The following is a 56872-nucleotide window of genomic DNA, read 5'->3' on the forward strand; positions in this document are numbered from 1 at the left end:
ACCACCTGATCCCATCCCGAACTCAGAAGTGAAACGACTTAGCGCCGATGATAGTGTGGGAGTTCCCATGTGAAAGTAGGTCACTGCCAGGCTTTAATATAATAGAAAAGGCCAATCTCGAAAGAGGTTGGCCTTTTTTATGTCTCACTGTTTTATATTAACCTGCCTGTACTGGGCAAAACACCCTGTGACATATTTATCTGGAACAAAAGTTGAGATCGAAGGTGTCTGCAGAGCTGAGCTCATAACTGGGCTCAGTCTGAGTAAGTCACTTTATAACAGTACGAACCATTACAAGAACCTAACTCAAAGCAGTTGGATATTCTGTCTTAAAACATTACGTGGCCGGTATTTGTTATTTTTAAATGTAGTTAGTTAATATCTATTAATATGTCCAACATTATATTTGTAGATATTTGTATATAAAACTAGACGTCGATGTTTATTACTGTTATTCTTGGTTCCAGTTTTTAAAACCCCCTCCAAAATTAAGACAATTCAACCCATCAATCGATGTGTTTCAAGGCATTTCTATATCAAAATCCCATTCTTAGGTAATACATGAATCTGACAGAACTGAAAAAGCAGTCAGCTGCTGAATTAATGGAACTCGCTCTCTCCATGAATCTCGAGGGCTTAGCAAGAAATCGAAAGCAAGAACTCATATTTGCGATAGTTAAAGCTCATTCTAAACAGGGTGAAGATGTTATCACTACGGGTGTATTAGAACTGTTACCTGATGGTTTTGGTTTTTTAAGATCACCAGAAGATTCTTATGTTGCTGGTCCCGATGATGTCTATGTATCACCCAGCCAGATTCGACGTTTTCACTTAAGAACCGGCGATACGATTAAGGGTAAGATTCGACCACCGAAAGACAGTGAGCGTTATTTCGCTCTCGTCAAAGTCGAAGAAATCAATTACGAAAAACCTGATAAGTCCCGCAATAAAGTCCCTTTTGAAAATTTAACACCATTATTCCCGAATGAGCGTTTCACATTAGAGCGCGGTAACGGCAGTACTGAAGATCTCACAGCACGTGTGATTGATCTGGCATCACCGCTGGGTAAAGGACAGCGTGGTCTTATCGTCGCTCCACCAAAATCGGGTAAGACTATGATTATGCAATCTATTGCACAATCTATCGCCTCAAATTATCCCGATAGTGACTTAATTGTTTTATTGATTGATGAACGACCAGAAGAAGTGACTGAAATGCAGCGCTCTGTTCGTGGTGAAGTGGTTTCAAGTACTTTCGATGAACCTGCAACACGTCATGTGCAAGTTGCTGAAATGGTTATTGAAAAAGCCAAACGTCTGGTTGAACATAAACATGATGTCGTCATCCTGCTTGATTCAATTACACGTCTAGCAAGAGCCTACAATACTGTGGCGCCATCGTCAGGTAAAGTACTGACGGGTGGTGTTGATGCCAATGCGCTGCAAAGACCTAAACGCTTTTTCGGTGCCGCTAGAAATATTGAAGAGGGTGGCAGTCTGACAATTATTGCCACTGCTCTGATAGAAACTGGTTCACGTATGGATGAAGTCATTTTCGAAGAGTTTAAAGGTACAGGTAATATGGAAGTATTACTTGAGCGTAAATTGGCTGATCGTCGTATGTACCCAGCTATTAATGTTACCCGTTCAGGTACGCGTCGCGAAGAGTTACTGACAACCGAAGAAGATCTACAAAAGCTTTGGATTCTGAGAAAGATCATCGCTCAAATGGAACCGGTAGAAGCAATGGAATTCTTAATGGATAGACTTAAATCAACAAAAACAAATGTTGAATTTTTTGACTCTATGAAACAGGGGTAATTACGCTCTGTGCTTCCACCTGCCATATTCATTATGGGGCCTACTGCAGCGGGAAAAACTGACCTTGCTATAGAACTTGCTAGAAAATATCCAGTTGAGATTATCAGTGTAGACTCAGCTCTTGTCTATAAAGAGATGGATATTGGGACAGCAAAACCAAGTCCAGAGATATTAAAAAAATATCATCATTTTTTGGTTGATATTATAGAGCCATCCGAGACTTATTCTGCAGGCCAGTTCAGAGATGATGCACTTCGTCTTATGGCTGAAATTACTTCACGTGGTAAGGTGCCATTACTAGTTGGTGGCACAATGCTGTATTTCAGAGCGCTTCAGTATGGCATTGCCGATCTGCCACCAGCGGATAGTCTGATCAGAGAAAAACTAGACTCTGAAATGCGACAGCTAGGGCGTGAAGCTTTGCACGATAGATTGAAACAAATCGACCCTGTTTCTGCCGAGCGGATACATATTAACGATCCGCAACGATTACAACGAGCACTTGAAGTTTATGAGTTAACGGGTAAAACATTGACTGAGTTAACACATAACAAACATGATGGCTTGCCTTACGATGTAACAAAAGTCATCATTTCTCCATTTGATAGGTCAGTACTTCATAAACGAATAGCCGATCGTTATCAGAAGATGGTAGCTAACGGATTTATTGACGAAGTAAAGAAATTGTATCGACGCGACGACTGTCATATGAACTTACCGTCAATCCGTGCGGTCGGTTATCGTCAGGCGTGGTCTTATTTAGATGGAGATTACGATTACGATGAGTTTATATACCGCGCTATTGTAGCTACACGTCAGATGGCTAAACGACAACTGACATGGTTACGCGCTCAAAATGATGGCGTATGGTTTGATAGTAGTGATGGATTGCCTGTTAATGAAGTCAATCAATATCTTCTTGAGCAGGTTCCACAGTTGATGAATAATGCTTGACGATTCTGTTAAGGCTTTTAGAATGAGTCATTCAGGCAGTTTAAAATAATAACAATATATGGAGTGAATGATGGCAAAAGCACAGACTCTTCAAGATCCTTTCTTGAACGCTTTACGGAAAGAAAATATACCTGTTTCTATTTATTTAGTTAACGGCATTAAATTACAAGGTCAGATTGATTCGTTTGATCAGTTTGTCATCTTACTCAAGAACTCAGTCAATCAAATGGTATATAAACATGCTATATCAACGATTGTTCCCGCTCGTAATGTTAATATTAATCATGAAGAATAGGAGCATTTGATTGTTTGAACGGCCGGATATTCAAACAGCTTTTGATGATTCATCAGAAAAAGAAGCTGTTGTCTTGGTTCATCTGAATTTCAATAATCCTGACTATGAAGACTCTCAACAAGAGTTTATTGAACTAGTTGGGTCAACAGGTGCAAAGATTGCTGCAATAATTCAGGGTAAGCGTCATCGTCCTGATCCCAAGTTCTTTGCTGGCAGCGGTAAGGTTGATGAGATTGCGGAACATGTCATGGCATCTCATGCTGCCTTAGTCATTTTCAATCACGAACTATCACCAAGTCAGGAACGTAATCTTGAGCAACAATTAAAATGTCGGGTATTAGGCCGTACCGGGTTAATTCTTGATATCTTTGCTCGAAGAGCTCGCTCTCATGAAGGTAAGTTACAGGTTGAACTCGCTCAGCTTCAACACTTGTCAACAAGATTGGTACGAGGCTGGACTCACCTTGAAAGACAAAAAGGCGGGATTGGTTTGCGTGGACCTGGTGAAACTCAGTTAGAAACGGATCGTCGTTTATTGGGACAGCGAATAAAGTCACTAAAAAAACGATTAGGAAAAGTCCAATCTCAGCGTGAGCAAGGGCGGCGTTCACGGCAACGTGGAGGTGTACCTGTTGTCTCCCTTGTTGGTTACACAAACGTTGGAAAATCGACATTATTTAACAAAATAACATCTGCAAAAGTCTATGCTGATGACAGGTTATTTGCGACGCTTGATCCTACTCTGCGTCGTGTTAAATTACATGATACACAACTCCTTATCTTGGCTGATACGGTTGGATTTATCCGTGATCTGCCCCATGATCTTGTCGAGTCTTTCCGCTCAACTCTGGAAGAAACCCGTGATGCTGAGTTATTACTTCACGTAGTTGATTGTGGTGCAAATGATCGTGATGACCTTATTCACCACGTAAATGAAGTCTTAAAACAAATCGATGCGGATGAAGTGCGGCAGTTAATTGTCTATAACAAAATAGACAATGTTGAGGATATTTCACCGCGAATTGAAAGAGATGATGAGGGAAATATTGATCGCATCTGGTTATCTGCAAAAACCGGAGAAGGATTAGAACTGCTGCGAGAAGCATTAAAAGAATATTTCCCAGAAGAGTCATTTTCAGAATATGTTGAAGCTTAGATACGGTTTTGGTTGCTTATCATTACCATGTCCGTAAAATAGGCTTGTTTGAAGTAAATTCTCTGTTTTATCAATTTGGAGAGCTACATGGCTTGGAATGAACCCGGAAACGGTGATAAAGACCCGTGGGGTAATCGTGGCAATGATGGGCCACCTGATTTAGACGAAGTTATCCGAAATATGCAACGCAAATTAGGCGGCATTTTTGGTGGTAACGGAAACAATACCAATGGGAATAATTCTTCAGGCCGAGGTGGTTTTTTCGGTTTTGGATTAATTGCAGTCATCGCCGTATTAGTTTGGCTTGCATCTGGTATTTATATTGTAGATCCGGCTGAGCGCGGTGTTGTTCTGCGGTTTGGACAATATTCAACGACAACATTGCCTGGTCCTCACTGGCACTTGCCTAGTCCGATTGAGAAAGTTGAAGTGGTGAATGTTGAAGAAATTCGTACTGCCGAAATTGGTTATCGCAGTGGCGGAAACCGAGGTGGCGGTACTATCCATTCTGAGTCTTTAATGTTGACGAAAGATGAAAATATTATTGATTTAAAAATTGCGGTGCAATATCGCGTTCAGGATGCACCTAAATACCTGTTTAATGTCAGAAATCCAGATGTCATTCTTCGTCAGATGATGGAGAGTGCTGTTCGTGAAACAGTAGGTCGTTCTAACATGGACTTTGTTTTAACCGAAGGTCGGAGCGCGATTGCTAATAGCACTGAGCAGTTATTGCAAACGATGCTGGATGCCCATGAGATGGGATTATTAGTCACTAGTGTGAATATGCAGGATGTTCAGCCACCTGAACAAGTGCAAGCAGCTTTTGCTGATGTTGTTAAGGCGCGTGAAGATGAAGTACGTCAGAAAAATCAAGCGGAAGCCTACTCAAACGATGTCCTTCCAAAAGCGCGTGGTAGAGCATTTAGAATTGTGCAAGAAGCTGAAGCATACAAAAGTCAAATTATTGCTAAAGCCGAAGGTGATGCGAGTCGCTTCACACAAGTTATGACCGAATACAATAAAGCGCCGGATATTACTTCGGAAAGACTGTATCTCGATACAATGGAGTCGGTTTATTCGAAAAGCCAAAAAGTTATGGTTGACGTGAAAAACGGTGGCAGTAATGTACTGTATCTGCCTCTTGATAGAATGAGTCGACGTGGTAATAACCCAACGCAATTGGATTTGGATAGTTTTAACTATCCTTCCTCAACATCAACGACTACTTCATCTTCTAATAAAAGTTCATCAAGCGATGACGCTCGTAGCAGAGGAGGTCGCTAAATGAGTTCCCGTTTAACATTGATTTTAATTTTGCTTGCTGTTGTCGTCGTAACACTCTCATCGTCAATCTTTGTTGTTGATGAGCGGCAAAAAGTGCTGTTACTAAGGTTAGGCCAAATCGAGAAGGCTGATTTTAAGCCTGGTATTCACTTTAAAACGCCTTTTGTCACTGATGTCCGCAAATTCGATGGGCGTGAAATGGCACTTGATGCGCAACCCGCTAGATATCTGACGGGTGAGAAAAAGAATGTGATCGTTGATTCTTTTATCATTTGGCGGATAAATGACGTTGCAACATATTTTAGATCCATGGGGGGGGATGAAGACCGCGCGGCTTCTAGACTTTCTCAAATTATCAAAGATGGCTTAAGAGCCGAGTTTGGTCGCAAAACAATCCAAGAAGTCGTTTCTGGTGATCGTGTTGCCATGGTTCAAGATATTCTGAAAGATGCTAATCGCGTTGCTGAGGGATTTGGTATCTCGATTTCAAATGTCCGTATTAAACGTATCGACTTGCCTGCTGAGGTCAGTTCGTCTGTTTATACCCGTATGGAAGCTGAGCGTGAACGTGTTGCAAAAGAACTACGCTCTCAGGGTGCAGAGGAAGCTGAGAAGATTCGCTCTGATGCTGACCGTCAACGTGCTGTCATCATTGCTGAGGCTAAACGTCAGGCAGAAGAATTACGTGGTGAAGGCGATGCAAAAGCCACAGAAATTTATGCGAAAGCATATGGCAAAAATGAAGAGTTTTATTCTTTATACCGTCGATTATCAGCCTATAAAAACATTTTTAATGCTGATGATATGCTGGTCATCGAACCCAAGGGTGATTTTTTCAAGCGATTCAACGACGCTGAATTACCTGTGAAGTGAACGAAGAACTCATTCATAGTTTATTGATTGCAACGGCATTAGTCTTCATCATTGAGGGCATAATGCCGTTTCTTAATCCAACTATGTTTAAACGCACACTGTTACAAACTGTAAGCATGAGCGATAGACAAGTGCGTCTTATTGGCTTGTTAAGTATGTTTGCAGGTTTGATTTTTTTGTACTGGATAAATTAACTCATAATGACTATCAAAGAGAGTTGGCTGTTACCCGAAGGTATCGATGAGCTGATGCCTCAAGAAGCGGCACAACTTGAGAAAATGCACCGAACCCTGGTTGACTTCATGCGAAGTTGGGGATACCAGTTAGTTGTACCACCACTAGTAGAGTATTTGGATTCTTTACTTACTGGTACAGCTAAAACACTCGACATACAAACCTTCAAGCTGACAGACCAGATGTCTGGAAGAATGTTGGGTATTCGTGCTGATATGACCCCTCAAGTTGCCAGAATTGCTGCACATAAGCTGCGTAATGAAGCTGATATTCTCAGGCTATGTTACATCGGAAGTGTGCTACACACATTACCAACAGGATTGGACGGTGCCAGGAATCCTATCCAACTTGGTGCTGAAATATACGGACATGCCGGACCTGAAAGCGATATTGAAAGTATCGAACTGATGGTGACCTTATTAAATGTTTCCGGCGCTGTTTCAAAAATGGCACTGGATATCGGACACGTCGGTGTTTATAGAGGTTTAGCGGAGTTTGCTCAGTTAACTGAGAGTCAGGAACAGGAATTGTTTTCTGCATTACAGCGAAAAGCGTCGGCAGAAATAGACTCATTGCTGCAGGCTTATGACATTAATGCTGATGCAAAACAGATGTTACAAGAATTATCTGAGCTCAATGGTGATCAATCTGTACTAGATCGTGCTAAACAAGTATTAAAGAAAGCACCACAATCAGTTCAGGATGCGTTAACTACGCTTGAGCAAATAGCAAATGCCCTGACGCAAAGACTTCCAGAGATTGCTATTAATTTTGATTTAGCTGAGTTACGCGGCTATCACTATCACACAGGTGTTGTTTTTGCCGCCTACAAGCCTAATTCATCACACGCGATAGCTGCCGGTGGCCGCTATGATGATATCGGCGAAGATTTTGGTTTGGCGCAACCAGCGACGGGTTTCAGTCTTGATCTGAAAAAGTTGGTGACCGAGCTTCCAACGCAAAAACTTCATCAAGAAACAATTGGTGTCCAATGGCTTGAAGATGCCAGTCTTCATGCTGCTGTTAAAACATTACGTGAATCAGGTAAGGTGGTTATCTATCAATTCCCTGGTTCTGAAACTCCAACTACACACACATTGGTAAAACTAGATGGTCACTGGCAAGTGACTGAAACAGGAACACATACTCGTGGCTAAAAATATTGTTGTAATTGGCTCCCAGTGGGGCGATGAAGGTAAAGGTAAATTAGTTGATTTACTGACGGATAATGTTTCCGCTGTTGTTCGTTTTCAAGGTGGCCATAACGCAGGTCATACCTTGGTAATAGATGGCAAAAAAACGGTTTTACACCTTATTCCGTCAGGCATTCTTCGTGAGAACGTTCAATGTTTGATCGGTAATGGTGTCGTCGTTTGTCCAGAAGCTCTTTTAAAAGAAATGAACGAGCTTGAGTCAAATGGCATTCCTGTCCGTGAACGATTGAAAATCAGTGCCGCTTGTCCTCTCATTCTGCCTTATCACATTGCGCTTGATCAAGCACGTGAACTGCGTTTAGGTAAAGCGGCTATTGGTACGACTGGTCGAGGTATCGGACCAGCATACGAAGACAAAGTGGGTCGCCGAGGTCTGCGTGTTGGTGATTTAATGAATGAAAAAGCCTTTGCTGAGAAGTTAAAGGAAGTCATGGAGTTTCATAATTTCTCGCTGGTTAATTACTATCAGGTTGAGCCGGTAAGTTATGAAAAAGTATTACAAGAAACATTGGCAATGCGTGATGTACTAATCCCGCTTATTGCTGATATCCCAGCGATGCTTCAGGAATATCACAAAGCAGGTGACAATGTCATGTTTGAAGGTGCACAAGGTGCTCTGCTGGATATTGATCACGGCACATACCCTTATGTGACCTCTTCGAATACAACCGCCGGTGGCAGTGCCACAGGTTCTGGTGTTGGCCCTTGTCACATCGATTATGTCCTGGGTATTACAAAAGCCTATGCAACTCGTGTCGGTGGTGGCCCATTCCCATCTGAGCTTTTTGATGAAACAGGTAAATACCTGGCTGAAAAAGGGATGGAAAAAGGTGCGACAACCGGACGTGATCGCCGTTGTGGTTGGTTAGACATGGTTGCTCTAAATCGTGCTAGCTGGATCAACAGCATAACGGGATTATGTTTGACCAAATTAGACGTGCTTGATGGTATTGCAACGATTCGTCTATGTGTTGCATATCAGAAAGACGGACAGCCTGTTGATATCTTGCCTTTAAGCGCTGATGAATTTGAAGGTTGTGAACCGGTTTACATTGATATGCCGGGTTGGAAAGAGTCTACTTTAGGCATCACTCAATATGATGATTTGCCTGAAAATGCACGTGCGTATATTGAAAAAGTTGAGAGCCTTGCCGGCGTGCCGATTGATATTATTTCAACTGGACCTGACCGCCGAGAAACGATTATCAGACGAGATTTGTTCGAAGTTTAAGCCTAAAAAAAAGCCCTCAAACGAGGGCTTTTTTTATGATTCCTTGGGCGAAACAGCTGCCATCAGTGCTGAGTAATCGGTGTTGTCCAGTCCCATATCCAGAGCTTTTTGTAAGAGTAACTCAATACCTTTCAATGCACTGGTATCTAAACCTAGCTCATTGGCAACAGACAAGAAAAGACGCGTATCTTTTGCCAGGTGTTTGGTAGGAAAGTTAGGCTCAGAGAAATCACGCTCAATCATGCGACTTAATTTTTTGTCGAAGGTCGGTGCGTAGAGAGCACTATCACGAACAATTTTCATAAATTGTTCTGTCGCAATCCCTTCTTTTTCCACTAAGGCAAGACTTAAGGCAAAACTGGCTGTCAATCCGGCGATTAACTGATTCATGGCTAGTTTGACAGTGGCACCCTGGCCAATATCGCCAATATATTGTGGTTCATGGCCAATTAACTCCAGTAAGGGTAAAGCTGCTTTGTAATCCGTTTTTTTTCCCGCAGCCATTAAAATTAGTTTGCCACTGCCAGCTTCTGGCAGGCTTCCTAGTACCGGACATTCAAGATAACGGCCGCCAGTAGCTCGTACCCGCTGCGCAAGATTGCGTGATTCTTCCGGGGCTATTGTGCCCATTTGGATAAGCAGACAATTTTTAAAGGCTGCATCGTCAATATCATCCAGAACCGAGCTAATGGCTTTTGCATCACTTAAGAAAAGCAAACAAATATCACTCTGTTCTACTAATGCTTGCGCAGATGTGGCTACAGCAGCGCCTCTGGCTTTTAGCTCATCGCACTTTTCCAGACTGCGATTAAAGACCACCAGGGGTTGATTTTCTGCTAATAAGTGATGTGATAAGGCTTGCCCCATCAGGCCTGTTCCAATTAATCCTATTTTCATAAGCTGTGATTTAATCCTTATGCGAATAAAACTGTCACTATGCCATAGATGCCAGCGACGTTGTGAGATAGAATAATGTCCCATTTTACAGTAGATACAGGGGAATACTGTGTACAAGAAAAACATGACCATCGCTGGCTTTGACGATGAAGTGTTCAATGCAATCACTGCGGAAGATAAACGTCAAGAAGATCATATTGAACTGATCGCTTCTGAAAATTATACGAGCCCTCGTGTAATGGAAGCTCAGGGCTCATCTTTAACTAATAAATATGCTGAAGGTTATCCTGGCAAACGTTATTACGGTGGTTGTGAGCATGTTGACACAGTAGAAGCCATTGCTATTGAACGTGCTAAAGAGTTATTTGGTGCTGATTATGCCAATGTGCAACCGCATTCTGGTTCACAAGCTAACGCGGCAGTCTATCTTGCTCTGCTACAAACCGGTGATACGATCTTGGGTATGAGTCTGGCACATGGTGGTCACCTGACGCATGGCGCTAAAGTCAGTGCTTCAGGAAAAATCTATAATTCAGTTTCATATGGTTTAAATGCCGAAACTGGCGAAATTGATTATGACGAAGTAGAGCGTTTAGCCAAAGAACACCAGCCAAAAATGGTTGTGGCAGGTTTTTCTGCTTATTCTCGTGTAGTGGATTGGCAGCGTTTCCGTGATATAGCTGATTCTGTGGGCGCTTATTTGTTGGTTGATATGGCTCATGTCGCTGGTCTGGTGGCTGCAGGTTTATATCCTAACCCAGTGCAAATTGCCGATGTCACCACAACAACAACGCATAAAACATTACGTGGTCCACGTGGTGGTTTGATTCTGGCTAAAGCAAATCCTGAGATTGAGAAAAAACTGAACTCAGCTGTATTCCCAGGCTTCCAGGGTGGTCCTTTAATGCATGTGATCGCTGCAAAAGCCATTGCATTTAAAGAAGCGATGTTGCCAGAGTTTAAAACGTATCAGGAACAAGTGATTAAAAATGCACGTGTGATGGCTGACGTGTTTATGACTCGTGGTTATGATGTTGTTTCAAATGGTACTGATGATCACTTATTCTTAGTCAGTTTTATTGAAGCGGGTCTGACTGGTAAAGATGTTGATGCCTGGTTAGGTGCAGCTCATATTACTGTTAATAAAAATGCGGTTCCAAATGATCCACAATCACCTTTTGTGACATCAGGAATTCGTGTTGGTACACCAGCTGTGACTACACGTGGTTTTAAAGAAGAAGAATGTCGCGATCTGGCAAACTGGATGTGTGATGTAATTGATGCGGCAGGCAGTGAGCAAGTCATTAACGATGTTAAGAGCAAAGTTAAGGCTGTTTGTGACCGCTTGCCTGTTTACGCTTAAGCTTCGGAAACCCTATGCGCTGTCCATTTTGTGGTGCAGATGATTCTAAAGTTGTTGATTCCCGACTGTCGGCGGAGGGCGATGCCATCCGTCGACGTCGTATGTGTGTGGAGTGTAATGAGCGCTTCACCACATACGAAACAGCCGAATTAAGTCTGCCTCGTCTAATCAAACGTGATCGCTCTCGTGAGTTATTTGATGAAAATAAATTGCGAGCGGGCTTTATGCGAGCACTGGAAAAAAGACCTGTCAGTATTGATGCGGTTGATAGCGCAGTTAAAACCATTACTCGTCGACTTTGGGCGACAGGGGAACGGGAAGTCGACAGTCGTTTAGTCGGTGACTGGGTAATGGATGCACTTCGTGAGTTAGATGAAGTCGCCTATGTCCGTTTTGCTTCTGTGTATCGAAGTTTCCAGGATGTAAACGCCTTTCGTGAAGAAATTGAACGAATGGAAAATAAATCTGAAGCGGATGATAAAAAATAAACATGTTCATCAGCACTGATATCTTTCACCTAATGATACTCAGCGCACTAAGTCCCGTTATGATGAGCATTAACCATTATTTGTTTCAAATAGAGAGAATAAATCATGGCTTCTGCTGAATTTTATATGGCAAGAGCCATTGAGCTTGCCAAAAACGGACTTTATACCACTGACCCTAATCCTCGTGTTGGCTGTGTCATTGTCAAAGATAATCAGATTGTTGGTGAAGGCTGGCATCAACGCGCTGGCGAAGGTCATGCGGAAGTGAATGCACTGCACCAGGCTGGTGAAAAAGCCAAAGGTGCTGATTGTTACGTTACGCTTGAGCCATGCAGTCATTACGGTCGAACTCCTCCCTGTGCTGATGCCCTAGTTAATGCTGGTGTTAAACGTGTATTTATAGCGATGACCGATCCTAATCCGGTGGTATCGGGTTCAGGCATACATCGTTTAAGAGAGGCCGGCATCGAAGTGCATACCAAGCTGTTAAGTTCAGAGTCTGAGAAGCTCAATCCCGGTTTTTTGTATCGTATGCGCTATGGTCGTCCATACATTAGAAGTAAAGTCGCGATGAGTCTGGATGGTCGCACAGCGATGGCTTCTGGTGAAAGTAAATGGATAACTGGACCGAAAGCCAGACTCGATGTACAAAAACTACGTGCACGCAGTTCAGCCATCATGACCGGTATCGGTACAATCCTCGCGGATAATCCGCAATTGAATGTGCGTTTTTCACCATCAGATGACAACTGGTATCCTTCTGGACAGAAAGTCAGACAGCCACTCAAAATTGTGGTTGATAGTGAGGGACGACTGCCGGCTGATGCTCAAATTCTTAAAGAAGGTAAAGTGCTGGTAATTACCGCAAAAGATATTGCTGTAGCTGATATGGCTGAATGTCTGGTGCTGCCATCATCTGATAATAATATAGATTTGAATGCATTGATGGCCGTTTTGGCCCAGCGAGAAATAAATGAGTTAATGGTTGAGGCAGGTGGTGTTTTGAATGGTGCCTTATTGAAAGCGGGTTTAATTGATGAGTTAATTATCTATATGGCACCTAAAATTATGGGTGATATGGCTCGCGGCCTGTTTCATTTACCAGGTATGGTGTCGATGGCTCAGAATCTTTCTTTAGAAATTGATGATATTCGTGCAGTGGGAAAAGATTGGCGTATCACTGCAAAACCCATATATAGCGAGGAATCTTAATTCATGTTTACCGGTATCATAGCGGCTATTGGTCAGGTTACTTCTGTCACTCCAAGTGGTGGTGATATGAGACTAAAAGTGGCGACCCAGAAATTGGACCTGTCTGATGTTTCTCTCGGGGATAGTATTGCGATTAATGGTGTTTGTCTGACAGTGGTTGAGCTGGATGAAGCTCACGTCAGTTTTGATGTTTCCAAAGAAAGCCTTGAGCGTACAGCCCTTTCCCAAATTGCAGCAGGTTCGGCTGTCAATCTTGAAAAAGCGCTGGCTGTTGGCGACCGGCTTGGTGGACACATGGTCAGCGGCCATGTCGATGGTTTAGGTAAGGTGTTACAACTGACACCATCAGCACGATCAGTTCAGTTTCGTATTGAAGTGCCAGCTAATCTGGAACGTTATGTTGCTGAAAAGGGCTCTATTACCATCGATGGAGTGAGTCTGACCGTCAACCAAGTTGGACCAGGCTGGTTTGACATCAATATCATTCCTCATACGATGCAGGAAACGATCATTAAAGAATACAACGTTGGCACTATGGTCAATTTAGAAGTTGATTTGATTGCCCGCTATTTAGAACGTTTATTACCTGGCCAGTCGTCAGATTTTGTCAATGAAACACTGTAAAACACGGTTATACTCCTAATATGCAACTTAATAGCACAGAAGAAATTATCGAGGATCTGAGACAAGGAAAAATGGTTATCATCATGGATGATGAAGATCGTGAAAATGAGGGTGACCTCATTATGGCCGCAGAAAAAGTGACGCCAGAAGCGATTAATTTTATGGCACGGTTTGGGCGTGGTCTGATTTGTCTGACACTAACGGAAAATCGTTGTCGTGAATTACGTTTGCCTCTGATGGTAAGTGATAACCAGACGCCATACTCAACTAATTTTACGGTGTCAATTGAAGCCGCAGCAGGGGTGACCACCGGTATTTCAGCGGCCGATCGAGCGTTGACCGTGCAAGTCGCCGTTGATCCTGATTCACGCCCAGAAGATTTGGTTCAACCAGGCCATATTTTCCCATTAAAAGCGCAACCGGGTGGCGTGTTAACTCGTGCGGGTCATACGGAAGCAGGTTGCGATTTAGCTCAGCTTGCCGGATTGTCTCCAGCGGCGGTGATTGTCGAAATCTTGAATGATGATGGCAGTATGGCCAGACGTCCGGACTTAGAGACTTTTGCCCAAACACATAATTTGAAAATCGGGACGATTGCTGACCTGATAAGTTATCGACTCGAAAATGAAATGACCGTCGAAAAGTTATCTCAATGTCAGTTTCCTACAGAATACGGCGACTTCCAGCTTTTCAGCTTTCAGGACTCAGTCAACTCGCAAGTGCATCTGGCGTTAACGTATGGTGATATTCAACCTGATGAGGAAACTATCGTACGTGTACATATGGCCGATCCACTCAGTGATATTTTAGGTTCAGTCAGAGAACCCACACATTGGCCAGTTCCACAAGTATTGAAAAAAATACAACAAGCTGGAAAAGGCGTTTTGGTGGTGTTGCGCTTGCCAGCACAGAATAAACAATTAGCAGCCAAAATTGCACGTTATGAAAGGGAAGACCGTGATGAAAGTCCTTTGCCCGTCAAAAGTGGTTGGGACTTACGTACGTTTGGTGTCGGAGCACAAATTCTGTCTGCATTAGGCGTTAAAAAAATGCGAGTGATGGGCACGCCGACAAAATTAACGGGTGTCTCAGGCTTCGGTCTTGAGTTAGCTGGTTATCTGGAAGCCGATGAGACTGAATAAGCATGCCTGAATTATTTGTAGTGGCGGGCGAGGCCTCTGGCGATGCTCATGCAGGCAGAATGTTAAAGGCCTTAAAACAACAAAGGCCTGATATTATTGTTTCTGGCATTGGTGGCGAAACCATGCGCGATGCCGGTGTTGAGATTATCACTGACTTTGCTGAGCTGGCTGTTATGGGGCTGGTGGAAGTCATTAAACGTTATGCTCATATCAAAGCTATTTTTGATAAAACCGTCGAGCGTTTAGCCGCAAAGAAACCTGATGCATTAATTTTAGTGGATTACCCGGGTTTTAATCTAAAACTGGCTAAAAAGGCTCATGAACTGGGTATCCCGGTTATTTACTACATTAGCCCTAAAATATGGGCATGGCGTGCCGGCCGGATTAAAGCGATAAAACGTTATGTCGACTTGATGCTGGTTTTATTTCCCTTTGAACAGACACTCTATGAAAAAGCGAGTGTGCCGGTAAAATGCGTTGGTCATCCCTTAGTCGATGCCGTGCACTCAGACTTGACCTCTGCACAAGCAAAGTCTCACTTTTCACTCGATGAAAATGCGCCGGTATTGGGTTTGTTTCCCGGCAGTCGTCGTAGTGAAGTTGAGGCTTTATTACCGGTAATGTTGGCGACAGCTGAACATATTCAACAACGCGACAGTTCTATACAGGTTATTTTACCTTTGGCGCCAGGATTAGACAGGGCATTGATAGAGCCATTTTTGTCACAAACAGCGGTAAAAGTGAAAGTTATTTCCGGTGAGTTTTGTGATGTCGTTCGAAGTTGTGATGCGATTGTTGCTGCGTCAGGTACGGTGACGCTGGAAATTGCCTTGTTGGGTGTTCCACATTTAATTACTTATCGAGTTGCACCGTTGACTTATCACATACTTAAACGACTGGTGAAAATCCCCTATGTCGGCTTGTGTAATATTGTGACTGGAGAAAATGTGGTCACCGAATTATTACAAAAGCAGGTTTCCGTTTCAGAATTAGCCCCCCGATTGTTGTATTTCTTAACAGCCGCGGATGCTAAACAAAACGCTGAATCTGTTCAGCAACAAGTGCTTAATGCGTTAGGGCCTTCCGGCGGCGCTGAGAATGCAGCAAAAGCAGTTATCTCGTTTATTGATGCTAAATCGTCATGATAGAGACCATTTACGTTGCCGGAGTGGATGAGGTTGGGCGTGGTCCTCTGGCGGGTCCGGTGGTGACGGCTGCAGTCATTCTTGACCCACAAAACCCTATACCAGGCTTGGCAGACTCAAAAAAGCTCACTGAAAAACGAAGAGAATTTTTGGTGCCACTGATTCAAAAGCATGCTCTGGCATGGGCCATGGGCAGAGCTGAACCAGAAGAAATTGATGAACTAAATATCTTACAGGCGAGTTTATTGGCAATGAAAAGGGCTGTTGAAGCCCTATCAATTTCACCTGAACATGTGCTTGTTGATGGTATCCACGCACCCAAACTCAATTGCCCGGTAACAACGATTATCAAAGGTGATCAATCTGAGCCTGCCATTGCTGCCGCTTCAATCTTAGCTAAAGTCGCACGGGATCAGGAAATGGTGGCACTGGATAATGTGTATCCTGGTTATGGTTTTGCCAAACATAAAGGTTATCCAACCAAGCAGCATCAACAAGCCCTTCTCAGTTTGGGGGTAACCGATATTCATAGACGTTCTTTTGGTCCTGTGCAGGCTGCCTTATTATCATGATGTTCGATGATATAAATCATAGAAATGCTAATGAGCATGGTATTATTCAAAGCTTATGCTGTCGTTAAATAAAATCTTCAACAAATTGGTGAGAGGCAAAAGCGGTCAAGATCCACAACAAGGGCGCGAACCGTTAATTATCCCTCGTAGCGAACACACAATTTCGCGTAAACAGATTAGCCAACATGCGCTCAAGGTATTGTATACCTTGAAAGAGGCGGGTTATGAGGCTTACCTGGTGGGTGGTTGTGTTCGTGATTTATTACTTGGCTATGAGCCAAAAGACTTTGATGTCGCCACGAATGCTTCTCCTGAGCAAGTACATAAATTGTTTAAACGTAGCCAACTGATTGGCAGACGTTTCAAACTGGTGCATGTCAGGTTTGGACGCGAGGTCATTGAAGTTGCCACATTCAGAGCTCCCCCTGAAGCTAAACAGCATGTTGATACCCAAGGTCGCATCATGCAGGACAATGTTTACGGCACTTTAGAGCAGGATGCCTGGCGTCGCGACTTTACGATTAATGCCCTTTATTACAATATTAAAGACTTCTCTATTATTGATTATACCGGTGGCATGGCTGATCTTAATGCTGGCCTTATCCGTTTAATTGGTGACGTGGAAACACGTTATCGGGAAGATCCTGTACGCATGTTAAGGGCCTGCCGCTTTTTGGCTAAGCTGGGTCTAAAACTGGATAAACAGACGGAACAGGGCATCTTTGACTGGGCACATTTGATTAGAGATATCCCTCCGGCACGATTGTTTGATGAAACACTCAAACTATACCTGAGCGGCCAAGCGGCGATGACTCATGATTTACTTTGTCATTACCGCCTGTTTGAACATCTGTACCCTCAAACAGCTGCTTTATTACATGAAGAGCAAGACGGCTATCCAAGAACAATGCTGATGAAAGCATTAGAGAACACAGATATCCGTATTGCTGCTGATAAACCGGTTACACCAGCATTTTTATTCGCAGCGATTTTATGGGAACCGGTGAGACAACGAACCTTATTGCTGATGACAAACGGCATGCCAGAAATTCCAGCGATGCAGCGAGCGTCCTCAGAAATTATTGGTGAGCAGATCCAACGTGTTGCTATTCCAAAGCGTTATAGTCTGGTAACGCGTGATATATGGACTTTACAGCCCCGATTATTGAAGCGTCAGGGGAAAAGGGCATACAGAACCTTATTACATCCAAAGTTTCGCGCTGGATATGACTTTTTAGCATTACGTGCAGAGTCTGGTGAACCGTTGAACGAACCTGTCGATTGGTGGACAAAATTTCAGGCTGAAACAGCCACTCAGCAGCAGGTAATGGTTGATTCGCTGGGTAAAGAGAGCAGTGTAAAAAAGCCCCGCCGTCGACGTCGAAGACGACCAGCAGCAAAAAAAACGGAACAGAATTAATGCAGGTGTTTATCGGATTGGGAAGTAATTTAGACGACCCGCAAACGCAAATTTTGACAGCGATTGACGATATAAAAAAACTCGACAACACGCGTCTAATCAAACAATCATCGCTTTATCATAGCCCGCCAATGGGACCCCAGGATCAGCCTGATTATGTGAATGCTGTTGTCGAGGTGGACACAGGATTGCCGCCGCATGTATTGCTTGATAACCTGCAAAAACTTGAACAAAAGCACGGAAGAATAAAAAAGCGACATTGGGGTGAACGTACGCTGGATCTGGATATTTTGCTTTATTCTAATCTGATGATCGATGATGAACGATTAAAAGTCCCGCATCCTGGCTTAACAGAACGTGCTTTTGTGGTGTACCCATTAGCTGAAATTGCTGCTGATATCACTATCCCTGGTAAAGGTGATTTAGCAACCATAAAGCAAGATTGTCCTTTGGATGGATTGAGAAAAGTGGAAATGCATAAACAATGAATCACTCGCTAACACATCGTTATATTGTGGTTGAAGGCCCCATCGGCGTGGGTAAAACCCATTTAGTGAAACGTTTGGCCGAGAGTTTTTCTGGTTCGGTTTTACTTGAGCAGCCTGAACAAAATCCCTTTCTGGAAAAATTTTATCTGTATCCGAAACAGTCTGCTTTACCTACGCAGTTGAGCTTTCTGATGCAGCGAGTCAAATTGGGTAAGTCACTAAATCAGGATGATTTATTCAATGATTTGCATATCGCTGATTTTATGGTGGAAAAGGACAAATTATTTGCTCAAATTTCCCTGGATGACGATGAGTTAGCTTTATACAATATGGTCTATGATAATTTGACTTTGCATCATAGAACGCCTGATTTAGTCATCTATCTACAAGCCTCTTTACCTGTACTAAAATCGCGGATTGCTCAGCGTGGCATTAGTTATGAACAACATGTAGAAGAAGGCTATCTGAAACGTTTAGCCGATACTTATGCCGATTTTTTCCATTATTACGATGCGTCACCCCTTTTAATTGTCAACGCGGAGCAGATCGATTTGGTGAACGGTGATCAGGACTACCTGCAATTACTCGAACAAATCTGTAGCATTCAAAGTGGTCGTCATTATTACAATCCTTTGCCCGTCTCAGAGAAGAAATAATCATGAGCCGTATTAGCCTTAAACATCTGCGTCAAATGAAAGTGGCGCAGGAAAAAATCGCTGTTTTGACAGCATATGATGCCAGTTTCAGTTATGCGCTTGAGCAAGCCGGTGTCGATATTCTGCTGGTAGGTGATTCGCTGGGTATGGTGATCCAGGGCCAGGAAAGTACTGTTCCTGTCAGTGTTGACGATATTATTTATCACACAGCCAATGTTATCCGCGGCAGCGATAAATTATTCGTTATTGCTGATATGCCATTTATGAGTTATGCCAATCCAGACCAAGCTATCAAAAATGCTGCCCGACTGATGGCCGAAGGTGGCGCGCAGATGGTCAAACTTGAAGGCGGGGCGGTCATCATTGAGACAGTGAAACAACTCACTGCGCGGGGTATTCCTGTTTGTGGACACCTCGGTTTATTACCTCAATCAGTTCACCGCTTAGGTGGTTATATTGTGCAGGGTCGTGAGACAGCGGCGGCTGAAGAATTGATTGCCGATGCTATCAGTTTGCAAGAAGCTGGAGCAGATATGTTGGTGTTGGAATGTGTACCGGCGACCTTAGGTGCGGTAGTCAGCAAACAATTGGATATTCCAGTTATCGGTATTGGTGCAGGCAGTGACTGTGATGGTCAAGTGCTGGTGGTATATGACATGTTGGGCTTAACGCCTGGAAAACGTCCGCGCTTCAGTCATGACTTTTTAGCTGATACAGGCTCAATACAATCGGCCATTGCCTCCTACGTGAAATCAGTGAAATCTGGTGCGTTTCCAAATGCGGAGCAGCAATTCTAATGGCGATTGCAGAAAACCTGAGTGCATTAAAAACACGTATTAAAAGCTGGCGACAGCAAAATGAAGTGATTGCTTTTGTTCCGACGATGGGAAATCTGCATGAAGGGCATCTGTCGCTAGTACAAAAAGCACGTGAACTGGCAGACCGGGTTGTGGTGAGTATTTTTGTTAACCCGTTACAGTTCAATGATCAACAGGATTTGACGAATTACCCGCGCACATTGAATGACGATGTTCAATTGCTGAGCGAGCTGGATTGTGAGCTTATTTTTACGCCGACAGAAGAGATGATCTATCCGAATGGCATGGCGTCACTAACAAAAGTCATTGTGCCTGGGTTTGATGATAAATTATGTGGTAAAGGTCGTCCTGGACATTTTGATGGCGTGGCAACCGTTGTGACAAAATTATTCAATATGGTTCAGCCGGATATTGCGATTTTTGGCGAAAAAGATTATCAGCAATTAATGTTAATCAAAAAGCTGGTCGCTGATTTGAACTTAACGGTAGATGTGATTGGCGTACCTACAAAACGGCAGGATAGCGGGCTGGCAATGAGTTCCAGAAATACCTTATTAACTCAGAAACAGTTAGTGCAGGCGCCGTCTTTATATAAAACACTGCTCGCCACTAAACACGCGATTGAAGTGCAGGGCGAGACCGATTTTTCTTTGCTGTGCGGACAAGCAAAACAGCAATTACAAGAAGCAGGTTTAGAACCTGAATATGTGGATATTCGCCGCGCAGAAGATTTAGAACTGGCCAATGCTAACGACAAACAGCTTCGCATTCTTGCTGCTGCACGGCTCGGTAGTGTCAGGCTAATAGATAATATTGCTTGTGACCTTGCCTGATTTTTCTTAAAAAGCGATAATATTGAGCTATTTCATAAGAACATTCTGGCTATGCAACTGACCTTTTTAAAAGCAAAATTACATCGTGCTTGCGTCACTCATTCCGAACTGGAATACGAGGGCTCGTGTGCAATTGATGGAAAGTTACTGGAAGCGGCCGGTATTCATGAATATGAGCAAATCCAGATTTATAACGTCGCTAATGGCGAACGCTTTACCACTTATGCGATTCGCGCTGAGGATGGCTCAAATATTATCTCTGTCAATGGTGCCGCTGCGCACAAAGCTTCCCCAGGTGATCGTTTAATCATTTGTGCTTTTGTCACCTTAGATGCCAAAGAAGTCGAGAACTTCAAACCTACTTTGGTTTATCTTGATGAAAACAACGATATTACGCATATGCGTCACGCCATTCCTGTTCAGGCTGCATAGAAACACACGAGTTTAAATTCCCATGGAAAGATTGTTTGAGAAAGCGCTCTGGAATAGCCGCTTTGTTGTTCTGACGGCGGTTATCGCCAGCCTGATAACTGCATTAGCAATGTTCTATATGGCAACCGTTGATGTGTATTATTTAGTCACCCATCTGGGGCTTTATATGTCGCCTGATCTCATTGGTGAAGCACGGCAAGACTTTCGTGCTGAAACCGTGACACATGTGGTTGAAGTGATTGATGGTTATCTACTAGCCACGGTTTTATTTATCTTTTCTCTTGGTTTGTATGAGCTGTTTATCAGCAAAATTGAAGAAGCAGAAGAGAGTGAGAACTCAAAAGTATTAGCTATCCATAGTTTAGATGATTTAAAAGCGCGTTTAGGTCGTGTTGTTCTGATGATTCTGATCGTTAACTTTTTCGAACATGCTATCAGTATGGACTTCCATGGACCTCTTGATTTGCTGGCTCTAGCTGCCGGTATTGGTCTCATCTCCTTAGCCTTATACTTCTCCCACGCTGACGATCATTAATCGTCACAAAAACGTCATTAAAACGTTATAACACTGTCACATCTTCTCTCTATGCTTGCATGCTATCTGCAAGCATAGAGAGAAAACATGCTCAATATCGAACAAGCTGTTCAACAAAAATTTCCTAAATTCGAACATTCCCGTCCATGGATAAAAAAATCGACGATTAGTTTTTTGCGTAAGATTACTCATGAGCAAGAAGTAAATCGTTTCCTGGACTTGCATCAGGATTTAAAAGGCTTCGATTTTATCGAACAGGTGCTGGATTATTTCAACTTCAGTTACAGCATCAGTCACCGTGATCGCAATAATATTCCCGCAACGGGTCGCGTAGTGATTGTCGCAAACCATCCCCTTGGTGCACTGGACGGCTTGTCATTATTAAAATTAGTGGGTGAAGTCCGCCGTGATGTAAAAATCGTTGCTAACGATATGCTGATGAATTTTAATGCGGTCGATTCTTTATTTTTGCCCGTAGATAATCTATCTAAATCGACTCGAAAAAGCAGTATTTCCCGTATTATTGATTGCCTGAATAATGAAGAAGCGGTGATCGTTTTCCCTGCCGGAGAAGTGTCGCGTATTCGTCCAAGTGGTGTGCGTGATGGTAAATGGAATACGGGGTTCTTGAACTTCGCCAAGAAAACCAATGCGCCTATTTTGCCCATTTATGTCGGTGCCAGAAATTCTTCATTGTTCTACAGTGCATCCATGGTCTATAAGCCGCTTTCAGGCATGATGCTGGCGCATGAGATGTTTAATAAAAACTCGAAGAACATCACCATGCGTGTCGGAGAACCTATTCCCTATAAACAGGTTGACCAACTCCCGCTGGTGAAAGCAGAAAAAGCCAAATTATTACGTCGCCATCTTTATCGTATGGCAAAAGGCAAAAAACCGTTATTTGTCACAGAACAAACCATCGCTCACCCCCAGGACAGACGTAATATCAAACGTGAGTTACAAACGGCCGAGTTATTAGGTCAGACAGCCGATAATAAAAAGATTTATTTGTTTGACTATCAACCTGACTCAGCTGTGATGCATGAGGTAGGCCGCTTACGCGAGTTTACGTTTAGACAGGTCGGTGAGGGCACAGGTAAAAGACGCGATATCGACCGTTATGATCGCGATTACCGGCATCTGATTCTATGGGATGAAAACGAATTAGAAATCGCTGGCGCTTACCGAATTGGTGAAGTTAACCACATTCTGTCACAAGCTGGCAGCCGGGGAATTTATAGTCAGGAGCTATTTACCTACGATCACGATGCGATGCAGCCTTTTTTTGAAAAGGGCATTGAGCTGGGTAGAAGTTTTGTCAGCCCGAAATACTGGGGAAGACGTAGTCTTGATTACTTATGGTACGGCATTGGGGCTTATCTGAATCGATATCCTGATATTCGCTATCTGTTTGGGCCTGTGAGTCTGTCAAACAGCTATCCTGATTTCGCTAAGGCATTAATTGTTGCTTATTATCAGCACTATTTCCCTGATGACCAACATTTAGCAATAGCGAAAAATCCCTACATCACTGATCGGAGTTTGCAACAACAAGTACTGCAAACCTATTGTGGTACCGATGCCGAGGCTGATTTTACTGCGATGCGTGAGCAGCTTGCCCATATGAATGTGACTGTCCCTACCCTATATAAACAGTATGCGGATGTCTGTGAAGAGGGGGGCGTACGCTTTATCGATTTTAATATCGACGCTGATTTTGGCCATTGTATTGATGGTCTGGTGATGGTGGATTTAGATAAATTAACACCCGCTAAAAGAAAACGTTATCTGGGTGATAATTAACCGTGACAACGTTTTAGTTTTTTTCCACTGCCGCAGAAACAGGGATCGTTTCTGCCCAGTTTGATTGCGGGCAGAAGAATCCCATCATGGTAGAACCATTCACCACTTTCACAGGTAAAACGAGAGCGTTCGTGTAACTGACCCACGGGATTATCCTGATAAAACGCTACGAACTCCACTTCGGCCAATTCATTTTTTTGTTGGTGATCCAGTACGTTCAGCCCTAACCACTGCGTGTTATTGATCGTGCTCTGCAGAAGTTCTCGCTCATCTATACGTCGTTTTGATGGATGCAGGGTGGCGATTAAATAGTCCACCTCAGCTAAATAAAAAGCACTGTATCGCGAACGCATCAATTGCGCAGCGTTTTCCGCGCCTTGCTGTTTTTTATGGAGAGGTTCACAGCACTCACTATAAGAAAGCTGGCTGAGACAGGGGCATAAATCATTATTCATAAGCGCTAGCGGGAATGGCCATTAAATCTGGATACTGAAATTGATAGGACAGCAATAATTTGGCTTTATCGTTACTGACGATTTTGTAGGATAGGGAGTCATTCTGATTAAAGCTCGGTACTGGCTGGTTTAATAATGCAGCAGCATGTGCATAAAAGACTTTTTTGCTTGGATGCGTGTCTGCACAACCATTAAGAACTTCACCCCAGACGTGTTGTTTCAGTACTTGCTCAATAATGCCTATGCAGTCATCAAGGTGAATTAAGTTAACGGGGGCATCTGCCTGCTGAACCTGTTTTCCATGTCTGAAAAAACGGCCTGGATGACGCTCTGGTCCGATTAATCCGCTGAAACGAATAATGCTGGTGACAAAGGGCGAAGATTGTCTAAACAGCGATTCTATTTGCCACAGAATGCTATCCTCATTTTCAAACTGATGCTCTTCTTTGACCCAGTCAGTGGTGTTTTGGTAAACCGAACTGGAGCTGATAAATAACACCTGTTTGATAGGGCTGTTTTCAATCTGATTAATGAAATTTTCAAAAGCGTCTTTGTTTTTATTAGTAATATTAACAATCAGGGTGTCAGCGTTCAGGAACTGGCTAAAATCGGTAGCTGTCTCAATGTCGATCTGATAGACATCAAACCCTTCATCTCTCAATATTGATTGCTTTTCTATTTGGCGCGTTGAGAGTTTGATATGAGTGTCAGCTGAGCGCAAATGTCTTGCTAATCTCAAACCTAACCAACCACTGCCGAGAATACTGATCGTATTAATGACACACCTCTAATTGAATTATTAAGATGGCGCCACCATATCAAGCATTAGTCAGATTGTCATGGTTGTTTATACTATGGTGATAAAACATAGAAGGAAGAGCAGGGGATGAGTGCACCTGATATATCAAAATTGTTTTCTGGAAATATCGTGACGATATTATTCTGGTTGTTTTTAATGGGGTCACTCACCTTATTCTTTAATGGCTATATTCAGCAGCGCGATAACCCTAATCAAGCATTAATGGCAGCAAATTCAGGCACGGGTGAGGTGACTTTAAAACGTAATCGTGACGGTCATTATCTGGCACCAGGTTATATTAATGGCCATCCTGTGAATTTCCTGCTGGATACCGGTGCTACCAATGTCAGTATCCCTGCCGCCATTGCGGAAGTGGCCGGCTTGAAAAAAGGACCTACGTCCATGGTATCAACAGCTAATGGTGTTGTGCCTGTCTTTCAGACTGATGTCGATGCGGTGCGTCTTGGTGGTATTACCTTGAATCATGTCGATGCCAGTATCAACCCGCATATGACCGATGGTGTGGTTTTATTGGGGATGAGTTTTATGAAACATCTGGATATCACCCAGCGTAACGGGGTGATGACGCTGCGTGTACCGGTATCAGGATAGGGAAATCTTAACCACTTTCATGTACTCGAAAGTCATACGGGCAATGACTTCTTTATCCGGGTAATAGACAATATCTACCCGCGCCCCTTTTAGTGATTTATATCGGCGTTGACGCTTGTATTTATAGGGAACATCCTGACCTTCAATCGTCACGGTATTCAACACCCATTCACCTTCTTCACGTTGAACATGAGAAGATACTTTCTGCATAGTAGCGTGGATTAAATGGTCGTTTTCAGCCAGCCATTTTTTTGTTTTTCTAACTTTCATGTTGATAACGTTGATGCAAAATGCTCACACGTTCTACATAAACTTTTGTCTCGGAGTAAGGGGGAACATCGTTATATTTTTTCACGGCATTAGGTCCTGCATTATAAGCAGCTGTGGCAAGGCGAGTATTGCCCTTGAACAAAGATAGCAGCTCAGCCAGATATTTAACACCGCCTTCTATGTTTTGTTCGACATTAAAAGGCTTATCAACACCTAACTCTTTGGCTGTGTCTGGCATTAATTGCATCAAGCCTTGAGCACCTGTTCTGGAAATCGCTTTTTGATTGAACGCCGATTCCGCATGAATAACTGCTCTTACCAAGGCGGCATCAACATTATATTTTTTGGCATAACGTTTTACTTCGTCAGCATATGAGGCAAAATCCAGTTTAATGGTATGCCAGTTGATTTTTGATGAGGGGTTACAGGCATAACAGCTGTATTTTAGAATTTCAAAATGACCATGTGCGGGTTTTTGATCTGAAAAAACAAAGCCTTCACCGGTTTGTGATTTATAAATGACAGTTTGCGATGTGGCTTGCCTGACATTACTGAATTCAACCGATCCATCCGGGGTTTGAATTCGCTGAATGGTATCTGCCGGTGCCAGCTGACTATGCATCACTGTCAGACTGAGCAAACACCATTTCATCAGCGTATTCATGATTAACTTAACCAGTAACGTCCAGAGCTGGCTATCAGAATAGTAATAATGCCTAAGATTAGATTAAGCAGAACCAGTTTGCGTATTTGAGTTAATGCCGTGCCTGCGGCAATCCAGTCATGTTCGGCCACAGCCCATTTAAGCTTTTTGAATGGATTAAAAAACACATGCATAAAAATGAGCATCATAAAAATGCCGATTAGTAACATAATATGTACATGAATACCGACACCATCAACGCCGCCCATGCCGCCTAATAAAGGAATCATCCAAGCGCCAGTGACAAGCAAGGTGATGATAGAAAGCCATACCCAGTTGAAAAAGGTTTTTAATACACCAGCCCACAAAGGGAGGCGTTGTTCTTGCGTCAGTGATTCAACTGCTGCAGGCCGAAGAGCGGTATAGGCGAAAAACATACCACCCACCCAAATGACAGCGGCTAACAGGTGTAAAGGTAATGCAATCATCATAGCTAAGCTCTCTTTGAATGTAATATCAATTATTGTTTATCGGTATATCGGCAATTTTAATTTTCCATTCACTCGGACCTGTTTTGTGTACCGAATGACCTTCACTATCTACTGCCACAGTAACCGGCATATTTTCTACGTAAAACTCACGAATGGCTTCCATTCCCAGTTCTTCAAATGCCACCATCCGTGATGACTTAATCGCTTTTGAAACTAAATACGCTGCACCACCGATGGCAATCAGATAGACCGAATGATGTTTTTTGATGGAGGCAATAGTTTCATCTCCACGCTCAGCTTTACCAATCATGCCTAATAAACCCGTCTTTTCAAGCATCATATCGGTAAATTTATCCATTCGGGTCGCGGTTGTCGGACCTGCAGGGCCAACAACTTCACCTTGAACCGGATCAACTGGACCGACGTAGTAGATAAAGCGGTTATTAAAATCGAGTCCTTCTGGCAGAGATTCACCATTATTCAGTAAATCAGCGATTTTTTTGTGCGCCGCATCACGTCCTGTTAATAAATGCCCTGACAATAACAGCGTTTCTCCGGGGTGCCATTCCGCTATGTCTTTAGCGGTTATATCATCCAAATTAACATGGCGGGTATTCTCTGCGGCTTCCCAGGTAATATCTGGCCAGTCATCCATGGAGGGGGGCTCAAATTCTGCCGGCCCTGTTCCGTCTAAACTAAAATGAATATGACGGCTGGCGGCACAATTTGGAATCATGGCGACAGGTAATGAAGCAGCATGTGTTGGGTAATCACTGATTTTGACATCCAGAACAGTGGTTAAACCACCCAAGCCTTGGGCACCAATACCCAGCTGATTGACTTTTTCATAGAGTTCAACACGAAGTTTCTCTGTGGCCGTTTCGGCACCGCGATCGATTAATTCTTGTATATCGATAGGATGCATTAATGACTCTTTTGCCATCAGCATCGCTTTTTCTGCTGTACCACCAATGCCAATACCTAACATTCCCGGCGGGCACCAGCCAGCCCCCATGGTCGGCACCGTTTTTAATACCCAATCAACCAGATTGTCACTTGGATTCAGAATGGTGAATTTGGCTTTGTTTTCTGAGCCACCACCTTTGGCTGCAATTAATACTTCAACTGTATCACCCATGACTATTTCGGTATGAATAACCGCTGGGGTGTTATCTCCAGTATTTTTGCGTAGACCAATAGGGTCAGACACAATGGAGGCTCGTAAAACGTTGTCAGGGTGAAGATAAGCACGACGGACGCCTTCATTGACCATGTCATTCAGACTTTTTGTGGTCTGCCACTGCACATCCATACCTACTATGATGAAGACATTAACAATGCCAGTGTCCTGACAGATAGGACGGTTATTTTCTGCACACATTCTGGAGTTCACCAAAATTTGTGCAATAGCGTCTTTTGCAGCGACAGATTGCTCGCGCTCATAAGCCGCGCTCATTGCCTGAATAAAATCTTTTGGATGATAACAGGCAATGAACTGCAGGGCGTCTGCAATACTGTCGATAAAGTCAGTCTCTTTAATGACTGTCGTCATGCATTAAACCTCAGCTTAATTTTTGTTTGATGATATTGACCACATCATCAATCGCAAACTCTTCGCCATCACCGCTACGACGGTTTTTGTATTCAATCATGCCATTATCCAGACCGCGTTCACCCAGGATTAAGCGGTGTGGAATACCAATCAGTTCCATATCAGCAAAGGCAACACCAGGACGCAAACCACGGTCATCAAGTAACACATCCACACCAGCGGCAAGCAGTTGTTGGTAGACCTCTTCAGCTTTTTCTTTAACTCTTACTGATTTGTGAGCGTTAACAGGCACTAACACGACTTGATAAGGTGCAATCGATTCGGGCCATATAATGCCGCGATCATCATGGTTTTGCTCAATGGCTGCGGCGACAACACGGGATACACCAATACCATAACAACCCATAGTAACGATTTGCGATTTGCCGGATTCTGTCAACACAACCGCATTTAATTTGCTGCTGTAATTTTCGCCAAGCTGGAAGATATGTCCGACTTCAATACCCCGAGCGATTTCTAAATGACCTTGACCATCTGGACTAGGATCGCCTGCCATAACTTTACGCAAATCTGCGGTTTCTGGTTCAGGTAAATCACGGCCCCAGTTTACGCCAGTTAAATGTTTGTCATCCTGATTAGCACCACAAACAAAGTCGCTGACAAAAGCGGCAGCATGATCAACGATGACAGGAATGGTTAAACCAACAGGGCCTACCGAACCGATATTAGCATGGCTGATTTCAAGTACTTTTTCTGCTGTAACAAAGGTGAGTGGCGCGGCTACCAGAGGGTGTTTTTCAGCTTTAATCTCATTAAGCTCGTGATCACCGCGAACAACCAGGGCAACCACAGAACCTTCTTCGACACCTTCTACCAATAAGGTTTTCAGACACTGTGAAGCTGGTTTGTTGAGATACTGACTGACATCGTCAATAGTGTGCTTTGCGGGTGTTTCAACCACGGTCATAGTTTCACTGGCTGCTGCACGTTCACCTTGTGGTGCTACGGCTTCTGCTAACTCAACATTGGCAGCGTAATCACTTTTATCACTAAAGGCGATAGCATCTTCACCTGAACTGGCTAACACATGAAACTCATGTGAGGCATTACCACCAATACTACCGGTATCTGCCTGAACAGCGCGGAACTCCAAACCGATGCGACTGAAAATACGAGAATATGTCGCATACATATTGTCATAGGTTTTTTGTAAAGAAGCTTGATCCAGATGGAATGAATAGGCATCTTTCATCAGGAATTCACGAGCACGCATCAGACCAAAGCGTGGGCGAATTTCATCACGGAATTTGGTCTGAATTTGGTAAAAATTCACTGGTAACTGTTTGTAACTACGAATTTCCTGACGTACCAGATCGGTGATCACTTCTTCATGGGTCGGTCCATAACAGAACTCACGTTGGTGGCGATCAGTGATGCGTAATAATTCAGGACCATATTTCTCCCAACGTTGGCTTTCCAGCCAAAGTTCAGCCGGTTGTACCGAAGGCATTAATACTTCCTGCGCGCCAGCTCTATCCATTTCTTCGCGGACGATGGCTTCTGTTTTTCTGAGTACTTTGAGTCCCATTGGCAGCCATGTATATAAGCCCGATGCCAGACGACGGATAAGGCCGGCACGGAGCATTAATTGATGGCTGACAATTTCTGCGTCTGCTGGTGTCTCTTTTAAAGTGGAAATAAGCAGGTTAGAGGCGCGCATGTGTTTTTATTTTTCCTGTAATGATAATTGGTTAGCCCTGAGGCTATGAGTTAAGGATAAAACTTAAAATGTACTGTGATTCCAACCCCAGTTTTGTCGCTCTGAGTCAGTCATGCTGATATAGATACGACCACCTTCAACTTTTAGGTTCTCACTGATGAGTGTACATAAGGTATCCGAGAAGGCCTGACGATCACCGGGTAAGCCGAGAGCTCGATAATCAAGCATAGCCGCAGGCGCATCACTGCCACCAAATGACATATTGGCGTTGTCATTCAGCACAATCATGACATAGCTTTCAGGTTTACCTGACGCTTTAGCAACGGTTTCACTGGTCTTTTTAATAAACTGCGTTTTATCTTTAACTTCTTGATTAGTCGTAATATTAAGGTATGGCATTTTGCTTCTCCTTATTGACAGTGTTGTTTAATATTGTTGCTCAATTCTTGTATTTTCTGTTGACGATCTTCTTCTTTGATGCGTTGTAAGTTGCCATTTTCATCATAAAATCGTCCGCCCGGATGGTTTTGATAGGCGGTAAGTGCGTCTTTGGCATCCTGACATTGTTTTTCAAGTGCTGCTTCTTGTTCTGCTTTTTGCTCTGCCTGTTGTTGTGCTTGTTGCTTTTCCTGTTCAGCCGCTTTTTGCTGAGCAATCAAGGCATCGACTTCTCTCTGGGCTTGAGCTGGATCGACAGAGGGTGGCGGTGGTGTTTTGATCAATTCTGCGGGAGCAGATTCGGGCGCTTGCTGACTGTAGTGAACCTGTCCCTGTTCATCGACCCACTTATACACATCAGCGCTGGCGGTGCCAGTAACGGTCGCAGACAGTATAATCAGACTGAATTTGAGATTATCTCTTAACATTACATACACCAAGGCTCTAAACTACGTTAATTCTACGCCAAAGCCAGCCATCATAAAATGTCTTATCACACTGATCGTTTTGAAATTCATTTACCTGTTGAAAAATCAGGGGCTAATGCCGTTGATCTATTAGCTGATGCCTGTGCGCTTTCTAAGCAACATTTAAAACGTATTATGCTTAAGGGAGCGGTGTGGGTCAGTGTCGGCAAAAGAACACAACGCTTGCGCCGAGCCAAGCGTTTATTAAAAGCGGGTGAAACCTTGCATCTCTACTACGACAAAGCCGTGTTAGAACGTGAAATGACACCTCCTGAGTTGATGGCCGACTTTGGCCATTACAGCGTCTGGAATAAACCCTACGGTGTATTATCCCAAGGATCGAAATGGGGCGATCACTGCACCGTCACTCGCTGGGCCGAGCAAGAACTCAAACCTCAACGTAATGCTTTCGTCGTGCATCGCCTGGATCGGGCCGCTAATGGTTTAATTGTGATTGCTCATGAAAAACAGGCAGCAGCAAAATTATCGGCTTTATTTCAACAACGAGATATTGATAAGCGCTATCGAATCTGGGTGGAAGGCGAGTTTTCAGCAGCGGCAACAAGCGACAAGCCTATTACCGTTGATCTGCCGATTGACGGCAGACACGCTCGTAGCCATTTCGTTTTTATGCAGTACGATCCAGTCAAACAACAGAGTTTGTTAGATGTGTCGATTGAAACAGGCCGTAAACATCAGATCCGTCGGCATGCAGCAAGCCTAGGGTTTCCAGTGATTGGTGACCGACTTTATGGTCAGCGTAAAACCACAGAAAATCTGCAACTCAGTGCTTATTATCTGGCGTTTATTTGCCCATTCACCGGGCAACCGCGAAAGTTTGATTTGCTAGCCGGATAAATCATTTTTTAAGGGCTATGCGCTGGAATATACCGGGCAGATAGATGGCTTGAGAAACGGCTCTGGCAATAAAAAGCACCATCAGGGCTGCCCATAAGCCATGATTTCCATAGTCTTGAAATAAATACCAACTTGGTAAAAAACAGACAAAGACCGAAAACAGCATGGCATTTCTCATTTCTTTGCCAAGTGTCGCGCCGACAAATAAACCATCAAATAAATAGGACCAAACAGCAAGCAACGGCGCAATAATAACCCAGGTACTATATTGCTCCGCTAGTGTTGCAACAGCCGGTATATCGGTAAGCATACTGACAATCTGTTGGTGAAATAAGCCATACACAAGACTAAATAAAGCGGCGACCGCTAGCGCCCATTGTCCATTCATAAGAAGACTGGCTTTCAACATATCTTTGTCTTTACGGCCAACAGCCTTACCTGTCATCACTTCGGTGGCATTGGCAAAACCATCCAGGACATAGGCCATAAAGGTAATAAAATTGAGCAAAACCATATTCGCAGCCAGAACGACATCACCATGTTGAGCACCCTGATTGGTGAAAAAGGCAAAACTGAAAATTAAACATAAGGTTCTCAGCATAAAATTGCCATGTAAGGCTAGCTGGTGTCGCTCTTTTATAAATCGCTTTATTGCCTGTGGAATATCAATGCTTTGCCACTGAAATCCTCTTCGGGTTAATAGAAATAGCGCAAATATTAAGCCGCTTAATTCTGCAATAACCGAGGCTAAAGCCACACCATCTGCTTTCATTTCCAGCACATTCACAAACAACAGATCCAACACAATATTGGTGATATTAATCACAACTGCCATCGCTAAGGCTGATCGTGAAGCGCTTATGCCAATCAGCCAACCCATAATGGCGTAATTAAGTAAGGTGGCTGGTGCGCTCCAGATACGAACAAAAAAATACTGCTGGGCCTGTAATAAGACTTCGGCACTGCCATCAATTAAGCTGAAAGCAATCTTGGCAATCGGCCATTGCAATAACAGTAACAACAACGCGATACCCGAAGCTAACAAAGCCGACTGGATTAACACGGACTCCGTTTCCTGTTGACTGCCATGGCCATTGACCTGAGAAGTCAGGCCGGTTGTCACCATACGCAGGAAACCAAAACCCCAGAACAGAAAGGTAAACACCATACTGCCGAGTGCGAGAGCACCTAGATAGATGGGGGAGTTGAGGTGGCCCATTACAGCGGTATCAACTAAGCCAAGTATGGGGGGGGACAAATTTGCCAGAATCATCGGTCCGGCTATGGCCCAAATTTGTTGATGTGAAAGTGCTTTTTTCAATGCTGTACCCGAAAAATAAAAAGGCCACATCATGTGGCCTCTGTGAAGTTTATTAAATGTAAGTTCAGAGAAGCGGGGCGATAACCAGGCTGACGATGGCCATCACATTAATCAGAATGTTCATGGCTGGGCCGGATGTATCTTTTAACGGGTCTCCCACTGTGTCACCAACCACAGCGGCTTTATGTATTTCAGAGCCTTTACCGCCATGATTCCCTTTCTCGATATATTTTTTTGCATTATCCCATGCACCACCGGCGTTAGCCATCATCAGCGCCATCATGACACAGCAGATAAGTGCGCCAGCCAACATGCCACCCAGAGCTTGTGGACCCAGTCCAAAGCCAACGACTACAGGAGCTAATACGGCTAATAATCCAGGTAATATCATCTTATTCAAAGCGGCTTTGGTAGCGATATCAACACAGCGGGCAGTATCGGGCTTAGCTGTTCCCTCTAATAAGCCTGGAATCTCTTTAAACTGACGACGAATCTCTCGAATCATGTCAAAGGCAGCATCACCGACAGCGGTCATGGTCAGCGCGCTGACCAAAAATGGGAATATACCGCCCAGGAACATGCCCATCAGCACCAGCGGGTTGTTTAACAATAAAACAAAGTTGCTGTCACCATGGCTGATCGTTTCAATATAAGCACTGATAATGGCCAATGCAGCCAGTGCCGCAGCCCCTATGGCAAAGCCTTTACCTATGGCGGCTGTGGTATTACCCAGCTCATCAAGTGAGTCAGTAATATCCCGGGTTTTTTTACCCATTTCCGCCATTTCAGCAATACCGCCTGCATTGTCGGCAACCGGACCATAAGCATCAATCGCCATAGTAATCCCCACCGTTGCCAGCATACCAACCGCAGCAATAGCGACACCATAAAGCCCGGCGACATAACTGGCTGAAAAAATAATGGCGGCAATGGTGATAACAGGGATAGCCACAGATTGCATGCCTAAGGCGAGTCCGGAAATCATAATGGTGGCAGGGCCGGTTTCACCACTTGCTGCCAATTTCTTTATGGGGGCACCACCTGTGTAATACTCGGTCACCAAACCAATAATGATGCCACCCATTGCACCGGATAACACGGCAATCCATAACTCCCCAGCACCGCCCATCAGTCCAATTAACCACCAAGCAGTGACTATAAAAAGAAGTGATGCGCCAATGGTACCGATTCTTAATGCAACACTCGGGGCTTGTTGTGAAAATAGCTTTACACTGAGAATGCCCAATATCGAGCAAATAAGCCCTACAGATGCCAACGCCAGTGGCAGAAACATCAGTGTAGATTTTTCACTGGCGAGTTGATTGACGGCAACAAGCCCCATGGTGGAGGCAATCGTAATACTGGCAATAATGGCACCGCAGTAGGATTCAAAAATATCGGAGCCCATACCTGCAACATCCCCAACATTGTCGCCCACGTTGTCAGCAATAACCCCAGGATTACGGGGATCATCTTCAGGGATACCGGCTTCGACCTTGCCCACTAAGTCTGCCCCGACATCAGCCGACTTGGTATAGATGCCACCGCCCACTCTTGAAAATAAGGCGACTGAAGAAGCACCCATGCCAAAGCCATGAATAATGTGTGTGGTCTGGGGATCATGACCATACAGCAGGTAGAGAAAGCCTAAACCCAGTAAGCCCATGGCTGCCACAGTGAGTCCCATGATTGAACCACCGGAGAAAGCAACGGATAAAGCGGCTGAGGTACCTTGATTCTGTGCGGCAACCGCTGTTCTGACATTGGCTTTGGTGGAGGCATACATGCCGATGAATCCGGCACAGGCGGAGCACATAGAACCAATAAAAAATGCAAACGCACTTGGCCAACCTAAATTAGAGAACCCCAACGCTAAGATACACAATAAGCAAAAAATCGCTAACCGCGAATATTCTGCTTTCATAAAGACCATGGCTCCCAGATGAATCTGATCACCGATATCAACGACTTTACCTGTCCCAGCAGGTTTTTTCAGGATTGAGATATAAAGAAATAAAGCACAAAGTAAACCGAAAATACCAAGAATGATTGGAACATAGCTGAGCGATGCCATAGAATTCCCTCTCTTCATTACGAACTGTGGGCGTGAAACACGTTTATTATGGTTTTTCTACCTTTTATACGCGCCTGACATATTCAAGTAAAGTCAAAGACTTATCTTATTGATTTGCCCAGTTGGAACGAAATAGAGAGTACCCTTTATGGCAGAATGGATTGGCTATCTAATTGCAGGTTTGGTGTCTGGTTTACTGGCCGGTTTGTTTGGTATCGGTGGCGGACTGATCATTGTGCCTATTCTTATGCTGGTTTTTGGCTGGCAGGGTATGTCATCTGACATTGCGATTCATGTGGCTATTGCTACTTCATTAATGACGATTAGTGTTACCTCAATCTCCTCTATGTTAGCTCACCACAAATATGAAACAACGCAATGGCACTTGGTGAAAAAACTGGCGCCAAGCCTTGTATTAGGTAGCTTTGCCGGGGCCTATATTGCCAGTTCCATGCCTAGCCATATTTTAAAGATATGGTTTGGGGTATTTGCTTTGTTGGTAGCAGTAAAAATGTGGTTGCCGCCACCTAAATCTGTCTCAACTAAGTTTTTAGCAGCCCCGAGTATTTTTTCTGCTGGTTTAATTACTGGTATTGTCTCCGCTATGGTTGGAATTGGTGGTGGTTCACTGGTTGTGCCATACCTGGTGATGAGTGGACTTTCTATGCAACGTGCGGTGGGAACTGCGGCGGCGTGTGGTTTGCCTATTGCCTTAAGTGGGGCAGCTGGCTATATATTGATTGGATCCCAACTCGAACATGTTGATGGGCAGTGGCAGAGCGGCTTTGTTCACTGGCAAGCCTTTTTAGGGATTATTGCCACTAGTGTCTGGGTTGCACCGATTGGCGCAAAATTAGCCAAGACGTTACCAAGCCATATCCTGAGTCGTTTATTTTCACTATTTCTTTTTGCGTTAGCTGCGTTCTTTCTCGTTCGCTAATTGAGTGACTTGCTGCGTTTATCGCTTATGGATTTAGCGCGTGACATAAAGTCAGATTGGCGATGTTATGAAGAATAATGCTTATTCACTTGCTGAGAGTTTAACCTGAAGGGCTTTTCTTCTATAATCAGCGACTTTGTTTATTTGCTATCTGGAGCATAACCCTATGAATCTCGACCGTGTTGGTTCAGGCAAAAATTTGCCAACAGACATCAATGTCATTATTGAAATCCCTTCACATTCTGATCCTGTGAAATACGAAGTTGATAAAGAAACCGGGGCACTTTTTGTTGACCGTTTCATGAATACTGCGATGTTTTATCCATGTAACTATGGTTATGTTCCACACACGTTGTCTGATGACGGTGATCCGGTTGATGTATTGGTTGTCAGCCCGTACGCATTAATCAGTGGTTCAGTGGTCAGTTGCCGTCCTGTGGGCATGTTAAAAATGACCGATGAGTCTGGTGAAGATGCCAAAATTATCGCCGTGCCACACGATAAAATGTACGATGATGTGAAAGATATTAATGACTTACCAGAACGTCTGTTGAATCAACTTTCACATTTCTTTGAACACTACAAAGATTTAGAAAAGAACAAATGGGTCAAAGTTGAAGGCTGGGTGGGTAAAGCTGAAGCTGAAACTGAAATTGTGGCCAGTGTTGAACGTTTTAAATCAGCACCTGTTAAACCCCAATTTTAAATCTGACTGATTTACAATGATTCGGCGAGCTGAGTTTTCAGCTCGCCGTTTTTTTATCTAGTGCGGAAACATCATGACAACACTGGTACTGCAAGGCAAAACTCTCACTCACGAACTGGCAGAGCAGATCGCCCATCAATATTCTGGTCAGTTTAACTGGTATAAACACTATGTGACGGTGACTCATGTCTCTGGCATTGATGCTGAGGCTATGCATCAGCTTCGTCAGCAATATGATTTCGATATTAATCTGATACCAGAACAATTTGATCATCGTGCCGCTAAACTTCTTGTCACCGATATGGATTCAACCTTGATCACCATCGAGTGTATTGATGAAATCGCTGATTTTATGAACCTAAAACCCGAAGTCGCAGCGATTACAGAATCAGCGATGCGAGGCGAAATAGACTTCGAAACTTCACTTCGCAAGCGAGTGTCCTTATTGAAAGGTCTGGATGTTGAGGTTCTTGAACGAGTTTATGATGAACGTTTGCGATTGAGTCCAGGGGCAGAGTTGATGGTGTCGACACTTAAACAACATGGCTTTAGCCTGGCATTAGTATCGGGTGGCTTCACCTTTTTTACCGATAGATTGAAACAGCGTTTAGGGCTTGATTTTGCTCAGGCCAATAAGCTGGCAGAAAAAGACGGCAAACTCACTGGAGAAGTCGACGGCGATATTTGTGGCGCACAAACCAAAGCCGATTTTCTGTTGTCATGTTGTGACAAAATGAACATTGTCGCTGAGCAAACAATAGCGGTGGGGGATGGGGCAAATGATTTATTAATGATGGAGCCAGCCGGTTTGAGTGTGGCCTATCACGCTAAACCGAAAGTGCAGCAGCAGGCGGCGACAGCAATAAATCATAATGGGCTGGATGCGATTCTTGGCTTATTGCAGCTTGAATATAACTAGCCTAAGCTTGAAAACTATAAAAGCATCCCCATCTCATCAGACATAATAAATTTCAAAACTACGAGGATTAAATAATGGAAGTAATGGAAAAAATTACACAGGCGATTCAATCAAACCCGGTCATTTTGTTTATGAAAGGGACGCCTGAGTTTCCACAATGTGGTTTTTCAAGCCGAGCCTCTCAAGCCATATCTGCTTGTGGTGCAGAATTTGCTTATGTGAATGTATTGGCAGAGCCAGATGTGCGTGAAAATCTGCATCGTTATGCAGATTGGCCAACCTTCCCACAACTGTATATTAAAGGTGAATTAGTGGGTGGTTGTGACATTATTATGGAGCTGTATGAAAACGGCGAATTACAAAAAATGATTGATGAAGCGAGCTAAAAAAGGGCATGAGTCAGGAAAATGATCACGAATGGAACAACGACAATGAATATGCCGTTGCTCCAGCAAAGCCAGACTTGAAGCAACCACCCAAGTACCGGGTGATTATGCTAAATGATGACTACACGCCAATGGATTTTGTGATTGAAGTCCTCGAAAACCTTTTTGGCATGGGGCGTGAGCGTGCTACACGCACCATGCTTCAAGTGCATACCGAAGGTAGTGCCTTGTGTGGTATTTTTACCTATGAGATAGCTGAAGCGAAAGTCGAACAGGTCAACAGCTATTCTCAAAGCCACGGTCATCCATTGCAGTGTACGATGGAAGAGGAATGACCTAGTTCGATATCCAACCAATAAGGTGGAACGTAACATGTTAAGTAAAGAGCTCGAACAAACCCTCAGCCAAGCATTTAATTATGCTCGCCAACGTGCTCATGAGTTTCTTACCGTTGAGCATCTCTTATTAGCGCTACTGGAAAATGGTCAGGCACTGGCCGTATTGAAGGCGTGCGAAGTAGATATCACTGTTTTACGACAGGAATTAAGCGATTTTCTGGCTGATAATCTACCGACACTCGCTGAGGATAGTGAGCGCGAAACTCAACCAACGCTGGCATTCCAACGTATTCTACAGCGCGCTGTGATGCATGTTCAGTCATCAGGTGGTTCTGAGGTGACTGGGGCAAATGTTCTGGTGTCGATCTTTTCTGAACAACAATCTCAAGCCGTTTACTTATTGCAAAAGCAGGATGTCACACGTTTGGATGTCGTCAATGCGATTAGTCATGGCGATGTTGAGGATAGTGCTGCTACATCAGAATCAGAAGCCAAAGTAGAAAGCGAAGATGTTTCTGATGAGGATAAAAGTCCTCTGACATTGTATGCCGAAAATCTGAATGCAGCCGCCATCAAAGGTAAAATCGATCCGCTTGTTGGTCGTGCCCATGAATTAGAACGTACGTTACAAATCCTATGTCGTCGTCGTAAAAATAATCCTTTATTTGTCGGTGAAGCAGGGGTCGGTAAAACCGCTCTGGCTGAAGGTTTGGCAAGACGCATTGTTCATGGTGACGTGCCTGAAGTGTTAGCAGAAACCACCATTTATTCTTTAGATATGGGCGCACTGGTTGCCGGTACAAAATACCGGGGTGATTTTGAAAAACGTCTGAAAGCCTTGTTACGTGAATTGAAAAAGCAGCCACACGCGATTTTGTTTATCGATGAAATCCATACCATGATTGGTGCAGGTAGTGCAGGTAACAGCACGATGGATGCGGCTAACTTATTAAAACCACTATTAGCCAGTGGTGAACTGAAGTGTATTGGTTCAACTACCTATCAGGAATACCGGGGTATTTTTGAGCATGATCGCGCTTTAGCACGTAGGTTCCAGAAGATTGATTTGCCAGAACCTAGTGTGGCTGAAACCATTGAAATTCTGAAAGGCCTTAAACCTGGTCTGGAAGAGCACCACAATGTGCGTTATTCCAATGCGGCGATTGAACAGGCTGCTGAGTTGGCGCATCGTCATATTAACGATCGCTTCCTGCCTGACAAGGCGATTGATGTGTTAGATGAAGTCGGTGCCGCGCAGCGTATTGCACCGAAGTCTAAACGTAAAAAACTGATTGGTGTGAATGATGTGCAGGCTATCGTGGCGAAAATTGCACGTATTCCTGCGAAAACGGTGTCCAATGCTGACAAGGATAATCTGCGTAAACTGGAAGACAATCTTAAACGCGTTATCTTCGGACAGGATGAAGCGATTTCGGCTTTGGGTTCTGCGATTAAAATGGCGCGTTCAGGCTTAGGCCATCCAGAAAAACCGACAGGTGCCTTCTTGTTTGCAGGTCCTACCGGTGTAGGTAAAACCGAAGTCACACGTCAGTTAGCTCACAATCTGGGTGTTGATCTGATTCGTTTTGATATGTCGGAATATATGGAAAGCCATACCGTATCAAGACTCATTGGCGCACCTCCTGGTTATGTTGGTTTTGATCAAGGCGGTCTGTTAACGGATGCCATCATCAAACAACCTCACGCAGTGCTGTTGTTAGATGAAATTGAGAAAGCGCATCCTGATGTGTTTAATCTGTTATTACAAGTGATGGATCATGGCACATTGACGGATAACAACGGACGTAAAGCGGACTTCCGTCATGTTGTGTTAGTGATGACAAGCAACGCCGGTGCTGCTGAGATGAGTAAACCATCCATTGGTTTCACCAAGCAGGACAATTTAACCTCTGACGGTAATGAAGCCCTGAAACGTACCTTCACGCCAGAGTTCCGTAACCGTCTTGATGGCATTATTCAATTTAAGCCTTTGGATAAGGATGCCATCCTTCGGGTAGCGGATAAAGCGGTATTAGAGCTTGAAATGTTACTTGAAGATAAAAACGTCACTATCGAAGTGAATGATGCGGCTCGCCAATGGCTGGCTGAACATGGTTATGATGTGCAAATGGGCGCTCGTCCTATGGCGAGACTGGTTCAGGAGAAAATCAAACGACCACTGGCTGATGAGCTGTTATTTGGTAAATTGAGTCAGGGTGGTGGACATGTTCGTGTCACGCTAAAAGATGAGGATATTCATCTGGAAATGGACAGTGCAGCGGAAGCCGTCAAATCCTGATTTATCTGTTTCAAGAAGTGAAATAAAAAAAGCCCGGTAGTGAACACTACCGGGCTTTTTGTTTTGTGATGGTCATTACTCTATGTCAACACTTTTCTACAGAGTTATACACTTGTCTTTTTTCTGTAAAGCTTTTATTAAAAAGTTCCCGTAAGCGACTGATTTTTAATGGCAGCATTATAACTTGTTGATTTTTAATGATAAAATTATATGGTTATTTTTTAACCATTTTGAGAAGAGCCTTTGTATGAGAGGCACTTAGCGACTAACTCCAAACTTAATCACAGAGTTATCCACAGAAAATGTGAGTAACTTTACAGTTTTATGACAGGGTAAAAAGCCGCTTATAATTCGATGCCTTTCTGTGCTTTTATACCGGCACGAAATGCATGTTTAACATCCTCAATACGGCTAACGGTATCTGCTGCCTCTATGACGCTGTCAGGGGCTCCTCGACCGGTGATAATGACATGTTGCATCTCTGGTCTTTGTGCGATGTCATTTAATACTGTTTCGGCATTGAGATATTTCATCTTCAAGACAATATTCAACTCATCTAATAAAACGACATCAATTTCTGGATCGTTAAGCATGGCTTTGCAGATTTCCCAGCCTTTTTCTGCGGAAGCAATATCTTGTTCAAGGTTTTGTGTTTCCCAGGTAAAACCATCACCAACCACATGATAAGAAACTTCTTCGGGAAAGCGACGGAAAAATGATTCTTCGCCTGTACTAAAAGCGCCTTTAATAAACTGAACCACACCGACTTTCATGTCATGCCCCAAGGCTCTGGCCACCATCCCAAATCCAGAAGAACTCTTGCCTTTGCCATTACCCGTAATGACTAATAATAAACCTTTGTCTTTTTCTGCTTTTTGAATTTTCTCATCGACCACATTTTTATGGCGTTGCATACGTTTTTTATGACGTTCACTTTTTTCAGTATCAGACATTGGATTTTCCTAAAACAAAATTAAAAACAATAAAAAGCTGATTTCCAGCAATTCGACCATCGCCCCGGCTGTATCACCGGTAAAGCCATCAAGCCGATGCTCCATCGTGTAGCGAAGTAATAAGAATACGATCAACCCAAGTAACAGCGGTGTGAAACCCAGGCAGAATAATGCGATGACGGTGGTGATAAGCAGCATCCATTTCACTTGCTTGACGGGAAGGCAGTGTTTTAATACGGCACCAATGCCGTTGGGTCTGACATAGTTAGTCGTCAGAAATAATAATGGCATCGCCGTTCTGGCCAGGATGATGCTCCAGATTAAGGCGGATGTTTCGCCTGATGAGATAACGATTTCCACTAAGGCCAGTTTGATTAATAAGCTTAACGCTAATACAACGACCGCAATGGGGCCCGCCGCCGGGTCTTTCATAATCTCTAACGTACGTTGTTTATTGCCGATACCGCCTAACCAGGCATCAGCCGAATCAGCAAGACCATCAATATGTAAGCCACCCGTTAATAATACCCAGGCTGTCAGTAATAAAGCAGCACTGAGCAAACTATAGGAAACAGGGAGGACGGATACGAGTCCTGACAAAATTAAGCCGATAATCAAGCCAATAACAGGATAAAAAACTAAGGAACGTCCAAGCTGTTGATCACTTGCACTGGCATAGCTGACCGGAATAATCGTGAGAAATTGAAGGGCTATTTGGAACGATAACCACATTACGTGTCTCCTTTACTGATATTGGCTTGTTCGAATGTGGCCATACCATTGTGTAACAGACAGGCTTGGCGAAGAAGGGGAACAGCCACCGCGGCACCACTGCCTTCTCCCAGACGCATATCCAGTTGAAGTAATGGTTTCGCGTCTAAAGCGTTTAAAACCACTTTATGACCGGGCTCAGCACTTTGATGGCTATAAATAAACCAGTCTTTGCATCCTGGCTGAATTCTCTCAGCCGTTAATGCCGCCACCGTACTGATAAAGCCATCTATCAGCACTGGAATACCTTGTTTGGCACAGGTCAGATAAGCACCTGTCATGGCAGCGATTTCAAAGCCACCCAATAGCGTAAGTGTCGACAGCGGATCATCATTCAGTTCTGATTGGTGTAATTCAAGTGCACGTTGAATGACTGTGACTTTATGTTGAATACCTTGTTGGTCCAGTCCTGTGCCTGGACCCACCACATCGATAGGATCGCATTTCAGCAGAGCTGAGGCTAAAGCACTGGCGGTAGAGGTGTTACCAATCCCCATTTCACCAGCAATATAGAGTTGGATGTTATCAATATCACTTAAGACATTATCACGACCAACTAATATCGCCTGTTGGCATTGTTGCTCTGTCATCGCTGGGCCCTGACAGAAATTCGCCGTGCCAGCGTCGATACGTTTATCGAATACGCCAGGAATGTCTTCCAATGCGTCTACTGTACCAACGTTAATCACATCGAGTTTTGCGGTTAACTCCTGTGCTAATACGCTAATAGCAGCACCGCCATTGGCAAAGTTTCTGATCATGGCTGCGGTGACGGATTGGGGGAAGGCTGAAACACCTTCAGCCATGACGCCATGGTCTGCGGCATAAACAGTGATATGAACATGCGTCAGGTCCGGAATTTCACTAGCCTGTAAACTGGCAATTTTGACTGCTAAGTTTTCCAGCTGCCCGAGAGAGCCGGGCGGTTTAGTCAACTGCTGCTGACGCGCCAGCGCTTTTTGTTCATGCGTCTTATCTACCGCTTTAACTGGTTGTTTTAGCCATTCAGCGAAGCTGTTCATGCAGTTGTCCTTTTAATATGTGAGGTAAACCTGCCACGGTTAAGATGACGTTATCGCTCATTTTGGCGATACGCTGATGTAAGACACCAGCCTCATCACAATAACGACGAGTTAAGTCTCCCAAAGGCATCACGCCCATATTGGTTTCATTACTGACCATAATGATGTGTTTATCAGTGGTTTGCAGCGTATCTAGTAATGCGGATATCTGTTCTGTCAGCAAATCGCCTTCAGCTAATAAAAGATTGGTCAGCCACAGGGTTAAACAATCTACCAGTACAACATCAGTTGTTGCTTGGTTTATTGCATCCCCTAGATAAAGCGGCTGTTCAATGGTTGGCCAGTTGTCTGGTCGTTGTTGCTGATGCTGTTTAATCCGTTGTGCCATTTCATCATCATGTGCTTGTGCCGTGGCGATATAGCTGACAGCTCGGCTGGTAGCGTTTGCCCATTGTTCAGCCAGTCGGCTTTTACCTGATTTGGTACCACCTAGAATTAGCGTCTTACTCATTGTGTGTCCTCAAGAATCTGCATCAACTTTTCTGTGTTCACATGTGTTGCAATCATCTCTGCCAGTTTATTGATGTCATTTTCACGAAGCTGCAAGTAATCGACAGACTGAACATCATCAAGACCTGCCCAAGTCAGTATGGCTTGAGCCGCTTCGTCATGTTCAAATAAACCATGTAGATACGTACCGATAATCTGTCTATCTTCACTGATAGCCCCATCCGGACCATGTGATAGTGACATCAGGGGCGATGCCAGCGCTTTTCCTGTGCTGATACCTGCATGTATTTCATAACCGGATATAGTGACGGCTGAACTATTGATAAGTAATTGTCCCTGATTTTGTCGTAATGTTTTATCGCCGGCTAGCGTTGTTTCCATATCCAGCAAGCCGAGACCATCACTGCTACCAGGCTGACTTTCAATGCCATCAGGATCATGAATCAGTCTGCCAAGCATTTGAAAACCACCACAGATACCCAACACTTTGCCACCATAACGACAGTGTTTAGCTATGGCTTCAGGCCAGCCTTGTTTAATCAGCCACTCTAAATCAGCACGGACGTGTTTACTGCCAGGCAAAATAATCAGATCGGCCGCCGGGATGGTGTCATCAGGGCCGATAAACTGTAAATTGACTTGAGGATGCAATCTTAATGGGTCTAAATCAGTATGGTTACTGATGCGGGGTAATACCGGCACGATAATATTGAGTTGTTTATCTGAGCCCGTTATTTGTTGGGTATTCACCGCATCTTCAGCTTCTAAATGTAAACCGTGCAGATAGGGCAAAACACCTAACACCGGTTTACCGGTTTTTTGTTTCAGCCAGTCCAGACCAGGTTGCAATAGACTCATATCACCGCGAAAGCGATTAATAATAAAGCCTTTAATCCGCGCTTGTTCTGACTCAGATAAACACGTCAGCGTGCCGACCAGATGAGCAAATACACCACCGCGATCAATATCAGCAATCAAAATAACCGGACAATCTACAGCTTCTGCAAAGCCCATATTGGCGATGTCACGATCGCGTAAATTAATTTCTGCTGGTGAGCCCGCACCTTCTACGACAACAAGGTCATAATTCGATTCCAGTCGGTGGTGGGATTCCAGAACTGCCTGCATCGCCGTAGGCTTATAGTCGTGGTAAAAGCGCGCTTCCATATTGGCAACCGCTTTGCCATGAATAATGACCTGAGCACCAGAGTCACTATTAGGTTTGAGTAGCACCGGGTTCATATCAATATGTGGTGCCAGATGACAGGCTTGTGCTTGAACCGCCTGAGCGCGACCGATTTCACCACCTTCTGCGGTCACTGCACTATTGAGTGCCATATTTTGTGGTTTGAACGGCGCAACTTGATAACCTTGTTGTTTAAACCAACGACATAAGGCGGTGACAACGGTACTTTTTCCCGCATCAGATGTGGTGCCCTGAACCATTAATGTTTTATGTTTCATGATCAACTCGTAGCGATTGCAGGCCTTTTTCTAACTGCTGCCATTGCTGTTCATTGGCGGGTAAACCAAAACGCAAACTGGCAGGGGATTCAAATAAGCGGGTCAGAATGGCATTTTTTGCCAGTTTCTCATGTATGTCTTTGGCGGCAGAATGTTTGACCCACTGAAATAAGTCAGTGCCAGCGGTAGGATTGAGACCATAACGAGTCAGTAATTCCGCCAGACGTGCTGATTGAAACTGAAGTTGCTGGCGGCAGTGTTGTTGCCAGTCGGTATCTTTAAAAGCCTGTATGGTGATATAGCGCGAGGCTGTTGCAATGGGCCACGGGCCCAGGTGTTCTTTCATCTGATCGAGAACGGATTGTTCGGCGATTAAAAAACCAACACGACAACCTGCCAAACCAAAGAATTTACCTACTGATCTGAGGATAAGGAGTCCAGGCATGGCAGGCAGACGACAGAGACTTTTGTCAGGTGATGTATCAATAAAGGCTTCATCTACCACAAGCCAGCCATTATGTTGTTGTAATTGTTGATGCCAGCTTAAAAGTTGTTGTTTTTTGTATTGCCTGCCACTTGGATTAGTCGGGTTGATGATGATTAGCACATCCGTTTCGGCAAGCAATGAATCAATCTCGTCATGATGGATGGCCTCAACATCATGACCTGCTTTTTGCCAGCTATAAGCATGCTCGGCATAGCAAGGGTGTATGACCTTCACTCTGCAAGGCTCGCGTAATTGCGGTAAAAACTGAATGGCAGCTTGGCTTCCGGGCAGGGCAATTAAACTTTCATTGCCATAATAGTTTGCCGCTGCAGTGAGTAAATCATCATCCTGTTCCGGTAAACGTGTCCAAACATATTCAGGCAGGGGGGGAACAGGCCAGCCATTGGGATTAATACCGGTAGATAAATCCAACCAATACTCGCTGGCTATGCCGTACTTTTTGATGTAATGGTTGAGTTTGCCACCGTGTTCAAGCATAGCTAATTCCTGTGATCACAGTAATAACGGCCAGCCACAGCAAGAGACTATCTGTCACTAAATGTAAGGCACGGGGAATATCACTCTCGCTCGCTTCGTGCTTGAGGCCAAGCTTAGGGCGATCATGCCAGACGCCGTGATAGCGAGCTAAACCGCCCAGCTCAATATTTAATGCACCAGCACCAGCCGCCATAACTGGACCAGCATTAGGGCTATCCCATTGTTTAGCCTGTTGTTTCCAGCACTGTAAACCTGAACGGACATTACCCACCAGAGCATAGCTGAGTGCTGTTATGCGGGCTGGAATAAAGTTCAGCACATCATCAATACGCGCAGCAAAACGGCCAAAGAATAAATAGCGCTCTGTTTTATAGCCCCACATGGCATCCAGAGTATTACTGAGGCGATAGATAACGACGCCAGGTAATCCTGCCACGATAAACCAAAAGATGGCTGAAAAAATGGCATCGGCGCCATTTTCTAATACAGATTCGATACTGGCTTTAGGAATATGTAATGTTTCCCTGTCACGGCTGACAATATAGCTGGTATAAGTTTTTGCTAGTTCAATATCACCTTGTTTCAATGCTTCGATGATCGGGGTGACATGGTCATACAAACTCCGATGGCCAATACAAAGGTAAAGTATCAGCACACTAAATAAGCTGTTGAGCACGGTAATTTGACTAATAAAATAGGCAATCAAGGCAAAAGGTAAGACGAGTATCAGCCATGCAAGTAAGCCATTGATAAACTGTTTTTTTTGATTGTGTTCTGAAGAATATAATCTGGTTTCCACGAGCTTGGTCAGTCGCCCAAAACCAACCAGCGGATGGCGACGTGTTGGTTCGCCAAGCAACCAGTCAAGCAATACGGCAAGCACGATAAACAGTAAGGTCATAGCTTGGCAGGTTCATCCCATTGGTTTTCATATAAAACCGCGTCCAGCTCAATACCTTGTCGCCAGTTTTCCATTTGTAACATCGGCTCTGGATAAAACTCATTAACATGACCCAGGCAGAGAATAGCGACGGGGGAGGCACCCGAGGGGAGTTTCAGTAATTGTGCCAGTGCCTCAGGTTCAAAAATAGAAACCCAGCCCATGCCCAAACCTTCCACTCTCGCTGCGAGCCACATATTTTGGATGGCACAAGATACCGAGGCCAAATCCATATTCGGCATGGTTCGTCTGCCAAAAATATGTTGTTCACGTTTATCACATAAAGCGACAACCAGGATTTCAGCACAATTATCCATACCCTCGACTTTTAAACGCATAAACTCATCTTCGCGTTCATTCATGGCTTTGGCTGTTTCAATACGTTCCTTTTCCACCAGTGCTTTTATTTTTTCGCGAATAATGGAATCAGTAATTCGAATTATTCGCCAGGGTTGCATCAGACCGACACTGGGGGCTTGATGAGCCGCGATCAGTAAACGTTTTAATTGTTCTGGATCAACAGGAGCTGGTCGAAAGTGACGCATATCCCGACGTTCTGCTATGGCGCGATAAACGGCTTCTCGTTCTTCTTGTGAAAACTGATGAGGTGAATCACTCATGGCGTCAACCACGCTGCAATAAGGTGAGGGTTTGAGTAAAAATAAAAGTGGATATAGCTGGCGGTTAAACGCTGTTGTTGATAGACCACTTCACTGACCGATTTACTATTAGGACACTGTCCGCTTATCTCCGAGACCAGTTCTGTACTGAGTAAAGAATGATGATAGGTGTGGCCTCTGATGGCCGCACCATTGATTGTCAATTCCTGTAATCCGAGAGCCGTCAGTCTCGCCTGAAGTTTGGCTTTGGCAGGCAAAATGCCACATAGACTAGCAGTGTTATCCGCTTTATCCGTCAGGGATTCACATAGGTATAACATGCCGCCACACTCAGCGATGATCGGTTTATTGGCATGGTAATGCTGGTGAATAGCTTGAATCATATTGGTGTTTTGACTCAATGTCTCCAGATGTAACTCGGGATATCCACCAGGCAGATACAGGCTATCGATGTCTGGTAATTGTTTGTCTGTTAGTGGCGAGAAAAATATAAGCTCAGCACCTAATGCAGAAAGACAATCCAGATTCGCTTGATAAAGAAAAGAGAAAGCGGCATCCCTGGCAACCCCAATCTTTACACCTTCGAGTAAGAGAGGCAGTGGCTCAACATCAATAAACGGAAAATCAATATCAGGTAATGAAACCGTATTATCAAAGTCAAAAGCGTCCAGAGTATGGCTCAGGCGTTGCTCTAAATCAGTGACTTCATTGGCTTGCTGTAAACCCAAATAACGACTGGGCAGGGCATGTTCAGTTTGTCTGAACAAAGTAGCGAGACAAGGAAGAGTGTTAGGTAAGGCTTTTTTGAGCATATCGGCATGACGTTCACTGCCGACTTTATTAGCAATAACGGCAGCGACACGCGTATCTTTTCGATATTGGTCCAAACCGACAGCGATGGCTGCAAAGGTTTGTGCCATGGCACTGGCATCGATCACGGCAAGGATAGGGATACCAAAAGCAGCAGCCAGATCAGCTGTGGAAGGTTCACCATCAAACAAGCCCATCACACCTTCAATCAAAATAATATCGGCTTGTTGCGCCGCTTCTGCTAAAAGTTGCTGACTGTGTTGTTTGCCGACCATCCACAGGTCAAGTTGATAAACAGGGTGACCTGATGCGTATGCTAAAACCATAGGGTCCAGAAAATCTGGACCCACTTTGAATACGCGAACCTGTTTGTTTTGCTGCCGGTAATGTCTTGCTAATACAGCGGTGACCGTGGTTTTACCCTGGCCAGATGCAGGTGCAGCAATGACAACAGCAGCACATGACTGCGACTGCATCTTTATTAATGCTGTTGATCTGCTCGTTGTGTCGTTGCTGTGAAATGCAGAGACACATGGCAAATCATCGCAACTACCAGATAGAAACTCATTACAGCCAGGTTTTTAGGGAAGTACTGAATAAAACGTTGTGTGTATTCAGTGAATGTTGGATCAGGATAACGGCCAGAAAAAAAGTAGAAACCACCACCACTAAATAAGGTGGCTGCAGTGGCTGCTACCAATACACTGCCAACAAGCGGCAATAAGGTGGCTGCATTAAATTGATATTTTGATGCATACCAGCGTCCAGCCATCCATAAGCTGCCATAAGCAGGAATCAGAAATCCGTAAGCAGGAGACATGCAGAAACTAGTGCTTAATTGACCACCACCCAACAACACACTGGCGATATCGAGACCAGCAGCCATTACTAGAAATACAGGAAACCAGGCAGCTGAACTCAAGTAAAGACCGGCTAGGAAAAAGATAGCCCATGATGCACTCGGTAACGCGTCGACAGAAGCAAAATGATGACCTCGGGTCATGAACATTAAAAGTGCTAAAAGACCAGCAATAATGAGTTGCTGAGAACGAGATAAGGTCATGATGTGATTCTCCAGTGTGCCCACCCGCACACAATAGGTTTTGAATTTGCCAGTTGGCACGTTTTATTTTCAGGCCGGTCTCCGGACTTGTGAGTTTTGCCTGATAAACACCTTCCCATACAGCGCTGTACAGTGGCATAACGTTTATCTCATCTCACTTACCGTTGCGGGGGCAGTGTCGGCATTATCTAGTGATGCACCGACTTCCCGTTTACTCGCGTTAGCAACACCTGAAACTCGCGATAGAATAAGGATTAATGCGACATATTGTCAATTTGACGTATAGGAATCAGGTGTCATTGTCGATATAGTTAACATAGTCAGTTTGACGGATGGATGCGCAGCCATTACTATGCGCGGCTCTTCAGGTGCTCTGTTTAGGCAGAGTTAAACGGGAAGTTGGTGACAAATCCAACACTGCCCCCGCAACGGTAAACGTTGAAAAGCACATCATTAAGCCACTGCGAATGTCGTGGGAAGGCGATGTGTCAGGCGATAGCCACAACGTAAGTCCGGAGACCGGCCTGAGGTTTCGTAACAACACAATGTGTTGTGACCCTATTAACCCTGGATCGCGGGTGAGCGTATCCTCAGGAGACAATTATGACCTTGTTTTCAAAGGCGTTGCCTTTGCGTGCGTGCACGCGTCTTTCAGCATTTACGCTGATTTCTTCTTTACTTTCTTTACCTGTTATCGCCAGTGATGAACTAGATTCCATCACCGTTACTGCAAACCGTATGCCTACGGAAAATGCGTTGGCGCCGACTACGGTGATCACAGAAGCTGATATTGAAAAACTTCAGATTCAAGATTTGGCTACACTTCTGTCACGTTTTCCGGGTATTGACATGACTCAGAATGGTGGTTTGGGTAAGACAAGTGGTGTTTCAATCCGTGGAACAAACTCTGATCACGTGCTTGTTTTAGTTGATGGCGTTAAATGGTATTCAGCCACATCTGGTTCGTCAGCATTACAAGATTTCCCTGTTAGCCAAATTGAACGTATTGAAATTGTCCGCGGGCCTCGAGCTGGGCTTTATGGCTCTGAAGCCATAGGTGGTGTGATCCAAATCTTCACTAAAAGCGGTTCAATTAGTAAACCTACGCCAAATTTTACGGTGTCTGCTGGTACCAAAAACACTCTCAGAAGCCAAGCTGGCGTAAGTGGTGGAAACGAAACGACCAAATATAATCTTAGCTATAGCTACGATACAACCAATGGCATCAACGCTAGAGAAGATCGTAACCCTGATCATGACGGTTACCGTAATCAAAGTGTATCGTTAAAAGTCAATCAACAGTGGATAGAAAACTGGTCAACGGATGTTAATCTGCTTCGTTCAAATGCACGTAATCACTATGATGGATCTAGTGTAAATAAAAATTACGTCACCGATACCGTTCAACAAATTCTTGGGCTTAATAACAATATCTCAGTAAACGATACATGGTCTATGAGTTTTGGCCTTTCTGAGTCGCGTGATCGTTCTCAAAATTATGTCGATGATGAGATAACCACAAATTACAATACACGTCATCGTTATGCCGGCTGGATAAATCATCTTAGATTAAATGCTCAGCATCGAGTCAATATTGGCTTCGAGTATGAGAATGACAAGATTGATAGTTCTGATACTTATGTCTCTGATTCTCGTGACAATAAAGCTGTTTTTGCTAGCTGGGATGCTGAGCTTGATAAAAACAGCTGGCTTCTGAGTGCTCGTCATGACGATAATGAATCATTCGGCCATGAAACAACAGGAACAGCTGATTATGGTTACCAGTTGAGTGATGAGTTAAAGTTGACCGCTAATGCCGGAACTGGCTTCAAGACCCCGACATTTAACGATCTCTACTATCCATTAGATAGTTTTGGGTTTCAAGGCAATCCTGATCTGAAACCAGAAAAATCGACCTCGTATGGTATTGGGTTGGAAGGCACACCAAGCTGGGGAAGATGGGCCATCAATACCTACAAAAACAAGATCAGAAACCTGATAGTTTGGGATACATCGCCATCTAATGTCGACGTGGCTAAGATCAAAGGTGTTGAGTTTGAAGTCACAACAAGCCTTGCAGATTGGCAAGTGTCAGCGGATGCTTCATTTTTGCAACCAGAGGATGACAAAACAGGGAATGTTTTGCCCAGAAGAGCAAAACGTTTAGCCAATATGCATCTGGATCGTAATTGGGGGGACTGGTCCACCGGCGCGAGCTGGAAGTTGAGAGGGCATAGCTATGATAAAGCGGATAATAAAAAGCGTCTTGGCGGTTATGGGCTCCTGGATTTACGTGTTGCCTATAAAGTGGATCCAGACTGGACAGTCAGGTTAACAGGCCAAAATATGTTAAATAAAGACTATCGAACCGTTGATGAATATTACAGCTTGGGTCGTACTGTAATGTTGTCACTGAGTTACCAACCTTAAAAGTCTATAGGTTGAATAAAAATACCCGAACATGTTTCGGGTATTTTTTTGCCTGAAACATCAGGATTCATCTGGTCAGTAGCCCGCTAAAAATATAGAATTGTCACATCTTTTTTATGTTGAACTCCCATGACAGATAAATATGACAATAAAGGCTTTGCGACAAAAGCCGTCCGCGTTGGCCACAAAAGAACGGCCGAATCTGAACAATCTGAACCTATATTCCCAACGTCCAGCTTTGTCTTCGAAAGTGCAGAGCAAGCTGCAGCACGATTTGGTGGTGATGAGCCGGGTAATATCTATTCTCGTTTTACTAATCCCACCGTTCGGACATTTGAACAGCGTCTAGCCGCCCTTGAAGGTGGTGAGTCCTGTGTTGCTACATCATCTGGCATGTCAGCTATTCTGTCGACGATGATGGCCTTATTATCAGCCGGTGACCATATCGTGTCGTCGATGAGTATTTTTGGCACTACACGTGTTTTGTTTGATAAATATTTATCCAAGTTTGGTGTCAGCACCAGCTACGTGAAATTGATTGATTTGGATGACTGGAAAGCCGCCATTACGCCAGAAACAAAAATGCTGTTTTTGGAAACGCCTTCCAACCCCATGAATGAAATTGCAGACTTAGAAGCACTCTCTGAGCTGGCTAAAGCCAATGACTGTTTATTGATTGTCGATAACTGTTTCTGCACACCGGCATTACAACGACCGTTGGAGTTTGGCGCTGATATCGTGGTGCATTCAGCCACTAAATACATTGATGGCCAGGGCCGTTGTATTGGTGGTGCGGTGGTTGGCGATGCTAAACGTGTTGGTGAAGAGGTATATGGTTTCTTGCGTACAGCAGGGCCGACGATGAGTCCATTTAATGCGTGGACATTCCTGAAAGGTCTGGAAACGCTGGATTTGAGAATGAAAGCGCATTCTGCATCAGCACTTGAGGTGGCAAGCTGGCTGGAGTCGCAACCTTTAGTGAGCCATGTGTTTTATTCAGGTTTGCCCTCACATCCACAGCATACGCTGGCTAAGAAACAACAGTCAGCATTTGGTGGCATTATTGCCTTTGAAATCAAAGGTGGTAAGAAGGATGCGTGGACATTAATCAATTCACTGGAATGGCTTTCCATCACAGCGAATTTAGGTGATAGCAAAACCACCATCACTCATCCTGCAACCACAACGCACGGGCGCTTGTCTGAAGAAGCCCGTGCTGCGGCCGGTATTACCGATGGTATGTTACGCATCTCTGTCGGCCTCGAAAGTGTGGATGATATTAAAGCGGATTTAGCCCGCGGATTTGCCGCGATTAAATAACGGCACAAAACCTGCATAGCCCTGCCTACATTGGTGTGGCTGTCAAAAAAATGTCTTTAAAAAGCCTAAAGACAGAGGCCTGACAGCATAATGAACAAGGTAGATTGCTATGTTAGATTTCTTAAAGATCGCATTGCCATTAGTGTTGCTGGCAACCATGCCAGCACGGCAATCACAAGCGGCTGAAACCCCCAGTAGTGATGTTCGTGTTGTGATAGACGTTTCAGGCAGCATGAAAAAGAATGATCCTAAAAACCTCCGTGCGCCTGCGCTGAGAATGCTGGTGGGATTAATGCCAGACGATGCTAATGCAGGGGTTTGGACGTTTGCCAAAATGGTCAACATGCTGGTGCCCTGGCAAAAAGTAGATGATGACTGGCGGCAGAAAGCCATAGAGAAATCATCCAAAATACATTCTCTTGGCTTGTACACCAATATTGAATTAGCACTACAGAAAGCTACCAAAACCGGAATACAAAATAATCCCAAACAACGTCAAAGCTTAATTTTATTATCGGATGGTTTTGTAGACTTACAACCCGGCCAAAAAGCTAGTGAAGCATCCCGCCAACGGATTCTGAATGATATTGTGCCGAAGTTAAAAGCGGCGAATCTGGCCGTTCATACTATTGCCTTGTCAGATAATGCCGATCATGAACTACTAAAAGCTATCTCGATGGAAACCGATGGTTGGTACCAACAAGCTAATACGGCAGATGATTTACAACGTATTTTCTTACATATGTTTGAGAAAGCCACACAGCCTGATACCGTTCCACTCGCGGATAATCAATTCAAAATCGATAGTAGTGTCAATGAAATGACAGTGCTGGCGTTTCGTAAAGCAGGCTCCGCGGAGACGCAACTGAAATCACCCGACGGTAAAACGCTCACCGAACTGGACCAATCAGAGAAAATACGTTGGTTACACGAAGATAGCTTTGATTTGATTACCATCGAAAATCCTGTCACGGGAGAGTGGCGCATTGATGCCCAACTCGATCCTGATAATCGGGTGATGGTAGTAACAGATATGAAACTGCAAACCAGTGATTTACCGAATAATGTGCTTAAGGGCGAAAAATTCGACTTTCATGCTACCCTGACTGACCACGGTAAAGCGATTACCCGAAAAGACTTTCTTGAATTAGTCGATGGCTCACTCAAGCAAAATTCAGAGCAGGGAGAGAAGCAAGTATCGATGACGCTGGATCCACAAAAAAGTCAGTTTAATGCGACTTTGGGTGAGGAGTTTACTGCTGGAAGACAAGATGTCATTGTGACACTGAAAAGTGCCACATTTGAACGTCAGAGACGTCAAAGTATCAATGTGATTGCAGCGCCTTATTATGTCGAGACTGAACGTTTGCCTGGAGATAATCGAAGCCATCGTATTCAAGTTCAGGTTGAACCCACACTCATTAAACCGGATTCCCTGTCGATAAAAGCCTTATTAAGGGAAGAAAATGGTAGCGAGTGGCCCTACGACATGCAGAAAACCGATACTAATAATTGGCAACTGACATTAACTGAGCTGACCAACGAGGCAAACTATGAGTTATCGCTTCAGTTACGTGGTGAAACGCCTGAAGGGCGACCTGTGTTTTTACAGGCAGAACCCATTAAATTAAAAGATGAATTAACTGCAGAAAAAACCGCTGAGTTATTTGATGAAGAACTGACTCCAATATTGGATCCGATTACCGGGGAAGATGAGGCGAATGTCGATATCATGCCATTGGATGATGACTTGCTGTTAGACGACAGTGACAATAGTTCAGATACCTCAATGTCAGATAACACCAAACTTTTGATCGGTAATGCCATTATCGTGTGTTTATTGATTGCTGGTGTGATTTGGTGGCGCAGACAGAATGCAGCCACCATGGCGGTAGGAGATATGCTTTGATAAATCTAACCGATCCAATGCTGGAGTTTTTGGCTTACGAACTGGCACTTGTTTTTGCCATTATCGCGGGCATTCTGCTGGTCAGTAACCGAAGAAAACAACGTAAAGTCCACAACGCCAGTAGTAATGCTGTAAAAAAGATTAAACGCAACAGGGAAGTCAGAGAACAGAACCTGAGCCAGGTTCTACAAGAAAAATATGGCCTGAGTGACGAAGCGCTAAAGGTAGAAGTTAATGACTTTCTGGAACGTGAACGCCGTATTCAAAAAAGTCTTGTAAAAACCTATATCGAACAGGATTCTAATGCTTTCCTGAATATCCCGGACCTGATAGAACAAGCCGTTGACGCCGCCTTGAATATTGAACCTGTCGGTTCTCATTCAGCTTCGCATCAAGCAGAAAAACACACGTCAACGGAAGCTGATTTACAACAACAAATCGATCATGCTGCGCAAACAATGGAGCGTTTACTCAGCCAGTATCAACAATTGACAGGCGCTGCGGCTATTGCTGGTGCGGCAGCCTTACCTCAAACAGAGGAAATGGATGCTGTCATTGATGAGGATAGCAACGAATCCAACGTTACAGCAGAAGTTGAACAAACTGTAGAACCGGTTGAAGAGCAAGCCTTTGGTGATGAACATGTCGAAGACGTTGTCTTTGACGATCAGGCTGAGGTGGCCGCTGCTGCCATTGAGGAAGAGCCGGCTGTCAGTCCTGTTTCTGAAGAAAATACCGATACTGAAACACAAGTCGTCTCTGAGTCATCAGCCGAAGAGCCATTATTAAGTAATGATGAGCTTGATGCTTTACTAGACGGTGAAGATTTCTCTCTCGAAGATGAAAACGCCGATACTGCTGAGTCAGATAAGACAAATGCGCTTTCTGAAAATGACAGTGTGACTGAACCTGCATATGTGGTTGAAATCAATGGTGATGGCGACGAGCCCAGTTCGGGTCAACAACAAGATTTGACTGAGGAAGAACTCAAGCGTTTTACTGAAATTAGTGATGATATTGAAATTCCGGGTGCTGTGGATGATATTTTGGCTTCCCTGCAAGCTACAGAACAGGATGAAGCAATTTCTGCCGAAGCTGATTCAACACAACAAGTGGAAAATGCAGATATTGACGCAGTAGTCACTGAATCAGAAACTATTGCAGAGCCAGAGCCAGAGCCAGAGCCAGAGCCAGAGCCAGAGCCAGAGCCAGAGCCAGAGCCAGAGCCAGAGCCAGAGCCAGAGCCAGAGCCAGAGCCAGAGCCAGAGCCAGAGCCAGAGCCAGAGCCAGA

Annotated in this window: 58 protein-coding genes, 1 rRNA gene and 2 riboswitches; of the genes, 37 read left to right on the forward strand and 22 right to left on the reverse strand. The window is 44.1% G+C overall.

What is annotated here, in order from left to right:
• The 10 genes from rrf to AC13DA_RS01630 form a co-directional block, all read left to right on the forward strand.
• Nucleotides 1–92: ribosomal RNA gene (gene rrf / locus AC13DA_RS01585) — 5S ribosomal RNA — on the forward strand; the annotation flags it as partial.
• A 469-nt stretch (nt 93–561) separates the two neighbouring features.
• Nucleotides 562–1821: a transcription termination factor Rho gene (gene rho, locus AC13DA_RS01590; protein ID WP_007144699.1), complete on the forward strand. Its 1260-nt coding sequence runs from the start codon at nt 562–564 to the stop codon at nt 1819–1821.
• Between the two features lie 9 nt (nt 1822–1830).
• Nucleotides 1831–2775 carry a tRNA (adenosine(37)-N6)-dimethylallyltransferase MiaA gene (gene miaA, locus AC13DA_RS01595; protein ID WP_007144700.1) on the forward strand — a complete coding sequence of 315 codons (945 nt, stop codon included), beginning with the start codon at nt 1831–1833 and terminating at the stop codon, nt 2773–2775.
• Between the two features lie 70 nt (nt 2776–2845).
• Nucleotides 2846–3070, forward strand: a complete 225-nt coding sequence (gene hfq, locus AC13DA_RS01600) for an RNA chaperone Hfq (protein WP_007144701.1) — start codon at nt 2846–2848, stop codon at nt 3068–3070.
• Nucleotides 3071–3080: 10 nt separating this feature from the next.
• On the forward strand, nt 3081–4226 hold the full coding sequence (gene hflX, locus AC13DA_RS01605) for a ribosome rescue GTPase HflX (RefSeq protein ID WP_284450908.1): 1146 nt from the start codon (nt 3081–3083) through the stop codon (nt 4224–4226).
• 87 nt (nt 4227–4313) lie between these two features.
• Entirely contained in the window at nt 4314–5513 is a 1200-nt protein-coding gene (hflK, locus tag AC13DA_RS01610; protein WP_284450907.1) for an FtsH protease activity modulator HflK, read from the forward strand.
• Entirely contained in the window at nt 5514–6386 is an 873-nt protein-coding gene (gene hflC / locus AC13DA_RS01615) for a protease modulator HflC (RefSeq protein WP_007144704.1), read from the forward strand.
• Nucleotides 6383–6580 carry a DUF2065 domain-containing protein gene (locus AC13DA_RS01620; protein ID WP_007144705.1) on the forward strand — a complete coding sequence of 66 codons (198 nt, stop codon included), beginning with the start codon at nt 6383–6385 and terminating at the stop codon, nt 6578–6580. Before hflC ends, AC13DA_RS01620 begins: the two co-directional genes overlap by 4 nt.
• 6 nt (nt 6581–6586) lie before the next feature.
• The gene (locus AC13DA_RS01625; RefSeq protein ID WP_284450906.1) at nt 6587–7777 is read left to right on the forward strand and encodes an ATP phosphoribosyltransferase regulatory subunit; all 1191 of its coding nucleotides are present in this window, start codon (nt 6587–6589) and stop codon (nt 7775–7777) included.
• The gene (locus AC13DA_RS01630) at nt 7770–9065 is read left to right on the forward strand and encodes an adenylosuccinate synthase (RefSeq protein WP_284450905.1); all 1296 of its coding nucleotides are present in this window, start codon (nt 7770–7772) and stop codon (nt 9063–9065) included. The genes AC13DA_RS01625 and AC13DA_RS01630 overlap by 8 nt, the downstream gene beginning before the upstream one ends.
• 33 nt (nt 9066–9098) lie before the next feature.
• Here the strand turns inward: AC13DA_RS01630 and AC13DA_RS01635 are convergent, their stop codons facing one another.
• Nucleotides 9099–9962: an NAD(P)-dependent oxidoreductase gene (locus AC13DA_RS01635; RefSeq protein ID WP_007144708.1), complete on the reverse strand. Its 864-nt coding sequence runs from the start codon at nt 9960–9962 to the stop codon at nt 9099–9101.
• Nucleotides 9963–10071: 109 nt separating this feature from the next.
• Here AC13DA_RS01635 and glyA point away from each other — a divergent pair, with 109 nt between their 5' ends.
• The 15 genes from glyA to olsF all read left to right on the forward strand — a co-directional run bounded on the left by glyA (nt 10072) and on the right by olsF (nt 23496).
• Complete coding sequence (gene glyA / locus AC13DA_RS01640; protein WP_040576175.1) at nt 10072–11325, forward strand: serine hydroxymethyltransferase; 1254 nt, start codon at nt 10072–10074, stop codon at nt 11323–11325.
• Between the two features lie 14 nt (nt 11326–11339).
• Nucleotides 11340–11813, forward strand: a complete 474-nt coding sequence (nrdR, locus tag AC13DA_RS01645; protein ID WP_007144710.1) for a transcriptional regulator NrdR — start codon at nt 11340–11342, stop codon at nt 11811–11813.
• 105 nt (nt 11814–11918) lie between these two features.
• Entirely contained in the window at nt 11919–13025 is a 1107-nt protein-coding gene (gene ribD, locus AC13DA_RS01650) for a bifunctional diaminohydroxyphosphoribosylaminopyrimidine deaminase/5-amino-6-(5-phosphoribosylamino)uracil reductase RibD (protein ID WP_284450904.1), read from the forward strand.
• Nucleotides 13026–13028: 3 nt separating this feature from the next.
• Nucleotides 13029–13649 (forward strand): riboflavin synthase, encoded by a 621-nt coding sequence (locus AC13DA_RS01655; RefSeq protein WP_284450903.1) that lies wholly within the window; start codon nt 13029–13031, stop codon nt 13647–13649.
• 20 nt (nt 13650–13669) lie between these two features.
• Nucleotides 13670–14791, forward strand: a complete 1122-nt coding sequence (gene ribBA / locus AC13DA_RS01660; RefSeq protein ID WP_284450902.1) for a bifunctional 3,4-dihydroxy-2-butanone-4-phosphate synthase/GTP cyclohydrolase II — start codon at nt 13670–13672, stop codon at nt 14789–14791.
• Nucleotides 14792–14793: 2 nt separating this feature from the next.
• Entirely contained in the window at nt 14794–15936 is a 1143-nt protein-coding gene (gene lpxB, locus AC13DA_RS01665; RefSeq protein WP_284450901.1) for a lipid-A-disaccharide synthase, read from the forward strand.
• The gene (rnhB, locus tag AC13DA_RS01670) at nt 15933–16508 is read left to right on the forward strand and encodes a ribonuclease HII (protein WP_284450900.1); all 576 of its coding nucleotides are present in this window, start codon (nt 15933–15935) and stop codon (nt 16506–16508) included. The genes lpxB and rnhB overlap by 4 nt, the downstream gene beginning before the upstream one ends.
• Nucleotides 16509–16563: 55 nt before the next feature.
• Nucleotides 16564–17928, forward strand: a complete 1365-nt coding sequence (pcnB, locus tag AC13DA_RS01675; protein ID WP_284450899.1) for a polynucleotide adenylyltransferase PcnB — start codon at nt 16564–16566, stop codon at nt 17926–17928.
• Nucleotides 17928–18416, forward strand: coding sequence for a 2-amino-4-hydroxy-6-hydroxymethyldihydropteridine diphosphokinase (gene folK, locus AC13DA_RS01680; RefSeq protein WP_007144717.1), 489 nt, complete (start codon nt 17928–17930; stop codon nt 18414–18416). The genes pcnB and folK overlap by 1 nt, the downstream gene beginning before the upstream one ends.
• Nucleotides 18413–19072, forward strand: coding sequence for a deoxynucleoside kinase (locus tag AC13DA_RS01685; RefSeq protein ID WP_007144718.1), 660 nt, complete (start codon nt 18413–18415; stop codon nt 19070–19072). Before folK ends, AC13DA_RS01685 begins: the two co-directional genes overlap by 4 nt.
• Before the next feature lie 2 nt (nt 19073–19074).
• The gene (panB, locus tag AC13DA_RS01690; RefSeq protein ID WP_007144719.1) at nt 19075–19869 is read left to right on the forward strand and encodes a 3-methyl-2-oxobutanoate hydroxymethyltransferase; all 795 of its coding nucleotides are present in this window, start codon (nt 19075–19077) and stop codon (nt 19867–19869) included.
• Entirely contained in the window at nt 19869–20723 is an 855-nt protein-coding gene (gene panC / locus AC13DA_RS01695; RefSeq protein WP_284450898.1) for a pantoate--beta-alanine ligase, read from the forward strand. The genes panB and panC overlap by 1 nt, the downstream gene beginning before the upstream one ends.
• A 51-nt stretch (nt 20724–20774) precedes the next feature.
• A complete protein-coding gene (panD, locus tag AC13DA_RS01700; RefSeq protein ID WP_007144721.1) occupies nt 20775–21155 on the forward strand; it encodes an aspartate 1-decarboxylase in 381 nt (126 codons plus the stop codon).
• 22 nt (nt 21156–21177) lie between these two features.
• Complete coding sequence (locus AC13DA_RS01705; RefSeq protein ID WP_007144722.1) at nt 21178–21690, forward strand: YqhA family protein; 513 nt, start codon at nt 21178–21180, stop codon at nt 21688–21690.
• Between the two features lie 87 nt (nt 21691–21777).
• Nucleotides 21778–23496 carry a bifunctional ornithine lipid synthase OlsF gene (olsF, locus tag AC13DA_RS01710; protein ID WP_284450897.1) on the forward strand — a complete coding sequence of 573 codons (1719 nt, stop codon included), beginning with the start codon at nt 21778–21780 and terminating at the stop codon, nt 23494–23496.
• Here olsF and AC13DA_RS01715 read toward each other — a convergent pair.
• Together AC13DA_RS01715 and AC13DA_RS01720 are read right to left on the reverse strand one after the other, a co-directional pair.
• Entirely contained in the window at nt 23493–23951 is a 459-nt protein-coding gene (locus tag AC13DA_RS01715; protein ID WP_284450896.1) for a YchJ family protein, read from the reverse strand. The two genes, olsF and AC13DA_RS01715, sit on opposite strands and share 4 nt — an antisense overlap.
• The gene (locus AC13DA_RS01720) at nt 23944–24729 is read right to left on the reverse strand and encodes an NAD(P)H-binding protein (RefSeq protein ID WP_482945833.1); all 786 of its coding nucleotides are present in this window, start codon (nt 24727–24729) and stop codon (nt 23944–23946) included. Before AC13DA_RS01720 ends, AC13DA_RS01715 begins: the two co-directional genes overlap by 8 nt.
• Nucleotides 24730–24837: 108 nt before the next feature.
• On the opposite strand from AC13DA_RS01720, the gene AC13DA_RS01725 reads away from it, so the two are divergent.
• On the forward strand, nt 24838–25362 hold the full coding sequence (locus tag AC13DA_RS01725; protein ID WP_284450895.1) for a retropepsin-like aspartic protease family protein: 525 nt from the start codon (nt 24838–24840) through the stop codon (nt 25360–25362).
• Here the strand turns inward: AC13DA_RS01725 and AC13DA_RS01730 are convergent.
• From AC13DA_RS01730 to AC13DA_RS01760, 7 genes are all read right to left on the reverse strand, one after another.
• Nucleotides 25354–25632: a hypothetical protein gene (locus AC13DA_RS01730; RefSeq protein ID WP_007144727.1), complete on the reverse strand. Its 279-nt coding sequence runs from the start codon at nt 25630–25632 to the stop codon at nt 25354–25356. The genes AC13DA_RS01725 and AC13DA_RS01730 overlap by 9 nt on opposite strands.
• Nucleotides 25622–26296 (reverse strand): lytic transglycosylase domain-containing protein, encoded by a 675-nt coding sequence (locus AC13DA_RS01735; protein WP_284450894.1) that lies wholly within the window; start codon nt 26294–26296, stop codon nt 25622–25624. Before AC13DA_RS01735 ends, AC13DA_RS01730 begins: the two co-directional genes overlap by 11 nt.
• Nucleotides 26297–26298: 2 nt before the next feature.
• Nucleotides 26299–26766 (reverse strand): CopD family protein, encoded by a 468-nt coding sequence (locus AC13DA_RS01740; RefSeq protein ID WP_284450893.1) that lies wholly within the window; start codon nt 26764–26766, stop codon nt 26299–26301.
• Between the two features lie 25 nt (nt 26767–26791).
• On the reverse strand, nt 26792–28318 hold the full coding sequence (locus AC13DA_RS01745; protein ID WP_284450892.1) for a fumarate hydratase: 1527 nt from the start codon (nt 28316–28318) through the stop codon (nt 26792–26794).
• Nucleotides 28319–28328: 10 nt separating this feature from the next.
• A complete protein-coding gene (locus AC13DA_RS01750; RefSeq protein ID WP_284450891.1) occupies nt 28329–30038 on the reverse strand; it encodes a proline--tRNA ligase in 1710 nt (569 codons plus the stop codon).
• A gap of 63 nt (nt 30039–30101) precedes the next feature.
• Complete coding sequence (locus tag AC13DA_RS01755) at nt 30102–30437, reverse strand: phenylpyruvate tautomerase MIF-related protein (RefSeq protein ID WP_284450890.1); 336 nt, start codon at nt 30435–30437, stop codon at nt 30102–30104.
• 11 nt (nt 30438–30448) lie between these two features.
• Nucleotides 30449–30904, reverse strand: coding sequence for a DUF4124 domain-containing protein (locus tag AC13DA_RS01760; RefSeq protein ID WP_007144733.1), 456 nt, complete (start codon nt 30902–30904; stop codon nt 30449–30451).
• A 57-nt stretch (nt 30905–30961) separates the two neighbouring features.
• Between AC13DA_RS01760 and AC13DA_RS01765 the strand changes: the two genes are divergently transcribed.
• Complete coding sequence (locus AC13DA_RS01765) at nt 30962–31801, forward strand: RluA family pseudouridine synthase (protein WP_007144734.1); 840 nt, start codon at nt 30962–30964, stop codon at nt 31799–31801.
• A 1-nt stretch (nt 31802) separates the two neighbouring features.
• Here the strand turns inward: AC13DA_RS01765 and AC13DA_RS01770 are convergent, their stop codons facing one another.
• Entirely contained in the window at nt 31803–33155 is a 1353-nt protein-coding gene (locus tag AC13DA_RS01770) for an MATE family efflux transporter (RefSeq protein ID WP_482945831.1), read from the reverse strand.
• Nucleotides 33156–33186: 31 nt separating this feature from the next.
• On the reverse strand, nt 33187–35196 hold the full coding sequence (locus tag AC13DA_RS01775; RefSeq protein WP_284450888.1) for a sodium-translocating pyrophosphatase: 2010 nt from the start codon (nt 35194–35196) through the stop codon (nt 33187–33189).
• 148 nt (nt 35197–35344) lie between these two features.
• On the opposite strand from AC13DA_RS01775, the gene AC13DA_RS01780 reads away from it, so the two are divergent.
• From AC13DA_RS01780 to clpA, 6 genes are all read left to right on the forward strand, one after another.
• On the forward strand, nt 35345–36136 hold the full coding sequence (locus tag AC13DA_RS01780) for a sulfite exporter TauE/SafE family protein (protein ID WP_284450887.1): 792 nt from the start codon (nt 35345–35347) through the stop codon (nt 36134–36136).
• Between the two features lie 166 nt (nt 36137–36302).
• A complete protein-coding gene (ppa, locus tag AC13DA_RS01785) occupies nt 36303–36842 on the forward strand; it encodes an inorganic diphosphatase (protein WP_007144738.1) in 540 nt (179 codons plus the stop codon).
• 73 nt (nt 36843–36915) lie between these two features.
• Nucleotides 36916–37761 (forward strand): phosphoserine phosphatase SerB, encoded by an 846-nt coding sequence (gene serB, locus AC13DA_RS01790; RefSeq protein ID WP_007144739.1) that lies wholly within the window; start codon nt 36916–36918, stop codon nt 37759–37761.
• A 74-nt stretch (nt 37762–37835) separates the two neighbouring features.
• Nucleotides 37836–38147, forward strand: a complete 312-nt coding sequence (gene grxD, locus AC13DA_RS01795; protein WP_007144740.1) for a Grx4 family monothiol glutaredoxin — start codon at nt 37836–37838, stop codon at nt 38145–38147.
• Between the two features lie 8 nt (nt 38148–38155).
• The gene (clpS, locus tag AC13DA_RS01800) at nt 38156–38482 is read left to right on the forward strand and encodes an ATP-dependent Clp protease adapter ClpS (protein ID WP_007144741.1); all 327 of its coding nucleotides are present in this window, start codon (nt 38156–38158) and stop codon (nt 38480–38482) included.
• A gap of 37 nt (nt 38483–38519) precedes the next feature.
• Nucleotides 38520–40784, forward strand: coding sequence for an ATP-dependent Clp protease ATP-binding subunit ClpA (gene clpA, locus AC13DA_RS01805; RefSeq protein WP_473798728.1), 2265 nt, complete (start codon nt 38520–38522; stop codon nt 40782–40784).
• A 344-nt stretch (nt 40785–41128) separates the two neighbouring features.
• Here the strand turns inward: clpA and cobO are convergent, their stop codons facing one another.
• The 10 genes from cobO to AC13DA_RS01855 are packed head-to-tail and all read right to left on the reverse strand — an operon-like array spanning nt 41129 to nt 49922.
• A complete protein-coding gene (cobO, locus tag AC13DA_RS01810; protein ID WP_284450885.1) occupies nt 41129–41737 on the reverse strand; it encodes a cob(I)yrinic acid a,c-diamide adenosyltransferase in 609 nt (202 codons plus the stop codon).
• A gap of 9 nt (nt 41738–41746) precedes the next feature.
• Nucleotides 41747–42469, reverse strand: coding sequence for an adenosylcobinamide-GDP ribazoletransferase (locus AC13DA_RS01815; protein ID WP_284450884.1), 723 nt, complete (start codon nt 42467–42469; stop codon nt 41747–41749).
• Nucleotides 42469–43530, reverse strand: coding sequence for a nicotinate-nucleotide--dimethylbenzimidazole phosphoribosyltransferase (gene cobT / locus AC13DA_RS01820; protein ID WP_284450883.1), 1062 nt, complete (start codon nt 43528–43530; stop codon nt 42469–42471). Before cobT ends, AC13DA_RS01815 begins: the two co-directional genes overlap by 1 nt.
• The gene (gene cobU, locus AC13DA_RS01825) at nt 43514–44041 is read right to left on the reverse strand and encodes a bifunctional adenosylcobinamide kinase/adenosylcobinamide-phosphate guanylyltransferase (protein WP_284450882.1); all 528 of its coding nucleotides are present in this window, start codon (nt 44039–44041) and stop codon (nt 43514–43516) included. The genes cobT and cobU overlap by 17 nt, the downstream gene beginning before the upstream one ends.
• Complete coding sequence (locus tag AC13DA_RS01830) at nt 44038–45504, reverse strand: cobyric acid synthase (protein WP_284450881.1); 1467 nt, start codon at nt 45502–45504, stop codon at nt 44038–44040. Before AC13DA_RS01830 ends, cobU begins: the two co-directional genes overlap by 4 nt.
• A complete protein-coding gene (gene cobD / locus AC13DA_RS01835) occupies nt 45494–46489 on the reverse strand; it encodes a threonine-phosphate decarboxylase CobD (RefSeq protein ID WP_284450880.1) in 996 nt (331 codons plus the stop codon). Before cobD ends, AC13DA_RS01830 begins: the two co-directional genes overlap by 11 nt.
• Nucleotides 46482–47390 carry an adenosylcobinamide-phosphate synthase CbiB gene (gene cbiB, locus AC13DA_RS01840; protein WP_284450879.1) on the reverse strand — a complete coding sequence of 303 codons (909 nt, stop codon included), beginning with the start codon at nt 47388–47390 and terminating at the stop codon, nt 46482–46484. Before cbiB ends, cobD begins: the two co-directional genes overlap by 8 nt.
• Nucleotides 47387–48049, reverse strand: coding sequence for a 5,6-dimethylbenzimidazole synthase (gene bluB, locus AC13DA_RS01845; protein ID WP_284450878.1), 663 nt, complete (start codon nt 48047–48049; stop codon nt 47387–47389). The genes cbiB and bluB overlap by 4 nt, the downstream gene beginning before the upstream one ends.
• On the reverse strand, nt 48046–49335 hold the full coding sequence (locus AC13DA_RS01850; RefSeq protein ID WP_284450877.1) for a cobyrinic acid a,c-diamide synthase CobB: 1290 nt from the start codon (nt 49333–49335) through the stop codon (nt 48046–48048). Before AC13DA_RS01850 ends, bluB begins: the two co-directional genes overlap by 4 nt.
• 5 nt (nt 49336–49340) lie before the next feature.
• The gene (locus AC13DA_RS01855; protein ID WP_284450876.1) at nt 49341–49922 is read right to left on the reverse strand and encodes a hypothetical protein; all 582 of its coding nucleotides are present in this window, start codon (nt 49920–49922) and stop codon (nt 49341–49343) included.
• A gap of 55 nt (nt 49923–49977) precedes the next feature.
• A riboswitch (cobalamin riboswitch) is annotated at nt 49978–50171 on the reverse strand.
• Between the two features lie 100 nt (nt 50172–50271).
• A riboswitch (cobalamin riboswitch) is annotated at nt 50272–50464 on the forward strand.
• Between the two features lie 61 nt (nt 50465–50525).
• Between AC13DA_RS01855 and AC13DA_RS01860 the strand changes: the two genes are divergently transcribed.
• From AC13DA_RS01860 to AC13DA_RS01875, 4 genes are all read left to right on the forward strand, one after another.
• Nucleotides 50526–52352, forward strand: coding sequence for a TonB-dependent receptor domain-containing protein (locus tag AC13DA_RS01860; protein WP_284450875.1), 1827 nt, complete (start codon nt 50526–50528; stop codon nt 52350–52352).
• A 129-nt stretch (nt 52353–52481) separates the two neighbouring features.
• Nucleotides 52482–53672 (forward strand): O-succinylhomoserine sulfhydrylase, encoded by a 1191-nt coding sequence (locus tag AC13DA_RS01865; RefSeq protein WP_284450874.1) that lies wholly within the window; start codon nt 52482–52484, stop codon nt 53670–53672.
• A gap of 109 nt (nt 53673–53781) precedes the next feature.
• Nucleotides 53782–55581: a vWA domain-containing protein gene (locus AC13DA_RS01870; RefSeq protein WP_284450873.1), complete on the forward strand. Its 1800-nt coding sequence runs from the start codon at nt 53782–53784 to the stop codon at nt 55579–55581.
• Nucleotides 55578–56872: hypothetical protein (locus tag AC13DA_RS01875; RefSeq protein ID WP_482945832.1), on the forward strand; the 1295-nt coding region annotated here is incomplete at its 3' end. The genes AC13DA_RS01870 and AC13DA_RS01875, both read left to right, overlap by 4 nt.

It is taken from the genome of Methylophaga sp. F-2 (assembly GCF_056859315.1).

Coding starts and splice junctions, on each gene's coding strand:
- rho (WP_007144699.1), top strand. CDS start 562: ATGAATCTGACAGAACTGAAAAAGCAGTCAGCTGCTGAATTAATGGAA.
- hfq (WP_007144701.1), top strand. CDS start 2,846: ATGGCAAAAGCACAGACTCTTCAAGATCCTTTCTTGAACGCTTTACGG.
- hflK (WP_284450907.1), top strand. CDS start 4,314: ATGGCTTGGAATGAACCCGGAAACGGTGATAAAGACCCGTGGGGTAAT.
- hflC (WP_007144704.1), top strand. CDS start 5,514: ATGAGTTCCCGTTTAACATTGATTTTAATTTTGCTTGCTGTTGTCGTC.
- AC13DA_RS01625 (WP_284450906.1), top strand. CDS start 6,587: ATGACTATCAAAGAGAGTTGGCTGTTACCCGAAGGTATCGATGAGCTG.
- AC13DA_RS01635 (WP_007144708.1), bottom strand. CDS start 9,962: ATGAAAATAGGATTAATTGGAACAGGCCTGATGGGGCAAGCCTTATCA.
- nrdR (WP_007144710.1), top strand. CDS start 11,340: ATGCGCTGTCCATTTTGTGGTGCAGATGATTCTAAAGTTGTTGATTCC.
- ribD (WP_284450904.1), top strand. CDS start 11,919: ATGGCTTCTGCTGAATTTTATATGGCAAGAGCCATTGAGCTTGCCAAA.
- AC13DA_RS01655 (WP_284450903.1), top strand. CDS start 13,029: ATGTTTACCGGTATCATAGCGGCTATTGGTCAGGTTACTTCTGTCACT.
- ribBA (WP_284450902.1), top strand. CDS start 13,670: ATGCAACTTAATAGCACAGAAGAAATTATCGAGGATCTGAGACAAGGA.
- lpxB (WP_284450901.1), top strand. CDS start 14,794: ATGCCTGAATTATTTGTAGTGGCGGGCGAGGCCTCTGGCGATGCTCAT.
- rnhB (WP_284450900.1), top strand. CDS start 15,933: ATGATAGAGACCATTTACGTTGCCGGAGTGGATGAGGTTGGGCGTGGT.
- pcnB (WP_284450899.1), top strand. CDS start 16,564: ATGCTGTCGTTAAATAAAATCTTCAACAAATTGGTGAGAGGCAAAAGC.
- folK (WP_007144717.1), top strand. CDS start 17,928: ATGCAGGTGTTTATCGGATTGGGAAGTAATTTAGACGACCCGCAAACG.
- AC13DA_RS01685 (WP_007144718.1), top strand. CDS start 18,413: ATGAATCACTCGCTAACACATCGTTATATTGTGGTTGAAGGCCCCATC.
- panB (WP_007144719.1), top strand. CDS start 19,075: ATGAGCCGTATTAGCCTTAAACATCTGCGTCAAATGAAAGTGGCGCAG.
- panC (WP_284450898.1), top strand. CDS start 19,869: ATGGCGATTGCAGAAAACCTGAGTGCATTAAAAACACGTATTAAAAGC.
- panD (WP_007144721.1), top strand. CDS start 20,775: ATGCAACTGACCTTTTTAAAAGCAAAATTACATCGTGCTTGCGTCACT.
- AC13DA_RS01705 (WP_007144722.1), top strand. CDS start 21,178: ATGGAAAGATTGTTTGAGAAAGCGCTCTGGAATAGCCGCTTTGTTGTT.
- olsF (WP_284450897.1), top strand. CDS start 21,778: ATGCTCAATATCGAACAAGCTGTTCAACAAAAATTTCCTAAATTCGAA.
- AC13DA_RS01715 (WP_284450896.1), bottom strand. CDS start 23,951: ATGAATAATGATTTATGCCCCTGTCTCAGCCAGCTTTCTTATAGTGAG.
- AC13DA_RS01725 (WP_284450895.1), top strand. CDS start 24,838: ATGAGTGCACCTGATATATCAAAATTGTTTTCTGGAAATATCGTGACG.
- AC13DA_RS01730 (WP_007144727.1), bottom strand. CDS start 25,632: ATGAAAGTTAGAAAAACAAAAAAATGGCTGGCTGAAAACGACCATTTA.
- AC13DA_RS01735 (WP_284450894.1), bottom strand. CDS start 26,296: ATGAATACGCTGATGAAATGGTGTTTGCTCAGTCTGACAGTGATGCAT.
- AC13DA_RS01740 (WP_284450893.1), bottom strand. CDS start 26,766: ATGATGATTGCATTACCTTTACACCTGTTAGCCGCTGTCATTTGGGTG.
- AC13DA_RS01745 (WP_284450892.1), bottom strand. CDS start 28,318: ATGACGACAGTCATTAAAGAGACTGACTTTATCGACAGTATTGCAGAC.
- AC13DA_RS01750 (WP_284450891.1), bottom strand. CDS start 30,038: ATGCGCGCCTCTAACCTGCTTATTTCCACTTTAAAAGAGACACCAGCA.
- AC13DA_RS01755 (WP_284450890.1), bottom strand. CDS start 30,437: ATGCCATACCTTAATATTACGACTAATCAAGAAGTTAAAGATAAAACG.
- AC13DA_RS01760 (WP_007144733.1), bottom strand. CDS start 30,904: ATGTTAAGAGATAATCTCAAATTCAGTCTGATTATACTGTCTGCGACC.
- AC13DA_RS01765 (WP_007144734.1), top strand. CDS start 30,962: ATGTCTTATCACACTGATCGTTTTGAAATTCATTTACCTGTTGAAAAA.
- AC13DA_RS01770 (WP_482945831.1), bottom strand. CDS start 33,155: ATGATGTGGCCTTTTTATTTTTCGGGTACAGCATTGAAAAAAGCACTT.
- AC13DA_RS01775 (WP_284450888.1), bottom strand. CDS start 35,196: ATGGCATCGCTCAGCTATGTTCCAATCATTCTTGGTATTTTCGGTTTA.
- AC13DA_RS01780 (WP_284450887.1), top strand. CDS start 35,345: ATGGCAGAATGGATTGGCTATCTAATTGCAGGTTTGGTGTCTGGTTTA.
- ppa (WP_007144738.1), top strand. CDS start 36,303: ATGAATCTCGACCGTGTTGGTTCAGGCAAAAATTTGCCAACAGACATC.
- serB (WP_007144739.1), top strand. CDS start 36,916: ATGACAACACTGGTACTGCAAGGCAAAACTCTCACTCACGAACTGGCA.
- grxD (WP_007144740.1), top strand. CDS start 37,836: ATGGAAGTAATGGAAAAAATTACACAGGCGATTCAATCAAACCCGGTC.
- clpS (WP_007144741.1), top strand. CDS start 38,156: ATGAGTCAGGAAAATGATCACGAATGGAACAACGACAATGAATATGCC.
- clpA (WP_473798728.1), top strand. CDS start 38,520: ATGTTAAGTAAAGAGCTCGAACAAACCCTCAGCCAAGCATTTAATTAT.
- cobO (WP_284450885.1), bottom strand. CDS start 41,737: ATGTCTGATACTGAAAAAAGTGAACGTCATAAAAAACGTATGCAACGC.
- AC13DA_RS01815 (WP_284450884.1), bottom strand. CDS start 42,469: ATGTGGTTATCGTTCCAAATAGCCCTTCAATTTCTCACGATTATTCCG.
- cobT (WP_284450883.1), bottom strand. CDS start 43,530: ATGAACAGCTTCGCTGAATGGCTAAAACAACCAGTTAAAGCGGTAGAT.
- cobU (WP_284450882.1), bottom strand. CDS start 44,041: ATGAGTAAGACGCTAATTCTAGGTGGTACCAAATCAGGTAAAAGCCGA.
- AC13DA_RS01830 (WP_284450881.1), bottom strand. CDS start 45,504: ATGAAACATAAAACATTAATGGTTCAGGGCACCACATCTGATGCGGGA.
- cobD (WP_284450880.1), bottom strand. CDS start 46,489: ATGCTTGAACACGGTGGCAAACTCAACCATTACATCAAAAAGTACGGC.
- cbiB (WP_284450879.1), bottom strand. CDS start 47,390: ATGACCTTACTGTTTATCGTGCTTGCCGTATTGCTTGACTGGTTGCTT.
- bluB (WP_284450878.1), bottom strand. CDS start 48,049: ATGAGTGATTCACCTCATCAGTTTTCACAAGAAGAACGAGAAGCCGTT.
- AC13DA_RS01850 (WP_284450877.1), bottom strand. CDS start 49,335: ATGCAGTCGCAGTCATGTGCTGCTGTTGTCATTGCTGCACCTGCATCT.
- AC13DA_RS01855 (WP_284450876.1), bottom strand. CDS start 49,922: ATGACCTTATCTCGTTCTCAGCAACTCATTATTGCTGGTCTTTTAGCA.
- AC13DA_RS01860 (WP_284450875.1), top strand. CDS start 50,526: ATGACCTTGTTTTCAAAGGCGTTGCCTTTGCGTGCGTGCACGCGTCTT.
- AC13DA_RS01865 (WP_284450874.1), top strand. CDS start 52,482: ATGACAGATAAATATGACAATAAAGGCTTTGCGACAAAAGCCGTCCGC.
- AC13DA_RS01870 (WP_284450873.1), top strand. CDS start 53,782: ATGTTAGATTTCTTAAAGATCGCATTGCCATTAGTGTTGCTGGCAACC.